The sequence below is a fragment of the Haloquadratum walsbyi J07HQW2 genome, from assembly GCF_000415985.1.
GTDB lineage: Archaea > Halobacteriota > Halobacteria > Halobacteriales > Haloferacaceae > Haloquadratum > Haloquadratum walsbyi_B.
The window spans coordinates 557,555-615,225 of sequence record NZ_KE356561.1 but is presented as its reverse complement, the minus strand read 5'-3'; the positions used below and the strand labels follow the sequence as shown (position 1 = coordinate 615,225).

Genomic DNA, 57,671 nt, shown 5'->3' with positions numbered 1-57,671 from the left:
ATCGTGGAGAATATTCACGACGGATTCAGTGCCAATTGATGAGGCTGTTGGGAGTGATGAATTAGTTCAGATCACCGGTGTCCATCCATCTCAGCCGAGTGAGACGATTCTCTCACCAATCCACAATCAAGTATGTGTGGCGTACAAGTATGAAATTCGCTCTCAACTGAATGATGGCTGCTCAATTGACTCTGGCACCGAGTATCGACCATTTAACATTTCTGATGAGACAGCGGGGGTATTGATTACCCCTACGACAGAAACTCTGTCATTGAATACCCAGAAACAGACGGTCACAGGAGGGAGGGAGGTATCAAGCGAGATTGATGAAGAGAAAATTAACGTGGATCCACTAGCTGAGATAAGCGACTCAGGTAGTGTCCCAAATCCGATTGAATTGATCGAGGGAGCACTCAGTCTTGGCGAGCAAATGACGGTTGTCGGAAAAGCAAACCCAACGCCAAAGACGGGGGCCAAAGATACCAGTATAGATGTGGATACGGACGCAGATGCAGTCATGACACCTGAAACAGACCATCTGAATGTAATGAATGATCTGACAGGAACCACTGTATTAAAAAGAGACACCGTGGGGGCACTTTTTGCAATTGTTGGGTCTCAGTTTACTCTTATTGGATTAGCTATTTTTATTTCCACTCTCAGCAGTTTAACATAATAGAAATAATGAAAATTCTGTCACTGCACACATGACATGGGGTTTCCACACGTTCAATTGACGCTGAGCAAGACCTCCAAGTCCAGGACTAGGGATAATCTGCTGTCCTCACACAACCCACTCACGTCATATGGGTGGCTACGGGCATGCAGAGAATCGCGTCCCAATTCTGCCCGATCACATTCGAGTCGAGACAAGATTTCAGCACAGCACAGGACACGTTGTGGAATTAATTAGTTCCTGTATGCCGTTCTGGCCAGTCTATCTGCCTTTCGATTATGAGCACTTGCAATAGAATGTACTCTTACCGTGTCAAAGTACGTCGTCAATTTGCGGAATCTTCCATACCATCTGTGTGTGCTCTGTGCTGTTGGTGTACTTTTGCCGTCTGCCACTTCTGCGAGACTGTTACTATCTGTGTGAATCATGACTCTATCGGTGTCTCTGTGTGTGGCAATCCATGAGAGAGCATGTATCACCCCAAGCCATTCGGCACTTGTTGATTCTCGATACTCAATCCGTGAGTTGTGTGTGATTTCCTCGCCCGTGGCATCTGTGAGTATCCATCCGATGCCTGCCTCCTGCTCGGCTGGGTCAACACTTCCATCAGTGTAGACAGTTATCATGCTCTACTCTACTCTACCAGATTCAACCCTAAACAGGTTTCAACAGCACCATGATCAGTGTCAGTTTGAGCGTGTCTTTTGAGAAGTCACTCAGTATGTTTTTGTTTTCTCGCCGTTGCGACGGTCAGTCCGCCGACAGTCTTGAACTAGGACAGGATATGTGGAGTGAAGGGTGAGATTGTCGTCTCTGTGGACTTTCTTCCCGTCGCAACAGTGTGTATATTTGACACGAAGAAAGTATAAATTCTATGTGTCTCCAAAATCTCACCTTATCAAGGTGAGTTTGTTGATGCTGATGCTGTTTCCCCAGTGATCGCACGGACAACTCGCCGGTCGGCGACATAACTCAAGATACTGATTTGACGGGATCTGATTCCAAGATTTTCAGCAGCCTCACATACCTACCGGTTTGCTGGTGAATTTCGTCCTCTCGCTGTATTCGATAGGAGGCACTCCCAGATATTCCAATCTTCGGGTCGAGTCTCCTCAGTATACGTGACCTTCGGAGCGTTATCCCAACATTATCTCAAACTAGGTGATGGCATTGATCTTGACCTCTGGCAAATTTCCCTAGACTTGTCCTTCGAGCACCCAACGTAGAATCCCGATATTTCTCTTGTATCAAGAGTACGTCTCTCTGCCGAAGCAATGATCACTACGACGCATCCGACGTACCCCTGTATCTCTTCGGCTCTTACACACGGAGAGACGGCTCTTTATCGAAGGCGCGAGCTTGCTATCCTTGGGATCCGGGTAATCATGGCATTTGTTCACCCATCTACTCGTGATCAACGAAAGTTCAGTTGGGATTCGTCTTGTATTTCGGGGAAGTCCAAAGGAGAATCTCACATATCGATTGCTCTCACACCGAGAGGCTATGTCTTCCCTCATCCACTGGTGGACTTCCTTACTCGGCATCCGGTTTGCTATATCGAAGAGAATTAATATAATAGCAGAGGGAGATTCACTGATGTATTCAGATCGTGAACCTGTCCGTCGAAGAAGAACGTCAAGAAGGATTGGTGAAGAAGAGCGGAGGATTGCAATTGTTACCGGAGTTGGGATTCGTGGTGTCCCTGAATTATTCACAGTCACTACTCTCGCAATTATCCAGATATATCTCCTCTATCGTCTCGCTTTGTGGATGATAGGTCTCATACGATAGTCGAATACCACCGTCAAGTTATGACATTGGTACTGACTCAGAAACCACTCAATGAGGGTTCTCGCCGTTGCAACGGACGGGGGGGGGGATTGTAATAGGGTAAGCTGGCTTGCAGTCGGGAAGGGGGAGGGGGGAGCCCCGTTACAACGGTACAGAATAATGCCACGAGAAGACATATAATTGTCCTTCTCATCTTCTGAGTCTGAAATAGGCGAGAAGGCGAGGTATCTCTCCGCTTGTCCCGTGACGATCACGATCCTAATGATGATGTTCCCGAGTGACTCAAATCTTCTGTCTCGTCACGGGGAGGCATTTGTTTACTCTCTTGACCCAAGTGACGTTGAGCATAGAATTGACTGTTTGGTCAGTTTTCTGATTCAATCAATAAATGAAGAAATCAAACTGATAGACCGACGGATCAATGCGAATGAGCAGTTCCAGTGGTCCCAACTATGAGTTCAGCAAACAATCGCATGTTTACTGGCATCACTCTAAGTGTGCTCTGACAGCGTTTGATTCGGACATGATGTCGACCGTCATGTAGTGTAGGATTCGAAGATTGACTTTAGGGGATCTGTTGGCTCCCTCATGACGATACAGGAGATTTCTACGCTGTTCCCAGTGACTGTGAATCGGTTGCTGGCATTGCTGGCATTGCTCGATAACCCACAACGCCAGTAACTGAATCAATCGTGATATTCAGGAGCTCAACTCTTCGATCACTCCTTACACAATGTCGTATCTACTGCAACTACCCTCAGAGGACTCACAACCGATCTAAATGTGCCACTAGATCAACAACATGGACCGCTGAAAGCCGTTACAGGACTGTTAGCTACCGTGGCTTTCAGCCTCATCCACTCTGTGTGAGGTCCTCCTGCACACCATATATCCCTGATGTTTTCTCTACAATAATCTACAATAATCGATATTGGAAGGTCAAGAGCTTCCCAATCTATGCGAGAGGTACACATGCTGGGATATCTCCGAGTCTCAAGAGATGAGCCGTGATTATTTCAAGAACGGAAATTACTACATCTGGATACGCCCAATCACAGATAGCTTCCACAACGTCGGTTTTCGACGGGGCTCTGATCCAAACTGTCTCGAGCTCTGTGCTAAGTTTGCATGATCGAACACCTGAACCATATTTCCAGCATTTAATTGCGGTCGATCTCGTCTCTCAGAATAGTGGCGGTCGGTACCTCCAGGTCCAGGGTGCGGTTCCCTCTCCCAGATTCACGTATCTGAATCGAGCACTTCTTTTCATCACTGCATGAGCGAATATTCCCACACCGTGATGACAACTCGAGACAATAGTCTGTGAGAGCTGTCTGCTTCCGTTCTCAGGCATTAGTATGAGAGCCTCCTGAAAATCTGAAGAGTCGGTGTCTACGGAAGCCTGCCGGCTCTTTGTGGAATCATGTCTCGGTATCTGACGGACTGTTCTCGTAATCAAGTACCGCCGTGGCTATGAGTCATCGTGAAAAACCTCCGATGGAATAGCCGCAAATCTGTCTCCGTCTTCGAGTGACACCGACTGATCAATTCGGTGTTCCTTCCCGCGTTCTACTAACGGGACATCATCTCGAAAAAGACGATATTCAGAAGGAGTCAGTCCTATCTCGGAAAGTATCTGTGTTTCCGAATCGGCTGTCGCTAGTATTGTATGTTCCCTTCCGTTGACGATAATCTCAATAGTCTCTCCCATCGAACACAAGTAATATGATAGTGATAAAGAGAGTTAAATATATCTCAAACTGCAGGTGAAAGGTCTGAAAGCCGAGAAAATGGGCGTTCTCGATATGCCATCCGTGTTGCTTCATGTGCTTTCTCCATCATACCTTTTGCATCTGGTGTGTGTGCTCTAAAGCACAGCATGGACAAACCCGCGCTTCACTCGGGGGGATTCTCACCACACCGAGGACAAACCTCTGTAGTTAACTCTGATTCATCATCATTTACTTCTAAATCAAATGACTCCCGTGCTTGTCGGATATAATCGCTATCCTTCAGATGAGAGTATGTTGACCTCATGACCCGACTGCTTGGAGCATGACCAAGTTGATGCTTGATTGCACTTTCAGCTACTCCACGGCGAAGAGCAATTGTGACAAAGTTATGCCGAAGTGTATGAGGATTCAATGGCTTGTCTACTCCGGCTTTTTTCATATAATCTAGTTTATCATATATTGTCGATGAGCTTCTTATTCTATGAGTTGCTTTATTACGTTGTCTCATTGAATAAAACACAATTGCGTTTGGGTTATCGGGGTCAGGATGCCCGGTTCGAAGGCATTGTTGGACACTAGCCTCCGATAATAACAAACCTCGCCATGTTCCGTGCTTATTGGCTCATTTGAGTCCCTCTGCATCTGCATCTGCATTGGTACTGGAGAGGAGACAGTAGCACACGCTCGTCGAACCACTGACTGCTCAGATAAATACTGGCATCTGACCGACCGGTGATTCTTATATATTATTTTCACCGTCGTTTGCGTAACTATTTGATCTTGGGGTGATTTCAATTATATAGATTGTAGCCAATTTACATACTCCAAGTTCAGCTTCACATGCCAAATAAAAAACAGACATCGGAACGTGTCCGTTCTGCGGAAGAACTCTTCTGTCGGAAGCCGTGATATTGGAGTATATAGTTGATGATGAAACACGAATCTTTGCTGAGTGTTATGATTGTGACGAGCCTGTTCAGCCACAATGATTATCGTATCAGATAGCAGGGGTAATTAACCTACACAGAAGCAACGATTGATTATCATGAGGAGGAAGGGTATCAGCACACATTCCTATGATTGATCCCTGTGCTTTCTATCTGAGTAGTCATATAAACTAGGCTACGCTACGGAAACGTGTCACACGGGTGATGTTCTTCCGTTACCAGCGAAGTCAGATGAATTCCGAATTTTGCGGACCGTTCGTGATATGAACCTCAAAGGGTTGCGTGCTGACGTCATCCTGTTTGATTAGGTGCCAGTACGTCTCAGCCATCTCGTTGGGGTCGAGAATCGTCTCGTCTTCTTTATCGGGGACACCCGGCGTGTCGATTTGCCCATCGATGACAACGTGAGATACATGAATTCCTTCAGAGCCGAACTCCTGGGCAATGTCCATCGCCATCCCACGAGCGGCGAACTTCGCGGCTGTGAAGCCGATTGCACCGCCGAGACTCCGTACCGAAGAGGTTGCGCCGGTAAAGATGACCGTCCCGCCACCCGTCTGAAGCATATCACTGACAGCTTCCCGCGAACAGACAAACGCACCTCGCCCATTAACCGCCCACGACTGTTCAAACTCCTCGACGCTCACGTCCATGAGCCCTTTCCAAGAGGCGGCGCTCGCGTGATTCACGAGCACGTCGACTGCGCCAAATGCTTCCCGAACCGCCGTGAACCCCTTTCGTATCTGCTCGATATCTGTGAGGTCTGTCTGGACGGCAAGCCCCTCACCGGGTGCCGGCAGTTTCTCCGCGAGTTCCTCAATGTAGCCCGCCGATCGAGCGAAGAGGGCGACCTGACAGCCCTCGGCTGCAAACTTTCGGGCAAGTGATTCACCAAGCCCCGGACCGACACCCGCGATGACCGCTGTATGTGTCATGTAGTAGCCTACGAATCGAACCAGCAAAGCCGTGGCGACAGATCTCTGATTGTTTAATCGACAAATGGGAAACTCGCTGTCCAATTAAATGACTTTTATCAAGCTCCAAAGCTACCGACTGGGTAGATCAAAATACCAGTATCTATCGGGCTGCCAAGCGATGCAAGCATGTGAGGCACTCAGATCCATTTAGCAGCGAGATAACCGCACAATGACCTCACAGCTCCATGCCCCTAGTCTCTCTCCCTAGCGTGGCGATTCACGCTTGCCGGTGTCGTCGTATCGCTCCAAAAAATAGTCGTTATGAATTGGCTGCCGAATTCGCAAGCTAGCGTCGGTGGAAGAGCTCTAATTGTAGCGTCGGTTATTTCAGGAGGTCTCGCTGCAACACGCTCAATAGATTTAGGAGTCACTAGACTTCGTACAGGATTTCTCGCTTGGATCATCAGTATTCTCACATTCGTCATGTCAGCAGCGTGGTCACCGCTCAGAGCTATCTTCTGAATCTTTGTCGATAATCCACTCTAAAAAGTATATATGATTCTGCACTTCCTCTCTTACCTGCCCGTCAACAACTAAGAGTCTATAGTCTGCGCACGGGCGATGTGCTAATCAAATCCAGACTCAGACTCAGACTCTGGTTCTGAGGTACTAATCTAACAATGATTTTTATATTCTCAGATTACGCTTTCTGCAGATATGGTTGATATCGATTTTGTCGTAGTTATGATCTGTCTGATCACTGGCTTTCTCTTAGGTGGGATTGCTTCGATTATGTCCATAATTGGTCGATCATCCAATGTGATGCTACTACTAAATGTTGCAGCTGGAGGTCTCATCATTATCGGCGTTGCTATTGCACTGTTATAGGGACAGAATAATATGAAACTGTAATTTTACAGATAACATAAGAATCTACGACAGCACACTGTGTACTGTACACATACCTGTTGTTATTGATAGATGCGATAACTCCTCGCCCGTATGATAGACAACTAATTGCAGTCACTGTGACGCCCGTCATAACGAGCGTGACGTGCCGTTTTTACTAAACGAATCATAAAAGAAATTATGATATTTGAATACTTCTACAATTACTTTAGCTCCGACAGTACAGAGACTCAAGAAACTGAAGAGGATGTGAACAATACTGAGGATGATGATGACGAGTATTGATATTTCAGTGAATCAAATTAAGTAAATAGTATCTCGACTACCGGTATTATGATCACCGGGTTTAGAATAAACAGAGTGGAATCACCTTCTAAGACTCAAATGCGCGTCTAAGAAACTATGGGATCACGATAATATCAAATACTGCGAATACGAAAACAAGTAGTTACATTGCCGGGCGGTCACCTAATAATAAGAATGCAATCAATAAAATGCTGCTTGCGGTAATAACTGGTAGTCCACAGTGAACGAGCGGGTTCTAAAGAATAGACGGACTTGTTACAGGATTATGATTCAAATTAGCGGTGACGAGTCACTCGCGACGCTGAAAGATACTTGAAATACAGTTATTAGGCGTTCTTGACTATTAGTAACCCCTCACACTGTATCGGAATCGTCGACTGTGTCAATTGAGATATATTCATCACTCTCATTGTATAGTTGCTCACTCGCTTACTCTCCCCATACCTCTTTGAGTAATATGAAAGTGAATAACTACGAGTAAACAGATATGGAAAATACAAAAACCGGAATAATAATTGCTGCATTAATTATCGGATCTATCCTGGGAGGTGCTGGATATTATATCTGTACCGATGAAACCAACAGTGCAGTACAAAAAGCAACAGGCACACCAGATCCAGGGAGTCCGGTGCAAGAGGCGACAGGCACATCAACTCAACAAAACACGATACAGGACACGACCGCCACACCAACTGCAGATTTTCAAAGTTTGACTCAAGAAGCAATAAACACACCAGACCCTAATAAGGATATCAATATTCATAATAAGCACTCTGATGCTGTTGAATTGAAGATCGTTGTTGAGAACCCTACTACTGGAATTGAACTATATAACGACAGTTTCTCTATAGCGCCGAACAGTGAGCAAGAGTCTGTGTATAATCTGAAACAACTCAATCCAAATGGGGTTCAAAACTACAGAGTTGTCGCCGAATATAATAATACACGTGATAGCATGACAATCAGAACTAATGATTGCCACAGCGATGCGAATGTAGAAATAACGAAAGACGGCAATTTAAGATCGTATTATTATATATGCTGAGAGGTCAATTTACTCTGATTTGAATCCGAAAGCGACAAAATCTGTTTTGACTGGAGATGTCTATTTGATATAGTGACGCTCACAGTCACATAGAATTCAATATTAAGATAAGCGAAAGCAAACAGAGGTAATTCAGAAGCTAGCCTCGGTTGGTGCATCAACGCTAGTGAACATCAAGAAGAGATATGAACCGCTCTGTCCCCATATGAATGTGATCTGTTATACACAGTAAATTGAATATTTCTGATGAATCCATACAGTGCTCATACAGCTATCAAGTGTAATCTACAGGTAGAGCAGGGCGAGTGCCTCGGGGTCGGGGCTTGGCCCCAAGGGTGAAGCCCGTCGGAACATTCACGAAACCACGTTCCTAAGATATCAAGGCAGTCAGAAAACCCAAAAGACGGATTAAAGAGCTTAATCTGACGCTGACTGAGACACGATATGGAAATGGAAATGTGGTGTCTCTCAAAACCCGCGTCTTCGACGTGGTGAGACGGACACTATCGGGTCGTGATGGAGCGACTGACCCTCACGGACACCAGCGAGGTGTTCGGGTGTTAACTCCAGCCGACCCCACTCTCGGGGAAGGTCGAGGGGAATGAAATTCGCCTGCGTCCGTCCGCCCACTTTGCGGGCGACACGGACAAAACGGTGAAGCCTCGGCTTGGGGCTTGTCCCCGAGGCACTTCACGCAAGTGCGGTCACATGCCCATCTAAAAAGCAATTGAATCCACAGTTCGTTCTGAGATCACCGATTGCTATCTCGCCAACATCGTTAGCGACACACTGCTCAACGATATGTTTCGACAGTGTATGCAGAAACTGGTCTTTCCGGCTTGAGAGTGTTCGACGGGCTTTCAGTGCCCGGTCTGAGAGGTCGTTCTTACCGTCGCTCTGGGACTCATCTTGTGAAATAGTGTTTGTCTTCTTTGAGCGGACTCCCCGGATACAACTCGCTCACACTGTTTTCGTAGTCAATAGCGAGGTAGTTACTACTCCCCAGCGGTATTTTGCTCGGGAGCATCCTCAACGGGGATTTGTTTGTTACAGACAAGATGGATTTCCCAGCAGTTGCCATTCCAAACCGCCTGCACCTGCTGGATGTTCTCAACAGTTACGTCGGGGCGTGTCTCGTATTCGATAAGGATGAAGTCTGATTGATTATCCTTCAAGTTGAATCCCTTAAATAGCCGAATCTGACTGTGTTTTGCGTTGTGTCTGATACTGTTTTTTCCATGTGATCGTTGAGCGTGGGTGGGGGTGGTCGTCACCACGTTTTCGATATCCCGGTGGGTTGTTGCCGTCATCGGCATCGGAATTGTACCATCCGCTGAACGCCTCAGCGAGCTCTTCAAGAACTCGCTGAGTTGAGCGTGGAGGTCAGTATAGCGTTCGTGGTCTTTCAATGCCGATTTTAGTTCATCCTCTTCAGGAATTTCACCCGTCTCATCCCATTTCTTGGCTGTAGTAGCGTCCTACATCCCAGAGTTTGGCGGTACTGAACCCGCAAGCGTCGAGATCGTCCCGAACCTGTTGATGGTTCGTGATTTTGGCGACGTATGTGCGGGTTGTGTCCAGCATCAGGTTACATAACACGTTGTGTGAGTTTGCAGATGAAACATGTCGGTAGAATATCCGGTCATGCTATGATGGTATGGATGTGACTCGCTCATGTCGGTCTCATCGCCCGGCTGTTCGTCACTCGGTTCCGACAGTCGTCGGGACACTCTCTGCTCACGGTAAGGCGGGTGTATTCACCTTGTCTTTCTATAATAGCACAGAGATACAATTCCCTCAGGTCGGTGATAGCTAAGTTATACTTTTTGAGAATACAATCTTGTAGTTTTGATCATGTCACTGTCACCACTAACCCCAGACATATCAGCAGATAATCTCAGTAAATAACATGAACATCCCGTCAGCTTAATATACACGTCGTCATATCATACGTATTATGGTTCGATGTAAGAGCTGTGAAACATCGTTTGAGCATGCCGATGAGGTCAGCGAGGACGAGGTTGATGAGATAGAGACAACCGATGATGACCGACCGCGGATTCAGATTGGCACAAATAAACACGCAGTGTGGCGATGTCCGGACTGTGGTTCCGTTCTCGGTGTTCGGTGAGAATTCAAGACGACTACCACAAGCGATCTTACTAGTGATGTTGTGAACCGTCTCGGGGTCAGGTCCCGAGGCACTCGGCCTGTAGACTTGGGGAATATGGGGAAGGGGTAAAGAGTATGATTCTAACAGTCAAAGTCAGAATAGCGACGATAGTAACTGACTATGGCGTAAGCCCAAGTTAGCGATAGGTTCCAGAAGTCGTGGCAAATACACAACTTGAGCGCGACACGTCGCATCCCGAAAATTGAAGTCGTTAGCCTCTTCGGGAGTGTCTGATTGCTCTGGGCTCTTGGACATCTCCGGTGTCCCTGTCGGGTGTAAAGTTCGATAACGGTAACGAGATTCGCGTTTGCCGAGTTAAACAACCGAAAATTCAATCCCTTGACCTCAATGAGATTGACTTTGTGCTGGTCGTAGAACACTCCTACTTTGGTGACCACCTCAGGCGACAGTTAGGACTTGATTATGCAACTGAACTGTTTTTATTTTCAGCCGGTTTGAGATATTTTTCTCCCCAGTTGTTCATTTCTTCGACAACCGGCTGAAGAGCAGCACCTCGCTCAGTCAAAGAGTAGTTGACACGAAATGGCTTCTCACTCACGATATCACGATCGACAAGTTTCTTCTCTTCTAGATCTTCGAGGACGTCAGAAAGTACTTTACTCGAGATTTCGCCAACAGCACTCTGGAGTTCACTGAATCCCATCGCTCCATCCTCTAACAACCGATCGATGACAACAGTATGCCATTTTCGTCCGATCAGTGTCGCTGTTGAGGTAATCGGGCACCACTCTTTACCGCTACACCATACTGGAAGTTTCTTGCTATCGCTCATTACTCTCAATGATACGGATTAAAGAGGTAATAAGGTTACCAAACACAACCTTGTTCATCGGCGGGTGAATCTTATCACAAATAGTTTCAGCATGTTCTATGGTCACGGTTACCGGCAAGTTACCTGCTCACCGGTGTCTCAGTGGGTTTCCCCTCACTCAGCTCGGACTTTTAAGTTACCATCCCGTACCAAGTTACTAGAGGTAGCCCAAATGACAGACGTAGAAATCGACGCTGACAGCACAGCACTCTTAATCACTGACCCTCAGATCGACTTCCTGAAACCCGACAGCGTGGTGTGGGACAAGGTCGGTGAGACAGTCGAAGAGAACGCAGTCGTCAACAAACTCGTCGCCCTCCGGGAAGCGGCTCGCGAAGGGAATGTGCCGGTAGTCTACTCACCTCACGAGTACACCGACGACGAATTTGATAGCTGGGAGAAGCTGAACACGATCGACCAGATCATGTTCGACACGCGGATGTTTGATGCCGACGGCAAAGGGAGCGACTTCGTCCCCGAGTTGTCGCCGGACGACAACACATTCGTGCTCTCACCACACAAGCAACTTTCGGGATTCTGGAGCAACGACGTCGGGACGCAACTCCGCCAACGAGGTATTGACACGCTTGTACTTGCGGGAATGAGCGCAAACCTCTGTGTTGAGTCACATCTCCGTGATGCCGTTGAGAATGGCTTCGAGGTGATCACGGTGACAGACGCGACCGCTGCTGCTGGGCAGGACGCACTCGAGGCCGCACACACGAACTTCGGGTTCATCGCTCACGAGACTGTCACAACTGAGCAGGCGACCGACCGGTTAGCCACCGCAGGCGTTGAAGCAGAGAGTGTGTCGACGGACGGTGGACGCGACACGACCGAAGAAAACGAGTCGAGCAATGGGTTTCTTTCTCGGTTTTTCTGAGGAAAGTGCTCTCCGGCACGTGTAGTCAGTTCTAGCTGTCTCCATATTGTTGTGTTTGAACGACTCAACATGGTGATCGGCGTCTGAGCATATGCGCCGTCATAGACACTTTTTATATGCAAGCGGAGATGGAACAAAAGTTGACAGAGACTAACAAATTGATGTGTCCATTAGATATAGTAAATCAGTTTCTCAGGGTTCAGTTGCGAATTTTGACGGTAGAGTCTATATCTCTGACCTGACTCAGCGATGACTGCTGAGTTTATTATCGATGAATCCACCCATATTGTATAGACTGGTGATGGTATGGGAATACACGCATAGTCGATAGTGGTGAAACGAGCATATTCACTACACGGTACAAACTGTAGAAGCAATCTTTATGAGTTGAAACTTGCCTGTCTGTAAGAAACAACATATGAGCAGAAGGAAGTTTAACTCAGAGTTCCAGTACATAACATCGATGTCCGGTCAAACGGTATCGATGTAGAGTGGATCGTACGCTGATCACCAGATCATTAGGTTACGTTCTTGCTTCCTGAAATCCCTGAAGTATCTTATAGCCGATATATGAGAGAAATGGAAATGAGTATGACGAGGGTGATAATCGATAATTCCGGTCCGATAATAATCTGGAGGGAAATTATACAGGTCTTAATACATCACTTTATCTACTGAATTATTGGACCCTCAGTTACTCGTCGGCAAGCAAGGATCCATAGTTTATATCGGGAGTAGGGATATCTAAAGATTTCAGCGAGAGTTCCACTGATCACCCGACCCGTGGTCGTTTATCCCGCTAAGCTACTCACCCAAATCTACGTTGCTTAGACGTAACAAACATAATATGTTGTTGCTGCCATACAAAATGTTGTAATTAGGCTAACAGGGTCTGAGATTGGCTCATTTCGAGTAAGATTTGCAACAGAACTATCAATAATCTATGCCACTCCAATCAGTAGTGCTGGGATTTTTCTTTGATAGCTATCGACGATATTTTTCATACTGATCAGTTTGCATCACTCATAATCGGAGACAAAAAACAGAATCAGTCCAAGAAATTGTATCTCCTTTCTGAGCAGCTTGGTGCATTCCGAACGGTGTCAATCTCGACTCTCGATAGATGAACGATTGTCCATCTGTATTTCATAGACTTTCTCACGGGGAATAATTTTTTCATCAAAGTTTGATCCGGACCCATCAATCACGAACGCATCAAGTCTCTCGTCGTATTTGACGGATTCATTTAATGCTTCTTTTGTCTCGCCTGGCTCAGGCTCATATTTGACGTATGCCATCAAGATGCACAAATAGATATGAACGAATCAAGTTTCGGATAGGCGATGATGGCAATTAGATTCTGTAGTAACTCGTGTACATGATACTGTATCAACCATTGTACCTGCCCAGATAGATAACAGCCGAGTTGTTAAATTTGACAGTCTCGGTATTCGTTGATACCGCTCGGAACAACATTGCCAGTTCTGTGTCGTGGAATTAATTGGAGACGTCAGTCGTCAGTGACTCCCTTCATATCTAGCTAAGAGAGGAGACTTCGAGTGTCTCACAATCTGGTGAAATGGAAAACAAACCTCATGTGACACACGACAGGCTCCTATGTGCAATGTGAACTCGTAGAGGCACACGCATATATGCGGCTGTATCCGCTTAGCGCAACACATGGACAAGCTACTCCGCATTTTAAAGCAACTACAGTCAATGGTGGATGATCTTGATAAAGATAATTTTACCTTCGATGCTGAAACTACCATTAGCAATCTTTCTGACGGTGACCTGCTCAGGTCCCACGAAGCACACGCCGCCCAGCAAAACGCAGAGGAAGCCGACAATCTGGCACCAGTGACAAATCTGGAAGGAATGACTTCAACACTAAAGGAAAAATCAAGCGGCTCAACCGGCTGATAAAAAAGCCAAGAGCAAAAATGTTGATCTCAACGCCATGTTTGGAGATGGAAAAACGACGTTAACCGAAGTGAGAACTGACGATGACGCTGAAACAGCGACAATACTTATCGACTCACCGGACGCAGAAGCCGAGAGAGGTGATAGACTTGGGGTTGTTGAGGTAACTTACGACGATGGTGAGACCACGCTGATGCACGGGTTTGAGTTCCCGGTTGAGAATCTCGCCGTAGATCACAACCACTCAATGTCAACAGTCCAGATTAACAGAGAATACTCACGTTATACGACGGTTACTGGTGAGTGAGATAATATCTCACCTGAGTGATTATATTAATGTACTGAGAGTGTAATCGACCGCTGTGAGAGTTTTCTCGAATTATTGGGGGAACCACTTTGGATGAGTCAGGATTTGCAATAATCCGGGGAGTACCCCACGGCGCTACGTAACACGATATGATATATCGCGCCATTATCACCTTTGGAGAAATGGAATATAAAGTTCACCTCTCTATGGGGAACATAGTCACATCCGGGGCCCGTCGTGCCGACTGGGAGGACAGGCTCGCGCTCCTCATATTCTCGCTTTTCGAGTGAGGAACCATGAGAAATACAGCGATATTGAGGTGCTCAATAACAGTTATATAACCACCCGAACGCGAATACGGGATTCTTGAGAAGGTTGCACACAACTGATATTCATCATCAATCCTATTTGAAGGGACGGGAGCCCTTGGAGCCGGGGGAGGGTACGCGATCAGTAGGATAGGGGTAGCTGGCGCGACTCTCCCGACTCCCGAAAACAATTATCTGAGTGTCATATTAAATTAATCATTAATGCAAGTTCCTCTGGAGTAAGGAGCTACGTGATCACGCTGGGTTCATATGCTACACTGACAAACATTATCATACACTAATTAACGTAGTTGCTACATTCGAAAAAAGTTCTCGTGCGTTTATTGGAGAATAAATTGGAGTTGGAGTTGGAAGCCCAACCTCACTTTTCTTAAGATAGACACAGTCACGATCAGGTCAGTCTGCCAATGACAGCGACGGTGACTATTGCCTCTCAGTGTGAGAACACTCTCGCGGATGTAGCACAAATTAAGTGTGTCCTATCGATTACTTAATTTGTGTCGCGTCTGCCTACGCCAACGATGATGCTAGTTAACATCCGTCTCTCGACCGTCATAGTTTGGCCAGATTGGGTGACGGACGCCTCTACCCTTCTCCCATGAGGCATCTGTTATCTTCCACAGAGGTCACGAGTTTTCTCAGTTACACATCGAGCTCTGGGGAGTGGTCACTCACGAGTGTCTTCGCTGTGTTCACACAACTAACACTAACACGTTAGATTGGCTATCTGACGCCCAGCGCACTGATTATCGTCATTCACACTCAGATTCAAACAAAGCTCACTCCGAAAATAGATGGAGCCGTCAGAAGCTATACTGCAAGAGATAGACGTTGTCAGTCGTCCGCGGGTGCGACGTTCCCTTCAGCGACGAGTTCGTCCCACTTTTCGACACTTGCTTCTGCAACCTCGCGGTCCTGGCTGACTTCACCACCGGAGACGCCGATCGAACCGACAATCTCACCGTCCTTCTTGAGGGGGTAGCCCCCGCCAAAAATGACAATTTTGTTATCGTCGGTGGTCTGCAGACCGTACAGAGAGTTACCGGGCTCACTCGCCTCCGCCAGTTGGTGGGTCGGCGTGTCCAACGCCGTTGCTGTATATGCCTTGTTTCGGGAGATGGAAACAGAAGCAAGCCACGCGTCATTCATCCGATGTTGACCGATAAGGTTACCTTCGCTGTTAGCGACTGTAATAACCATTGGCTGACCGATTTCTTCGGCGTGGTCTTCGGCAGCTTCGATCACTTCTTTTGCCGTGTCAAGGGGGATTTCCTCAGACATTAGTGAAAACAAGAAGAGAAATAACATAAAAAAACATCGAAAAAAGCGTGATATGTCGAGAGTCATCATTGAGAGAGATTAACCGCAAAGTTCCTCAACAGCACTGTGTAGATAAAAAAGAGAGTCCTCGGTAAATTTGTGAGAATAACTTAAAATAAACCTGGAAACGCGAATACGGAATTGTTGTGCACGACTTGTGGAAATGTTGGCATCGTGTGAACGGTTACGATGAAATTGGACCTTCGTCCCGTAACAGTACTATGACAACGCCAAGCAAGAGTATGAGGACCATTTCCGGTCCATACTGAAGCAGAACCCGCCAAATGGCGAAAAATCGCTCACCCGGCTGTGGGGCGAGTCGGCTATTCGCGATTCTTGCGACGGATAAGACAAGGATGAGAATACTGGCTCCAACCACGCCAGTCTTGATGTTCGTATTAACCACGTTGCTGTCAATTTGGGTAGATTCACACGTGAGTGTGACGCATCGGTTTTGTTGAACAAACCATGATATTTGAATACTTCTACAATTACTTCAGCCCCAGTAGTGCAGACACTTATGAAACTCTGGATAATAAACCAGATTGAGTGATATTAAATCGATTATAGTTGCACACATAATTCTTCGCAGCTGTGTGAGTCTAATCGTTGTGGAGGAGTGAAATCATAGTTGACAAATACACTCCTTAGCTACGACGATCTCTGCCGGGAGACCGCTGTTTCCAATCGGTCCCAGACTATCTTGAGCACCGGTGGATCACTGGTCAGGTCCAGCAGGGTGGTCTCCCACTGATGATGGATCGTTTCTTATTGCTCGTCTAGGAGTCCGTCGTTCACATCAACGGTGAGCCCATCGTGTTTGCACTTTGCGTCGGAGGCGGGTCCCGCGTCGGCAAAATCGACCATGACTGACTCGCCTCCGAACAGTTGATAGAGGTCGTAGTAGTCACGGACGACCCCACGCTGGTAGACCGTCCGGAACTTTTCGGCGAAGATTTCCTCGACGCTGTACGTCTGGAGATTAAATTCGGGCACATCTTCATAGCGTGAGTATGTTGAGCGGGATCGAAGGCGACGTGCTCGTCGACCATCACGTCGATACTGGTCGTGTTGGGATGGGATAGTTGAGGGCGACCCAGTACTGAATGCTGATGTCGACGTAGTGGGTCGGATAGTGGTCGTGTTGGGATTCGGGGTGCTCTCAAATCTCGAATTCGATACCAGAACAGTCAGCAATTGTATCGAGGACCGCTTGGATTTCTTGTTTGGACCCCCGGTACTCCTCTCAACATCAAAATCGAGGTCTTCCGAGAACCGACACGATTGGGGGAGATACAGTTGGGACAGTGCAGTCCCGGCTTTGAACAGGAGGTTGTCGCCGCAGTCGCTCGTGAAAATACCCCAGAGGAGCCACGAATTGACGTAGTTCTTTTCAGCGTATCCTTGCCGAACGCCCAGTTTGCGAGCGGGGATTCGGAGCCGATCCTGACTGAGCATCGCGATTATGATTCCGTCGGCTCCAGCGTGGCTGGCTCGACGTTGATCCGGAGGCGACACGTACTGTCGTTGATCCGGTGTCGGGTCACGTCGGGTCCAGTGGGGAATAGCCGCTCGTGAGCGATGCGACAAGTTTCTCGTGTGCAGGGAAGTCAATGCCGAACTGGTCGACGAGGTAGACAATCCGCTCGGTCGCAGCGCCGTTGTCGAGCCGGTCAAGACACTCGCTGACGATCTCCCGGTTGCAACCCTGTTCGTCGACAGTCCGCATCGCAGTCGCGAGCTCCCGAGGGCCACTACAGAACTCGCGGTGGTCCGTACAGTCGACCAGCGTCTTTCCCAGTTCGCTGACCTGCACGGTCATGCCCTCAGTCGATGTCGGCTCAAAGTCGAAAAATTTCCGCTCGGCGACTGCCGTGACGCGGCGCGGAACGTCGTGGATCTCTCGGCTTTGCGCTCGGGTCGACGTGACGACGCGCACAGTCCAAGGTACCCGTTCGGTCAGCCCGTGGTGGCTGAGGGTGCTGTAGTAGCTGATGTACATCGGCTTGGCGACGTGGGCGGCGATGAGGTACTCGTGGGTTGTGTACACGGCTTCCTCGCCGGCTGTGAGTGGAGTGATAAGGCGCGTGTCCGAGAAGAGCCGGTTGAGCTAGCCTTTCTCGGTGAGCCGGGAAAAGATATCTTGAGCAGTAAAAAGGGACTCAATGGAGAATGATATCTGATGGAGTAGTTGTATCAGTATGCCTATTTTTCTGAGACTAGTGGCAAATACATCTAAGACGGGTTTATTCGGGGGTATATTGGCGGAAATAGATATAAACATCAACATCAACATCAACATCGACAACAAGATTGCAGCACTGATATCAAGATCACACTGATATGACTGCCGGTTGCATTAGTCTCAATCAAATAGCAATATGTGGAATCGCTCTGCTCGTGAAAATGTGGCTGTCTCTCTGATTTACTATCGGATTTATTGATTTATGCGTTAGTTCGATTGGGTAGAGTCCTAATTTCAGGAGTAGTCATGAAGTATATGTATTTAAAAACATCCTATTCTAGCGATATACTTTGAAATCGCACCAGAAATTATATACGGACTGTTTTCGGCGATAAATTCAGGTCATATTTACAAGTATACCGAACAACGCTATTCACCCCGTTGATGATAGTTATCTGCTTAAGAGAGGCTGTCACGGAGTGGTTGAATCTATAATACAGGTACGATCGTTATTGCATTTCGATGAAATATTCACAAATATTGTAATTGCTTCGAATTGAAAAGTAGTAACTCAGGTTTGTTAATAACACAGATGCATCCATAGTTTTCATCGCAATAATTATGTTTACATCCGTATTCCCAGTCGATAAAATCGTTATATTTAATTTCAGACATTCGGCGACACATGAGTTTCACACATACAGAATCAGCGTGGATCAGTATGATCAGGGTATCTCATAACCCGTTTCATTTTCAGTTTCCCGAATCCTCTCGACAATTTCAACGGAAATGTACACTATCTAAAATACATTATATTATCGTACGTATCGCAGCATCATTTGACATTTCGGCTGTCATACGAGAGCTGAGAGGTGCATACGGCATCAAAAAATTGAAACCGTGATTACGAATTCTGGATAGTTACTATATTACTAATTTCGAACCGTGTCCCGCCGGTTGCCGGTTCGGTTAATTGAATCATCCAGTTGTGGGCAGAAACGACGGCGTCAACAATCGAGAGCCCGAGTCCAATTCCATCGTCGCCTGTCGAGAAGCCCGCTTCAAATACATCTTCGTGCCTCGAATCGGGGATGCCTGACCCATCGTCTTCAACGTAGAAGCCGTCTTTCTTAGGCAGTGCCCCAACGCGAACCACTACGTCCTCACCACCGTGTTCGATTGCGTTCCGAAACAGATTCTCAAAGAGTTGCTGGACGCGGTCAGGATTTGCTTGGAATATCATATCCACCTCAGTTAGGAGTTCGGCATTACCCGTTTCAACCGACTGCCAACATGTCTTGACGATTGATGACAGGTTAACCCGCTCAGTTTCTTTGACATCCTGTCCTTGCCGAGCCATGGCAAGCACATCGGTAATGAGACCTTCCATCCGGTCAATTGCATCCACAGCTATCTCAATATGTTCGCTGTCGGTCTCCTCATTAGCAATTGAGAGTCGTCCTTGTGCAACGTTGAGTGGATTCCGGAGGTCGTGTGAGACGACGCTTGCGAACTGCTCTAATCGATTAACGCGGTTCATCAGCTGATCGCGTTGGAGTTCTTTTTCGAGCATACGGGCAATGAGTTCTGCAAACAGCGTCTCGTCGTCTGTAAACGGGTGGTCGCGAGGGGCATCGGCAACAAAACAGACTGTTCCATATATCTCCCCGTTAACTCTAAGCGGCGTTCCGTGATAACAATAGATTTCATGCGTTTGAAAAGCAGAATCGGTTTTTAATCCTTGATTCGGCACGTCATGCAATGCAATTGAGTCACCTTGTTCAATTGTCCGCTGGCAATAAGTGGTTGAGAGGTCAATTCGAAGACCTGTTGGAAACTCGCCGTCCGGTGGATCGGTGCTGCTGATAGCCTTCCAGTAGTCGGTCTGTTGATCAATTTTGCTCAGGTGACCGTTGTCAGCGTTTAGATACTCCTCGCCCAGATCAAGTGCATGTTCAGCCTTCTCATTGAACGAGATATCCGCTGCCATCACTTCGTAGAGTTCCCGGCGCGCTTGGACCGCAGTTGATCTGCCTTTGCTCATGGTCGTTTATCTCAAGCATGAGAAAAAAAGATGGTGAGTATCAAACTATTTGATGACGTAATATTATTATCTCTTCTGTTCGTCATTCATCATTGCATGCGCTGGGTCACACAGACATAGACACGAGATGGAACTCTTCCCATATGATTCCTAGGCAGCTCAAGGAACGTCTACTAGCGTCGGGAAGATCTACGGAGTAATCGCTCGTCCGAATTAGTCGTAGCTTAGTCAGTGCAGTCGTCATACCAGTGCATTCGAACTCGGGTGAGTAAGACGCCGAATTAATCTTATACTTTGCTTGTGATATACATTCGACAAGACTGCTGAATGCGTCATTTATAAACCATTTCTAATGTGATCAAAACATCAGCCATGTGCTGGTCTAGGTAGCATCAGGAGTATGATTTGATAATCCTGAATAAAATAAAATAGTAATGAATCGCTTTCGCATCCAATAGAGAATGAGTGTAACTACTGTGGATATACGCGTTGCATGGAGCATCATTTTCCTGAGAAACATGACTGTGCTGGAACACAATCGGAACCACTGAGTGGTGGATAGTTTAGCTCATCACTGCCAGCGAGTCAGAAACAATCAACCGGCGAACCAGCCAGTAATTCGATGGAAATAACAGAGGGGCGAACGGTCGGCTCACCGCCAGCTGAGACTGGTAAATCAGGCTCTGATATAGCCCCTGATGGATCAGCAGTTGGTATAGGGAATGACCGTGGTGAGACTCGCTCCGAGTCGTTGTGGCAACGATTGCTCTCGTGGTAGCATGGTTTCAATATTGAGAATTAGAAGCTAACTGGTATTCAATAGCCGGTTTCGACGCAATCTTGTCGAACACAAATGACCTCTTATCGAGATTCCCAAGAAAGCACCTGTATCGGCACTTTTGTGAGTAGTCCTGTGTAGCATACCACCTATTAGTAAACATAATTCGATGAAACAACTGATAAACATCTCTCGCAAATTGAGCAAAGAGCTATAAAAACTCCTCTCGGGGAATCCTGATACCCGACAGAGTCCTTAGCATAGCCCCATCATCATGAATACGGTGGGGCAAACTACTACTTGCGGGTCGGTGGCATGATATTGGTGTGGTCGTATGTATACACTGTCACACGATAATAATCGTGTCCGACAACACATATAGCTCGTGAATATGTTCTGTAACTCTGATTCCATATGACTCAATCTCCTGACTGGTATTTCATCTGGTATCCGATAGCTCGTTGTGTCAGGTTCTCTATCGGAAAGACTGTGAGTGAGACGGTGAAAAATGAGATATTCGGAAACGGCAGCACACAGTTTCGATTCAATAATAATATTAGACAGAATATCGGTATTAATAGCTCTCAGACCTGCTATGGGCTTACCCAAATGACCAGTGGGTGCTAAAGAGAGCTGATATCGACGTATATGCGGGCAGCCTTCGCCTTGTCAGTGTCTCGCTCAATGATTGTGGTCGCAGGAACTGTCATAGTTGATCCATCGTGACGCGTGTACGTCACGTCTGCCTCAAGCGTGAGGATATCGTCAATATCTTCAATTCCCTCGGTCACCCAAATTCCGCTAAAATTGTGATCAAGAGTATCAATCGACTCAAAAAATCCACCAATATACTCCTCGATCCTCTCCGACCCTTTGATCATGTCTTGGTTACCCCACGTAAGACATCCCTCCTCAGTGAAAGCGTCTGCAAAACCCGTTTCATCAGTGCTGTCGACCGCCTCATAGAGCTCCGTTGCCCACCTGACTGCTCTTTGTGGTGCATCGATTTTCGCGTCCTCGGCTATCTTCATATTTCGATAAGAATTCAACTATCATACCTAATAAACACTCGATTATAACCGGGTACTTAGTCCATCGACCCTCTATATTTCAATATTTCCAACTATTTATGACGCGGTACTGTTGTGTTGGTGGATGCGTCCAGGTAATTATTTTCTCTTGCTGTCTATGCTTATGAAGTCGGACGGTGCGTCCTCGTCCTCGAAATATGATCTAATCAAGGTATTCTGTGTCGTCGATGCCCAAGAATAGCTAGTGTCATAGCAGACCTTCTCGTGCAAAAGACCGTTTTGCTCAATCGGTGGTTTAATATATCTAGTACATAATGATAATACATGATGAATTTCACACAGGCGTTAGACGAGTTGTGTAACTGCGAGTATCCAGCCAGTATCGATGACATCGAAGCGAGGTGTGAAAGTATGAAGATAGAATTACAAGGCGGCTCTGAAACAACACTCGGAGAAATGCTTGATGTTCTTGATGATCCACCTGAAACATTTGAGTCGAGTGGTGACCTGCATAATACCCTGATGTCTCTCGCTCCGAGGGGAAGTGTCGGAAGAGCGAACTACGATGATCGAGGGACAACCCACACAGACAGAAAACAACAGTCCTTCTAGCTAATTGTCGTTTCTCATTTCCACGATTCAAACAGTATGAGTCGTGTATATTGTCCATGTCTTCTGATACTACCACGACCCCACAAGTCGTGAGTATCTCGATCACTAGATTCAGAATCAGATATCATCTCACACTGTTATTTACACACAGCGGACAGTCTCTTGCATTCACAACTTTTTAATCGAGGTATGCGGACGCTCATGGACAGACTCAGTTTCGGCTATTCTCGATCGGTTATGCCGAATGGAATCATCCACGAGTTGCGAAGACGCTGCACATAGTTCTCTCACCTATTTTGATCCCCGGTGGATGGGGTATCGGGCTGGTCGCTCAACACTCTGCAGTGCTCGAAGTGATTCCACCGATTCTAGGCGGCGTCTCATCGCGCATTTTATCTCGACGGTTGTATCTCAGATGACGAATATGCGTTATTGAATTAGATAGATTATCACACATTTGGTCCGGCGTAATAATGAGATCACCGAAAATCCGCCTACGGTAATAGTATCTCAGTAATCTCTCTCGCCCGTTGTTTGCACTGATGTGCGCAGCTCTGTACGCAGGATTTTCTTCCTTGATTCCGGCGAAAAGTAGCAGTCTTGTTGTCTCATTGTCGCCGGATTCATTCCACACACCAAATTGAGTACGTTATCTGAACGCCCGAATTACTTGAGTTCCAACACTAATATTTTAACCGTCAGTCAACGCCTGGTGTGTGTTCCCAAGCGGTCTCACGATATCTTATGTTGAACTTCTAAAATATGCAGTTTCCAATACAGTCAAACCATCTTGAATGACTACATTTGAATTAGCCTTTGGGAGGTATCCGACCGGATTGTCTTCGGCATGATGTGTCTGACCTGTCTGTTCATATTTATTTTCAGCCACTACTTTACAATCAAGAAATTCGATGGTTTATAGCGGGTTATCAATGTATGAGGAAATGGCTATAATATGGTTCTCAAATATGAATCGAAAGAAGACGGAGAAGAATACAAAATAGATGATACCTCGCAGCGAATTCTAGAAAAACTAACACGAGGAGAGAGAGTAGCAACAGAAATGCAGGAGTATGTCGATGTTAACACGAATAGACCGATTCACTACAGAGTTGACCAGTATCTAGAGCCCGCAGGACTTGTCACAATAGTTGAGAAGCGAACACTGGCGGATGAACAAAGAGAAGCAAATGTGTACGCCTTGACAAAGGAAGGAAAAAAGTTCGTTAACCAACACAGATTTAATATCAATTCCTCAGAGGTAAATCAGCTTCGCGAGGATATAACTCGAGTGAATACGACTATCAGAGGTATTCAAGAGTCAGTTGAGACACTATCTGAAAGAGTTGATAACAACCCCACACACGACGATATTAATGAAAGGATACAGGAGTTGCAAGATACTGAGGACGAACAAACAAAGAGTCACAGACGAGAAACTGAACAAGAGTTTGACGATATTCAGACGCAACTAACAGAAATAGTGAATAAAGTTGATCATGTTGAATCAAAACTCGAACAACAGGACGACCGGATCGACCAACTACAGGGCAGGATCAAAAAGTTGGAAGATCGATCAGTCCGCGATTTTCTCCCATTTTGACCGTATAGAAGTACGATTCGTAATCCTCGTGTATGTATACCCTATTCTTCACTTCTTCTCCTAGGCTAAAATTGGTGTCCTCTATCGCTAACGTATCCGACGGATCCAATTTCCACATACTCATGACTGGTATAATCTGATTTTTGTTTCTTTTCATTAATATTGGTTTCTTAAATGGTGGGTTTGGTATATTCTCAAAATTTCCAGATGAACCGTCTGGAATGTTTCGGGAAAGGATAGATCATGCTCATGGCTACTCATGCCTCGCAAACGTCTGGATTCAGATTGTCACTATATTGATGATCCTGTAACGTCAGTAGGGTCACTTCCGGCATCTGTGTGGTTAATCTTCATTAACTAGAATATTTATATACTGGTACGGGCGAGTTTAGATCATCAGGTGCCTTGACCGCAGTACTGAAACGACGACCCTAGTTATCGGATTCGCTGCTCACCGCGGGATATCAATACGTTGAGAGTTAATTAATGATATATTATTTTTCAGAGAATAATAACTAATTCTGCTTCATGCTGTTCACAAAGTGGCTGTGATTGTGCCATCTTGGGAAATAAAGAATCGTCCTCTTAGATCACCTCATTCTCAATAGCGACTACGCGTTTGGTTAAGTAACGTAGTGAAAGACGGAGAGACGGTGGGACGGATAGCTGTTCTGACGACGGTGACAGTGAGTATAAGACCGTTTCATGTTTTCAACTCGGTTGAGCGCTATCAGATGCTGTCATCTACAACACGTAGCCTGCATCAATTTCATTCTAGCTCCAGCACTGCTGGACCGCCACACTCCATGCACCGATACTCAGAATTGTCAAATCGAGGTCTGTAAATCTGTATACCTTCTTCTCTGCTATGATTGGCATCACAAGCGAATTGAAAGCTCATGTCACCTACATCCTGAGTCTGGAGATCATCTATTGTGACTTTTCGTATGTTGGTTGCTCTCTCTACAAGCCGCGACTCAATACCAATTTCTTTGGCTTCTTGATCGGTTATCTTCTTGGACATTTTCAATTTTTTAGAGTAATCGCTAATATCACTCTGCTGTTTATATATTATCACGGTCCGCATCCGTATGAATGACATTCTGGAATGAGAAAGCTTCAGCTGACATCGATGTTTAGATGGACTTCTTAACTGATTATTACTCATCGTTGATCTGGGACTCAAGAGAATGATGACTCAGAGCCAGCTTCCGTGTTGAGTCGGTTCTTCGGTGGTTGATCTGAGTAGTTGCGTCGCTTCACCACCATCAGAAAAGCCCTCTCTCAAGCGTTTAGGTTTCGGTCGCCGATTCGCCGGATGGTAGAGCCGTCCTCAATGTACCTTACGGGTCGAACGGCGGGTTCTGACATGCTGTCTGTGTGGGTGTCTAGACAGGGCTAAATATCTACCCGTATCTCGGTGTGACCCATTCGTGCCCTATCTGCAGCAGGACCTTCAGGATAGTGCAGATTATTGATACAATCACGAGTTGGTGTATCGTGGCGCTTGCCCAATTATCATCGGATAGTATCTCAAACCGAGTAAAACAGATCATAACCGTATAAACCGTGCAGAGACCGTTTATTAAACCGTGCAAGTGGTATTACAACGAGTTTAATTGTAGGCTACTAACAAGAGAGCACCGGATGTGGACTCTATCGGGAAAGGGGGAGGATTATGATGATCGATATGGGAGCAGGGGAGTGTCTTATCTGGAGCCGGCTTTCGCGAAGTTCTTACTATTGAGAGTATGCACTGAACCGAGGAGGAAAATAGAGACGAACCTCCACATATCTTTGTGCGGCTGAATACTGACATATACCACACTGGGAGGATTCGTACTCACACTTATCCCAGTGGCTAGTGTGTTCTGTCCGACCCTGCAGGACTTCGACGTGGCAATCTTAACATTCTAAAACCAAGCGGTATCAAGTGTTTTACCATCTCGGAACGCTGCAAGAACAAGACGTTCTCAATCGGGAACGCGGAACCTCCCTCTATGTGCTTCTCGAATGAAGAGCATCTAATCACGTCTGATATCTAAATAGAGCATTTTCCAACGGCACGGGTTTTTATTGTGGAGATAGTCCCAAGACTACTTATTTTTCATCTATATACGAGTAGATGTGATTAACAAGGACGGGATCACACCAGAGGTGCGTACAGGGCTGACGAATCTTGTGACTGTTCTGGGGGTTGCGGTGTTTGGCTGGTCGGCAGGTGCGTTGCTGATTATTTACTGGATTGAGGCAGGTGTCGCACTGGTCCGTGGATTCTTTCAGGGTCCGTTCGCGCGGCGCGAGCCGGAGGAGCTGACTCCTGAACAACAGAGAGTTAGAGGAAGGTTGCCCTTGGCATCTTGGGAAAACAAACGCGGCGGTGTCTCGATAGGTCCGCTCCCACCAGTATATCCGCGGAACATGTCAGCGGTGTCCGCGTCTATCATAGTGACACTCATCTTCTGGCCCATCGCTGGGGGACTCGTCATCGCAACCGTCGGGCCGGAGCTCCCCATCGGGACGGTATTGCTTGCGGTGGTTGGTGTCGTCGCCGGACACACCGTCGGTCTGATCAACTACTTCAGGAACAACCGATACATCGAGGACACGGTCAATTCGGCGATGTCCAGACGGTACGCGATTGGTGTGTTTGTGCTCGGTGTCGGCGGGGTATTCACCCTTTCGCGTGCATCCCCACCGTCAGTGCTGTTCCTCATTATCGCGATTGGAAAACTTCTCGCTGACCTCGTAATTGCCAAAGCAGAAGCGTCAAATGAGACGCTCACCCGGTGGGATGAAGAGTCTCTTGAGGAGCAGATCCCTGGCAGAGAACCGACCGCGGTGTTCAAGACGAACCGGCGAGACATGCTTCTCCGGGCTGCAGGAATCGCTTTTCTTCTTATATTGGTGCCTCCATACATCTTTGTTGGTCTAGCTGCGGTTATCGTCGGACTGGTTAGTGGGGTGGTAGTCGGCGGAGTTGCGTTCATCATAGCTATCGTGGTAACAATGGTTATTATACTCGGGCGAACCGCCGTGGAGCGAGGGCATCTAGAGTATCACGTGTATCCGGACCAGATCGTCGCATACGACGGGCTACTCGACGCAGCACAATGGTCGGTTGATCAAAGCAAGATTGAGGAGGTGACTGTCGAGTCGAGTAGACTCGACCGGATTCGACCAGGGTCACAGACCGTCGTGGTGTCGACATACGGCGACGACCGTCGGCTACACGCTCTACGGCGCCCGGAGACGTTGATCGACGTCTTGAATTCGGGCAGCGGAGAAACGCAGCGCTCCCTGAACACGCGCCGATACCCACAGAATTGCTAATCGAAAACGTGTAGAAAGGCATAAACTTCTGCTCGGGACAGGGTCGACCCTCAACTCGCCAAAGTGATGAGCCGGATATTGAATTAAATTAATTATTGATACAAGTGTCTCTGGAGCAGGGGTATTAGGATGAGTCTCAAGAATGTTGCAGTGGTGTTCTTGATATGAGTGTATGATACACGCAGAGTCCACTTTCTCCACTAGTCAACATACAATAAAATCGGAATAACAACAACACCGACACCGGGGGCGACTATATCAAGCGCCACTGGTCCAACCTGAGTTATCTGAAGATGTGCGGTGGGGTTGCTGCATACGAGCGCGGAGATCTCCAACACTTGCTGGATGTTGCCGAAGAGAAAGGGATTCTGACAGCTCCGGAGATTGCTGCGATTCTTGATGAGCGGGAGCTACCCGTTGAATATGAAACACGCCCATCAGTTGGCAGAGGATGACCCGAAGTCAGTAATGATGAAAGTGGTCGTTTTGCTCTGTCACAAGATACCGAATGTCTAATTCCTGACCGCGGAGTGGCATATATTTCAATTATAGATTTAAAAATAGTTCCGCGCAGCGACGTGGATCGGGACTGCTGACAAGATACGGTTGTCTTTATGACTGATCAATCGATGATGCCTGATAGTTATTGTATTGTGACCACCGACCATCGATAAATCCGATTCAATGTGATACTATGAACATATGACTACACCAACATCATGCTAACAAGCTAAATACAATTAACTGCCTCATGTATTCATGATGCTGGGGCTAGTCGAAGGGGTTCTATCGCGGGATTACCCGAGAGAACTTTGGATGAGTCAGGGTCGGATAATTCCGAGAGTACCCTTCGAGAGACACGGACTCCTGCAAGACAGCGATGCGTCATACTCACCGTGATATCAAGACACTGTTGCACTAATCTAGGCTATTGTTGGTAGTTGCGTGAGTATAGTAAAGACACTCATGAGTGATCAGTTCCCGAAGCCGGAGATGGAGATATAACACAAAGCACTTGCCGTCTCTACAGAAGACAACAGACATCTCGTATGAGAGAAAGGTGGAGGCACCTGCCACCGAATCTGCCCGAACTATGACACTGATGCCAACTGATATCGCCGTTGGCGTAGGCGGACACGACACGACACAACACAAATCAAATGAGATATGACACATTTGATCTGTGTTACACCCACAACAGCGTTCTCACACGAAGAGGCAATGGTCACCGTCACCGGCAGACTACGATGGCGATGATCGTGTGAGAGTGGGGTTGGGACTTCCATCCCCCAACTCATGCTCCGATGGACACACGGGCACGTTCTCTCGAGTGTGTAACAATCGCATTAGTAAGTACGTGTGGTAATGATTGTCGATATGTAAGATAAGCCTGAGCGCGAATACGGGATCCGGGGAATTACCGGTAATCAGTAAGTTCTGAATTTGGGATTATCGGTAGGCAAAGAATAACCCCGAAGTCAGGGAGATGACAACGTGGTCGTTGGTCATGTCACGAGAAACCGAATGTCTCCGTGTTTGACTTCGGAGTATCATACTTTTTGATCATAGACTGAAATAAATTTCGTGTAGCCTCACGTTACATGTGTCAGGTGAATACAGTGACATACGAACATTGAGCGATCGCCACACACACCACAATTTGGATTGCAGTAATTCCGGAAACGGCACGTTCACCGTGTGCACATCATCCTAAACGGTAGTATTGGACACACAAGTGCAAGATATGTGCCCAGAGAAGACGATGAAACATACCGGTATCGTGTCACTGTTGTTGTCTATCCGGTTTGTGGCTGTTTTTGATCGTTGCTGATCTCTGCGGAGTAGTACAATATAATACATAGTGCGATTGGTGAGAAATCACACTCGAAAAAACAACCGTGGGTGCACTCCGAAGATCTTCGGTGCTGTCACTCACACAAACTATTGGAGTAATCTGTGCAGAGACAGTCCGATCGAACTGTGTCAAATAAATTCCATCATAAGCCAAGATATCTACTTCAGGTCAATGTCGAGGTCGGTATCTCGCTGAGTCACTGCTTCGAAATCAATACGATTTCGTCACGACAAATCATAATGATGGGTTACTGATCTACGATCCAGAGACTGGCACATATACCGCCGAACTATCGAATTTCGGGATATTTGCCGAAATAAAAGACGGTCTTGGAAAACACTGGTCAACCCACGGACGGACTGAGATAATATCACGACTGAAACAAGATGGCATTATTGAACGCCGACAATTCAATGGAAGTCAGCAGTTCGAAGATCCATATGTCTGTGCTGACAACGGCGTGTTGAATTTCCCGACAGGAGAACTGAAAAATCACAGTCCGGAGTACTTCTTCATCGACCACATATCAGTAAGATATCACCCAAGCGCAGACACAGCAGCGTATGAACACTACTTCGACGATTGGACAGAACGGGACGCAGATAGAAAGGCGCTGATTGAGATGGTCGGACATGCACTTGTGCCGGATGCAAACGAGCGATATAAGAAATTCTTGATGCTCACCGGGGCGCAGACAACGGTAAATCGGTGTTTTTCGATGTATCAAGGCATTACTCAATGGTCCAGACGGCACTGAGCAGAACATCTCAAATGTCAAACTCTCGAAGGTATCCACACAGCGATTTTCGAAGGACTCCGTGTATGGTAATCTGGCAAACATCGCCGGAGAGGTCGACGGCAAGAAGATGCGAAACACAGCCTCACTGAAAGACATCACAGACGGTGACAGTGTGAAGATCAAGTTGAAGCGCAAGCAGTCATTTTTTCGATGAGATTAATCCGACGATGATGTTTGCAGCGAATAATCCGCCAATACTCGGTGAGCGTGACAAGCAGGCTATTACGTCCCGACTTACGTCAGTTAAACTTCCATACACCTTCGTCAACAATCCGAGTGAGACTGACCGATTCAAAAAACAGCGTATCCCAGAAAGCAATCTTGAAGCGAAACTTCTGACCGACGAAGCACTGTCTGGACTGCTCCGGCTTGCAGTCGACGGGATTCAGCATTTTGAGATGAATGATGATGTTTCAGTTCCAGAGACACCAATGGAGCGTCTACAGCGATATGAACGAAGCGCGGATCCGATCCGACAGTTCGGGCATGAGTGTCTCAAAGATCAGGATAGCGAATACGTTGTCAAAGCAGGTATCATGATAATGTACAACACGTGGGCGAAATCACGTGGACACGAACTTGGTCCTAATACCCATCAGACGCTACATGATGCAGTTCAGGGAACGGCGGAACTGAACTATGCAACATCACGTCCTGACCCTGCTGATTATGCTGACGCTTATCTCCTACTCCAACCATGTCAGTCTCGGTATTCGTCGATGATACCCAGGATGACATTTCAAATCACATGAACTGTACCGAATTCAGCATTTTCGAGGTGGAGCCCCCGCCCCCGACCTCAAGGAGCGAACGGAGTGAGCGAGTAGGTCGGGGAGGAACCCGACATTGGACGACGCAACCGCCACACTGCGACCGACTGACTCACAAGCCTATAAACACCGTCGAATACTCTCCGGAAACATGGACGTGCGTCGAACCGCCGTCGTGAAACTCGCTGTTTCCGACGAGCAGCGCGACGCACTCCGCCGAACCGCCGAGCAATACCTATGCTGCGCGAACCGAACCGCCGACTACTATTGGTTCGACACCTCCTACACCGAGTGCAGAACCAACAAAAGACAGGTTCGTGACGCACTCTACGCCGAACTTCGAGAGGAGACAGTCCTACACAACTCGTCCAAGCCGCCACCAAACGCGCCGTCGAAGCCGTCACAGCGTAAGCGTGTGTCGAACGGTGGAAGAAAGGGCAGCGTATCTCTTGCCCGACGTTTACCGCTGAAACGATGGACTACGACGCACGGAGCGCGACCTTCTACCGCAACAAGCTATCGCTGGCAACCGTCGAGAGGCGGGTAGAACCATCGTTCGTTCTCCCGGCAGACAGCCCGACGCCCTACGAGCGGTATGTTCTCTCCGAGGGCTCCGAGTTCAGCGAAAATACGGTTCGATACGACGCGGTGGACGACGAGTTCTCCATCATATCCAACCTCGACGCGGCGAACAGACGGTGACGCAGAGGTTTCGGCAGATACCGGGCACCCCGAGCCCGACCAGACGGTCCTCGGTATCGATCTTGACCTCGGCATCAACTCGTTGGCAGTCTCCTCGACCGGTACGTTCTGGCAGGGAAACGACTCCGACCACTGGTGCCGTGAGTTGAGTTTGAGAAGCGGCGTGGTGAGTGGTGAGATGCACCAGCGCGGCACGCAACCCGCGGACAACGACTTGCTTCGCCTCAGGAAGCGCGAAGCGAAGAAGCGTGGCGGAAACAGTACAGTACATCCACACGGTCGCTAACGAACTTATCGCGGAAGCTGTCGAACACGACTGCGACGTTCTTATTTTCGAGGACCTAACGAACATTCGAGAGCGGCTTCCACACGCGAAGTGGCACCACCTTTGGGCGTTCCGACGCCTCTACGAGTACGTCGAGTACAAAGCGCCTGAGCGGAGTGTCTCTGTGGAGCAACTCGACCCGAACCACACGTACACGTCTCAACGCTGTTCTCGGACGGATTGTGGGTTCACGCACGAGGACAACCGCCACGGAGAACACTTCTGTTGTCTGAAGTGTGGCTACGAGGTGAACGCGGATTACAATGGTGCGAAGAATATCGGGCTGCGGTACGCCCGAAACCAGACACACAGATTCCGCTCTGTTCCTCGCCCAAGTCGGGGAGTGGAGACGCAGAAGTAGACCTGCGTGTGAATGGTGGGACGTTGACCGGCGGGAGTCACCGGTCTACTGCTGGTGACTGACTGCCGGGACCGGGAGTCGGGAGTCCACATCAAAGCCCCACCCTCAAGAACCGAGGCGCGTATGCGCCGAGGGAGTAGGGTGGGGTAGTTTACACGTCGATTGTTGGTGATTCTCGTTGTCCCGATCTACGAGGGAATTTCGAGTATAATGAAGACGACTCTGATCTAACCTCTGTGCTAATCAGACCACTCGATGAGTTCGAAGATTGCTCAGATATATTTATCTTATCGACAGTTGCTGAGTGACTTTCTCTCAGTTAAGATAGTTTTGTTACATGCGAACGATATGGGATCTTGAACGCACTACTGATGTCATTCTCAGTCGTCTCAGAGCGTGTGAGACAAACCATCGGATACCTCTCATTACTGTCTCCGCCTGGGTGCAAGTAGGTCTGCTCGCCTTGAGACAGCACCCTCATACCTATTTGTTTGGGGTGAGCACTGCAACAAATATGAGGCGACACTCGGCACTCGGGTTGACGTTTCTTTTGATGAGCCTCTGGTGGGGACGGACGGCGATATCACAGTCAGGATTCGTTTCCCTGCTCACGGGCGCTTCTGCTGTTGGTCTTGGGTTCCTTGGTGGGGCAATAATTTCTGGCGTAGTGACACCATCCTCGATTCCTGATACTAAATTAGGTCCTCTCGCGACTCGGATATTCGTTATCTTTAGTAGCATCGGGGCAGTCGCCATCTTGCTCATCTCTGTGTATCTGTACGCCGGGTCTTGATGTGCATTAACTATCCCTAAAACCACAGTCATACCCATATGTCAATGCAAATAACTCCATCACAGTGACGACTCGCACCGACACGATTCACCTGTCGTGACTAAACAGGCAAGCGTGCGAAATTCACAGTTGAGTGAGAGATGAGAATCCGACAATAGCCAACTGTAGTAAGCCTGAGGCTCAGTAGTCTCAACCTGTCGCAATGCAGTGTAAAAAAGTAGTCTCCGTTTTCTATTCTCAGACGTATAAATAATGACTATTTGCTTGGAATACCCTGTGGTAGGTGTATGGACGAGGATTCACAGCGAGCGATTGCCGTCTGGGTATTGAGTGTCACATCGTTTTCGTTTCCAATAGGATTTCTTTATTTCCAAGGAGAACTGACGATGTTTATTATCATTTTATGCTTGTTTCCAACAGTTATCTTAACGACCATCGGAGTGATACCGCCACCATGGAAGCCTATCAGCGACTAGTTTTCCGCTCTGAACTGGTATCACTCAAGAGCGAGATAGACAACTTCTACGAGTGAGACTCCAGTACTTTCTGTAAGAACTGTAGCTTATCGACGAGCCAGGAGTGCTATACAATTCTTCCCACATCGGTAAGAACTGCCCAGCACAGCGCATTAGTTTATTATCTGTTGAAGAGATTTTGTTTTGCTATGGCTGTGGATCTCCGACGTGCAATCAGCAGAAATACACTACTTCTACTACACTTCATCGTCAGTGTGATAATTCTTGCAGACCCGACTTTTGACTTCTCACAAATGTTTCCTGATGGGTTATTTAGCATGAACTTGGAGTCGTTCTTCTCGCTGGTAGCGTCTTCCTGTACTGGTCTAAAACAGGCTCAGACAGCCATACACGAATAGAATCTCAAAGATGACGCTCGAGGAAGGCAGAGCATCGTAAGGTAGATTCTGTAATACTCTGAACGTGATCAATAATGACTCGTACCCGTGACCACCGAATTGAGGAATGTACAGACTCATAGATAGGCTCAGCTCCTGAAATCCAACAGACGTTGCTTCAGTAATTAGTCAGGACAACTGTTCGAGTTCTGCTCTCGAGTCCTCTGAGTGAAGTCGGATTCACAGAGACATTTAAACACCCAATCACGTTTTTATTGTCACAGTATGAATAAAACCGGGTTCAATAATCGCTGACAGACCTGCCTTCCACTGACGCGCACCATCGAGAATCATTCGTGCTGAGCTCTGTCTGACTCCAGTCGTGGTCCTAACAGGTCCCACTCAGAGACGACGCTGTGCGAGACGCAGACACGGTTATTCCACTAGTGTAGTTCGACCCGACCCGACCCGACCCGACACGAGTCAGACATTCATATACAACGCTCATAGGTATTATATTTATGCTATGTGTCATAATAACTGCAACTGAGCCAGGAGGTTTTATTATAGCATAAAGTACAGTCGTTAGTAACTAAACATGACGACTAAACATAAACCCGAGGACATCATCCGTATCCTCCACGTTGATGATCAATTGGACTTTGCCGAGATGACGACAACCTTTCTGGAGCGGGAAAACGACCGATTCGATACTGAAATCGTCGCGAGTGCAAGCGACGGACTCGCTCGCCTTGCTGACTCACCATTCGACTGTATTATTTCTGATTACGATATGCCCCGGATGGATGGAATCGATTTTTTGGAAACTGTCCGAGAAGAGTATCCCGATGTTCCATTTATTCTGTATACAGGCAAAGGATCCGAAACAGTCGCTAGCGAAGCGATCTCTGCTGGAGTGACTGAGTATCTGCAGAAATCATCTGGGACTGAGCAGTATGAGCTATTGGCTCACCGAATCACGAACGCTGTCGACCAGTCACAGACTGAACAGCGACTTCAAACGCTTTTCGACCGCTTCTCACAGCCAATCGTGGAAGTTCAATATGAAGCTGACGAGCCAATCATCACTCATGTGAATTCAGCCTTTGAGGACGTATTTGGATATGAAGCCAATACGCTCATTGGTGACTCTCTCGACACCCACATTGTTCCTGATAATCGAACTGATGAAGTCACAGCGATTAATCACCGTGTTCAAACGGATGGTGGTCTCAAACAAATAGAGACTGTCCGTGAGACTGTAGATGGTCCCCGGAAATTCCTCGTTCAAATCGCTGCTTACGACGACGGCTCTGGTGGGTTCGCCAGTTATACAGATATCACAGACCGAAGCGAACGCAGAGAGACGCTTAAACGGAACCAAGATCTACTACGACACACCGAACAGTTGGCTGATGTCGGTGGGTGGGAAGCCGACATGGAAACCGGCGAGTTGCGTTGGACGCAGGGAACACACGCAATCCACGATATCAATCCTGATGAAGAGTTTGAACCATCGATTGAGACTGCAATAGAGTTTTATCATCCTGATGATCAGGCAAAAATCAAGACAGCGGTGAGTGACTGTCGTACGCACGGCGACCCGTACGACATTGAATTACGATTGATTACCGCTGAAGATGAACAAAAGTGGGTACGCACCACTGGCGAACCTGTATACGATGGTGATGATATCATCAAAATTCGGGGTGCAATCTGTGACATTACACAACAGTACAAGCGTCGCCAGCAACTCGAACAGACCGAGACCTTTTTTAACAGTACACAGGATCAGTTATTTTTGATCAATGTTGGCGAGGAATTTACAATTGAGCGACTCAACCAAGCTTGGGAAGACACGCCAGGCATCTCGGCTGAGGAGAGTTGCGGACAGACAATACAGGATGTGTTAGGTGAGAAACAGGCAAACGAAGTCAGACAAAAGTATCGGAAATGTGTCGAACAGCAGGAGACACTCGAATATCAAGAACAAATCCGGTTTGGGAATGAGTCCGCTCACTGGCAGACCAGAATCACACCAGTCGTTATTGACGAGGACGTCGAATGTATCGCTGGTGTAAGCCGAGATATTACTGATATCAAAGGGCATAGACAGGAATTAATAGAGTTAAAACAGGAGTATCAGACACTTGCAGAGAATTTCCCCGATGGTGCAGTATACCTCATCAATGAAAATTTCGAGTATGTCCGTGCTCGAGGTGAAGCATTACAGCGAGCTGATCTGTCGCCTGCAGACATTGAGGGTCACGTTCCACACGACGTGTTTCCGGATGAACTCGCGGACGAAGCCTGCCACCAATATGAGCAGGCGTTCGACGGGATTGCGACCACTGATGAACAGGAATACAACGGTGACCGATACCGAGTTCGGGTGACGCCTGTGGAATCCAACAGTCAGGAGATCACTCATGTGATGGCGGTTGCACAGGACATTACCGAGTTTGCTGAGGACAGAGAAAAACTTCAGCGTCAAAACAAACGGTTGGATGAGTTTGTGAGCGTGGTGAGTCACGATCTCCGAAACCCACTGTCTGTTGCAGAAGGAAACGTGGAACTCCTTCGTGAGGACTGTCGTTGTGATAATGAGCGAATCGACACGATTGACTCAGCACTGACTCGGATGGATGAGCTGATTGAAGATCTACTCACGTTAGCTCATACAGATAAGCGAATAAACCGCACAGAGTCAGTCAATCTCGCCGAGTTGTCTGAGAATTGCTGGCAGAATGTTGAGACTACCGGTGCCGATGCAACAATTCATATCGATATCACTGCCACACAGACTATCGAGGCAGATCCGAATCGGCTCGCACAGTTATTGGAGAATCTGATGCGGAATGCAATCGAGCATACAAACGAGGATGTGACAGTCACCATTGGTGAGTTTGAAGACGGATTCTATATCAAAGACGATGGCAGCGGAATTCCTGCAGATGAGCGAGACGATGTCTTCGAAGCGGGCTATACGACGACTAGCCAAGGTACTGGATTCGGACTCTCAATTGTAAAGCAGGTGGTTGAAGCTCATGGATGGGAAATATCTCTCACAGAGGGCTCTGAAGATGGAGCACGGTTTGAGGTGAGTAATGTTGAAGTGAGTCAAATTGAATCGAATTGAATTGAATTGAATTGAATGCTGAGCCCACAGCGTTCATAATATCTTGTGTGGTGTCCGACCATCTGGAGATGAGATCTATCGTTTAATGCCCAGATCAGGAGAAGACTCGGTAGCGACTGGCCTGAACTCCGGAGCCACGCGAGTACCTATCTAGCGTCACACACGTTGTGACGGGTGAATTGTCCAGCTGTTCGACAAACTCGTTTTGTTCAGTTTTAAACACTACTGAAATAAAGAAGCGCTTGCCTAAGTTGATGATATAAAGATACGATGACATGTTGATTCTGTGAGTCGATTCCTCGCCAGCGATGTGATGTTGACTATACGACGCTAGGCTTCAGTTGTCGTCACAGCAGTTGTGACGTCACCAGCAAGGTTCTTACCAAACATGACCGGTATCTTCATTCTAACGGGAGTCTCCGGCTTCAAATAGTTCATCTATTAACTGATGACGATGACAGAACCAATCTTATTTTTCTGTGGCTCTTAGAAATTTTTAATCACATATTACTGTTGTGTTTTTGAATTCTTTGACAAATGTACTGGGGTATGAAGAGCAATCAAAATATTTAGCTCATTCTCCCGAAACTCCTCAACTAACTCGCCGAATTCCTTTCCACCGTCTCTTATTGTCCTAATGATATCGTTCTTAAACCGCTCAAGCGATCATAAACGTCATTACACTCTGCTCGGCAATCGAATATTCATGACTGTTCGATCATCGGAGCCACCAACAGAGATACTCCCACCTGCTTGTGTGATGAGCATTCTGACCTTCCAGAGATCCAACTGTGTGCCATGGGTCAATGGTGTCTCTTCACCAGTCTCCAGCACGGTGCGGTCTGCATCCGACATCGCAGATCCGTCAGCAGAAACCCGAATATAAATCCACCTGTCAGTTTTTTCGGTGGGAGTGTCAGTCTCAACCTCCCAAGCTCCATCCTGCGACGCAAACAATTCGAGATCAATCGTCGACAGGTGCATGGATGATGTGGTCATGTCGTCAAGAACCTCTTCGACAGCCGACTGAATCCACTGAGGAACCAAACCCAGACTTTTTTTCTCGGTGTTTCGGCTTCGGTTACAATTATGCTCATGGGTGTCCTCTCCCCTGCGCTCATTTCTTGTCTGCGGAGATCTGTATTCAATGTCAATATCAGCTTTCGAGTGAGTAGATTGATGTGTGTCAATGGCAGCCGACACTACCTCCTCTACTGGCTGAAGGGGTTGCTGTCGGTCCCCGGTTCTATCTCTCGTCTCCGTCTGCGTCTACACTGATGGCATCCTGAATCTCCTGTAAATCAAAAAACATTTCATCCCAAGATGCAAGAATTTTATCAACTCGTTCAGATGACTCAACGCGCTCCTCACGTGTTGCTGCAGTGGCAGCCTCATGTGTCCAGCCACGAATTTTCATCACATCGTTTCGCATGTCGTGTCGAAATATCCGGTACAGAACTTGGAGATGTTGTTGCTGCCGATGCTGATCGCTCATGTCGGTGCCCTCAACCAGAATCTGCTTGACGTTGCCAGTGTTGTCAGCAATTGGCTTGGCTGAGAAGCGAATTCGACGAAGCCCATCGACTCCTCTCACATTAGTCTCATACCGAACGAATTCTCCATCCGCAGCGCGCTCAAGGGCACTTTGGACGCGCTCATGAACTGACTCCGAGTGTGTCCACCATGAGATATCATCAAACTTCCGACCAATGACATCGCTCCGTTCAATTCCTCCGAATGTGAGTGCTGTGTCATTGATTTCAATAACGGTTCCGTCCAGTTGGAGGAGACCAATGAACTGTTCGGCGTCATTGACCAGCGTGTCGTACCGTTGTCTCGTCGCTCGCTGGAGAGTTGCCTGATATCCAGCGATGAACATGACAACCCCCCCACTCCCGGTAGCAACGAGAAACACAAAGATCGGTTCAGAGAGAGGTCGACCCTCAAGAGAGAGGACCCCGAAAATGACACTGGTAATTCCGGCTCCGATGACAGCGCCACAACCTGTCCAGAGAGCAATCGCCCATGTTTCATCGGGGCTGAGGGTTGTCTGCTGTTTCCGTAGCCACCATCCCGCCGAGATGAGACTAATTGCTAACCCGCCGTCAAGAATCACTGAAATGATAGGTCCCAGCCGGGAGGCAACTCGCATCCACTCCTGAGAATGATGAACGATCGAAATAATCAGGAGTGCTCCGCCGATCGCCATGACCACAATTGAACCCCGACTTATCATGACCACGTATGAGACGCTTGATGAAGTAATAAATGATGCGAATACCCATCAGTGGCAATATGACCGTCGATGAGGTGCTTTCATGTAACAAAATCACATACCAGCCGGTTATGTGCCCTGCTCAGCGCTACAGTTGTTGTTTTGATATGTTATCAATATATCAACCTACAGTCTCGGTTGCAGAGGAGGCAGTCACTCTCTAGAAGATTAGAGTGATTTTATTATTTATGTTTTATATGCATCTGTTAGCAAAATGGAATAAAAAAAGACATTGATAGGCACTGAATTGCTCGGATTGACGTTGCTTTTGATGAACCCCGTCTGAGTCTTAGTTGTTCAGTTATATTGGAATATATGAGAGATCTTAGATGAATTTGCGTGAGTCTTCATGCGATGGTATACTTCCGGTGCGAGACTCAGATATGAATCTCCACGCTCAGGCGCTACTGACAGCACTCAATCATCACCATCCTGACTGTCAGTCGCTGATCCGAGACTAACCGTTTCTACAACTCTATCATTCACGTAATGCCAATTGTTTGCCCGAATCTCAGGAAATGACCGCTTGATCATAGAGCTTCTGTGGTAACGCCTTCTTTGTATGTAGAGCCGGAATCAGGATTAGACCAGACATCGATATCCACATTAGCTTACTTCCCAAGATACTCTGAGCTCAACGTGCCGTCTTCATAGATATACTCGTAGACGCATGGTACGTACTTTTGACCGCCATTCATACACTCGCAGTTCTGGTCGCCACAGGTGACTTTCTCTGTAGTGAGTGTTCTCGATTCGTCTGTACCAATCTTTTCTGCCTCGGATAGAATCTCTTCGGGTTCCATCTCCGCTCGGTTCTGTTGACGGTACTCAACCACTGCTGTTGCGTGCTCCTGATATATTCAAGTGTTGAGTCATCCCGCTTTGGGACGACTTCAGCGAGGTATTTCGGTCGTGAGTCAGGCATTTGTGGTTGATTCATTATTTTGTGTACATATCGGCGCTATGGTCAATCAAGACATACACGAGAATTTGTGGATGTAGCAAGCGCATCACTCCGACAGAACTCCAACTGGGACTCGGCATCTATTGTGACCATAATCTCGACAGATCCGCCTCAATGCCACAAAGGTCCTGCTGAAGCCCATCTTCGACTCGGATATTTGGAAAATATGTAGCCAGCACAAGGTATTAGTCGGAATTTACTCTGTGCTAAAAAACATGATTCCCGTCCCAATGATAATGAGAAGTCCACCTGTAATGAGAAACACACTGATGACGCTCATTTCTGTGAGTCCGGTAAGTATCAATCCGCCACCACAGACTACCAACGACGCATAATAAATCGGATACTCATCGACCATGATACGTCAAAACCACAGATGCAAACACTGTGCTGTATGCAATTAATAAATTTGTTATCCTGCTCTGCCGGTGCTGACTGATGTTAATGCCGAGACATCCACTGCGGAGTTGCTGCAGATGAGTCGCTGATGTTTATTCGATAAGCACAATTCGCGCTTGATCGTTCATGCTACCTTGTGTACAAAATTGTCCCGTGTTAAACCAATTAATTTACACAAGATAAAATCCAGCGCTCAACGCTACCCGACCCATAATACACATTCACCACACCGGCTCCCAACTCCAAGACACCACGAGATTAAGCGATAATACATTTGAAATTTGATCGCCGAAGAAGGATACCTACTACTCAGACGCCGTGCAGGAGTCCTGAAGCCAATTCAACTACCGTATCTCCATATTCTCAGGTTCTCAGCGGTGTATGCTGTCGATAGCACCCGCCGTCGTTCACGAGGAACTGCAACTTCGCATCGGTGTGTTCACCGAGCAGTTGATCAACATCCACGTTCTCGATAGCATGTGGTGGCACCGACATCTGTCCGAGTGCGATTTTTGCACGAAGCTGATGTTTACATCGTTGATCATCACTGAGATGATACTGTGCATCGGGACAGTTACAGCGACCTTCCCGAACGTCGACCGTGTAGGATTCACCACTGTGTGAGACGACCGACACAAACCACGCATCACTTTCGACTGGGGTCCCCTCAGTCGAGACAACAGAAAGTGGCTCTTCGAGTGCTCGTCGCAGACGAGGCTCGATCTCGGTGCTATGTTCGATCTTACTCTCGGTATCTGATTCTGATTCTGATTCTGATTCTGACTCTAGTGTAGGTTTAAATACAAACATAAGTTCCGCAGAACAACGGGTTTCAGTATCGATTACCCGGGAATTATACATAGTCTCTGTTGATGATTATGTCTTATTGTTACTCTCTATCATACGTCGATATTCGGTACCGTTGCGTCAGCGAGTACTGATTGACACACACAGTCTGGTTGATATGATGATGATAGAAACCTGTGGTCTACTCATCTGATTAGTTGATAATACTGCGCTTGTGTTGGTCGCCAAGGTCATCAGCAAGACCGAGAAATTGACTGAATACACTACAGCCCCTCACACCCCTCTGAGGAGAGTGCTCACAGCGTTCAGGTCAACATGAGAAAATTAGAATCGCGTCGGTATCATCATGCGCCAGTTCATAAGTATGTTGTATGGTACCGGACAGTGCACTCACTGACTTTACCAGCCAATCTGAAACTCACGATGATCCTGAACTGAACTACCCGTCCCTACTCTACTCACTCGCCACAGGAGTGGCTCGGTCCTTGAGCAAGGGGCTTCCACGCTTTCGCGGTAGATTTTCTGCTTCTACGGGAGCATTTGAAAACAGTGCATCACAATGACGCCGGCGCCTACCCTCAGAGATACCAGCCTCCACGGACATTTGTTCGGACTGTCCCAGCCCCAGCCCCAGCTCTAACTCCTACTCTTCGGGTTCACACTCCCAACTGTAACTCTTCGAATCCACGCTGATGAACCTCTAACGATGCATTATACTCCCTGTCCGCCGTGAATCCGCGACGTTGGCATGAGTGCTCCCGAACCCGCAACCGTGTCTCAGTCTCACCTCCACAATTGACACATTGCTTTGTCGTTCCATCAGGGTCAACCAACACTGCGTGACAACCGTTCTCTTTAAAATGTCTCGCAAAGGCTTGGATTGTCGCATACCACGACATGACATTGCAACTATGATTCGAACACTTCGCTTCTATCCTGCTCCTGCTGTGTCATTGAGGCTACGCTACGTATATGTCTTCAAAAAATACTGCGTCGTATTCTTTCGTGTGCCAGAAAGCGAGCTTCTCACGACAATCTTCTCTTCGGTTTTCCAATCGCTTGTATGCTCGTAGTAGTGATCGTTGGGCTTTTTTCTAGTTTTCTGATTCGTATTGTTTGAGAGGAAGGTTTTGATGCCGTTTGTCAACTCTCTCACGATCTTTATGTTCGTCCAGCCGAGCAAACACTCTATTCTCTGAATCGTGACTGAATCTCGTGATACCGAGGTCGATTCCTCCGGTATCCTCGATAGAGATATTCTCGACAGCAGGTTTGTCTGGATAGTCAGCATTGTACTCGAGCACAATACTTACATCCCAGTCAGCTGTCTGTTGGTTCTTGAGTATGACTTCGATAATATCAGTACTCTCTGTGAGTGGTCGATGATAGTCCAGGTAGAAGTCACTAATCTTCGAGAATCTCACAGTAGCGTGACCAGACTGACCCGTGTTATTATCCACGTCAAAGCCAGATTAAGTATACTTACTGCTACGGTATTCTCGTGGTGGTTTCCAGTTGAGACGACCAGTTTTGAAGCCGCATTCTTCCAGGGAGTCGAGGACACTCTCGCTGTGTGTGATGCGTCGAACAGCCATTTGAAGGCATTTTAAGCACACTCTTTACCACTCTGCTCATTTTCGTTTCCAGTCGGGGAGCATTTCTGCACTGTATCTTATTATACGACGGCTTGTTGTGGTCAGGAGCAGGTCTGTGCTCTTGTGTAACTGCGTGTACGTGGTTGTATACTTCACGGCAAGTTTGGATTGCCTGCCACGCACTCCCGGCAGTAGTGGTGTCCGCCAGCACTGCTCGATAGTTGAACGCTTCTTTAAGTAATTGATAGCCAGGACTACCGCTAATTGTATTTGCCGGGTTATAGTATACGGCTGTATCCCATCCCTCTCCCTACTTTTCTCCTGCAGTCACTCTTTGAGGAAGGGGACTTAGCCTATAAAAATTAAATCTATACACAGTGGGCGATGACACCAATGCAATGGGCATTCGTGGTGACGAGGGCAGGCTGACGCATCAAGAGACAATTGTTGGTCTGGTCGAAGGCACGAACGACCCGAGTGAACAGTATCGTGATTGGTACTGAGAAGCCAATCAGATATAGATTGATCACCAGCCTGCGTGGGACATAACCTATATTCCGAGTAATACTGAGAATCCAGCCCAAGAGTTGCTATAATTACAGTTGTCACCGGGGGACCCCTGCTGTGTGGCACTGTAGGCATAATATGATGCTGTCAGTCCCCGGTATCTGTGTCGACCCCCACCTGCATGGAAACCAAACTTACTGACGACAGAGTATGATGTCTGTCTGCATCTACGGTTTGCGTTTATGATTCCACCTTGTTTCATCTCTTTGTATGTTCATCGAGACTGCGTCATCAACAACACTACACTTCGTATTATGCTAGAAAATTGATGTTACCTCCGGCAATATTTTGTGGAAACAAACGTACAAGCGTGATAGAGTCCCTGTCCCGGTATTTGTGGTAAATATGACCCTCCAGAAGCACATACAATCACTGAGTCACATGGATGGCACTGACACGGTATTCTTTATTCAATATTGAGTCGTTTCGTATTACTACCTGCGATATTGATGCTGACGTCGTCAGAGGTGTAATTCCGGTATAAAAATCGATGTGCTCTGCCGTTTATACCCAAGTTGAGAACGTCCATATGGGCATCCCAACAGGTGCTCATGACTGGCAAGAAGTCGATACCTGGCAACCTCAACAGTCTCATATATAATACACAGTCATAATTTCCAGGATCGATATCTGACATCAGGTAGTAACAATCGAGTTCTTTTAGATATGATCATCACATGATACAAGAGCTGATGAATTAACAGCACAGCGTCAAAACCGGCAGACTGATAATACTGATCGGTATCATAGCGATATGGATATAACCTCCACTGTGCTTGAAATCAGTATACCCACCGCAAATAAATACACGATTCTCAACATATTTCCAGAGACAATATTTATTCAGCGACGCTCAAGCACAGCTTGAGATATACATACTGAGACGTCAATTTTACTGTGACGGCTGGATCCCGATCTGATTCTGCGTCTGAGTTTAGATCTGTATTCGTATTTTTTCGGGCGTCGGATCTGGGTCTTGAATCACAACGAGCAGAACACTGCCGAGTCCATACGGTACCGAGTGACGAGACACCATATCTATACATCAACCACTTTGGAAAAAGTGATTCGTCGATATGAAACAGTCCTCAATATCTCCGTTCTTGCTGACGACTCGCCCCGTAGTCGTAGGCAGGATGCGAATAGCTGCAGCGACTATTTCAACAGCATGAGGGTGTGGATCAAAACATCCCAGGTGGTATCTTCAGCGACACGACTGAAAATGCGGCTCAGGAGAGAGCTGGTGGATAGAACACCAGAGTTATTATGAATAATAGCTCAAAGATTAGTAGCTGACACGATAGTCGTCTGTTACGTGTGATATTCAGTGACTTTGACTGTAGTTACAGGTGGTTCAAGCATTCCACAATCACGACAGTATATCCGATTATTCCTTTTGATTGGTCTCGCTTCACAGCACTGGGTGACTTTTCGATAAACTTTCTCCGTCATGAGTTAATATATGTATAACTCCTACTGAAATATTACGTGGAAATTTTAAATAACTTATGCTAAAAGATGACAGATTGAGTTAGATTTCTTTCAATAATACAACGCATCGTCAAAGTCAAAGTCAATTCTGCCATTATCATTGATATCCCCGGTGATATATCAGAAGTGTGCCAAGATACGATCGATCCCGGGTTCATTCTCGATTATGTCACGTTCTGGGTCAATTCTCTCTTTCCCTTCCAGTCCTAGATTTAAGATATGAGCGGGACAGTCCTCTCACCTATGATTTCCGTCGACCTTTCCGGGGAAGACACGGAATTGAGGATCGACGAAAGAAATTCAATATAATTTACCGACACCGTGTTTATTGGCTGTATTTCAGGCATATTTCAGCAGGACCTCTACGAGATTTGAATTTCTGTTGACAGGGGACCGCTGAATGGTTCCGATCGATCACTCGCTCTTTTCGAATAGCGACAAGCACAATTTGAAATAGTCTTCTCATATGTGTTTCAACACGGCTGGCTGGACACGAGAGCCACTGGAAGATTCTGAATCAAAAACACTCCGTGATTGAGCGAGGAGCATGAGCTGATAATCAAGACATTGCTACACATTGGCATGCGTGCCGATGAGTTCGTACATCTGCGCTCAAACCGGCTGGGACAACAGCAAGAAGAGATTCGAATCCAGTCTGTCGACACAGATAATAAACAGTAGTCTCGCAAGTTCGATTTTGGAAATCATATTGTACCTTTCGGAGATCTAGACGTGATCGGGCTGCTCAACAAACACTTCCAGAAGCAGGACATCTCACGTACGACAATCTGACGTCAGGTGACAGAAGTCGCTGATGAAACATCGATCGGAAAGAAAGTAACTCCGTCACACATACGGAACACAGATCACAGCCAACGGCACATCAGCACAGTTCATCAAACAGACGATGGGGCACGCTGATCTATCGACATCTCAACGGTATATTGAGCACTCCAGGCGTCGGATCCATCGTAGAGGGGATACGATTTGGAGTCGTTGATTGATAGTATAACTGACTTTTTTCACACTAGCTGGGCATGTATCTTGGCTAAAAAACTTCACTAACTAAACGCAGCGTAGTCGGTTCTATAAATCAGGCAAAGACATTATTTTGCTAGTGAAGTCGTGTATTCTCTGTCCACGCTGGGACTCATGATCTTATATCAAACCCATATTTATTATTTCCTTGAGAATCATAACGATATTTCTGACCACCTATTTTCTTGTATTCGTTCCATCGACTATGCGTATGAGCGATTCCAATGAGTGTGTCTTCTGCGAGATTATCGATGGAATCCGTGATGCGACAGTTCTCGTTGAGACCAATGAGTGCATCTGTGTGCTTGATAAATACCCTGTCAACAAGGAGCATGCACTAGCACTTCCGAAAGCACATGTACAACACCTCAACGAGTTTGATACTCTTTCATTTTATCCGTTTCTTGAACGGGCAATTACGAGGGTTCGCCAGCAATACCAGCCTGATGGACTGAATGTTGGCATAAACGATGGATCAGTTGCCGGGCAGACAATTCCACATCTCCACTGGCACATCATTCCACGATATAATGGGGACACGAAAGATCCGACCGGAGGTGTACGTGGAGTGATTCCATCAGAGCGGACGTACTAATCGCTTACGTAGAACCTTCTTGCGTTGAGCTGACCTGCTGCGATATGCCCGTCAGTGTCAGTGTCGGCAGTTGGATTGACTGAGATATTCGTGACGGCTGCTGAGTCGTCAGTCGGCGTCGCTACTGCGGTAATCATAGCGGCGCCACCAGCTGAATGCTGCTAAGAAGAGTGATTAGACAGACACACGATACGACGCTCTTGCGTCGCGTCCGTCTCATAAGTATGTGTTATTTGTCATACACAGAGGGGAATAAAGTCCAAGACTCATACTCGCTTAGTGATATTTAGTTTCTCCTATGTATCAGTTATATTAAATACTAAGCGTTGACATATGAACAATGATAGACAAAGAGTCCGTAGTATCTCGACCGACCACACTGAATAAGTGGATTAAATCGTCAACAATTGTCATCAGTCGTCAGCGACGATAGATTTTGGATTTGTACCGACCCGACGGTCTAAGAAGTCCGCAAGTGCTTGAAATGTCCGGAGTTTCTGGTCTTGGTCTGAGGAAGCGTGACCCTCTTCGCCCAATTCTTTGTACTCATAGTCGTCGGTTTCTTCGAGATCACGGTCCTCAAGAGCCTCTTTGAAAATGCGAGCCTGTGAGATAGGGACGCGTCGGTCATTCACGCCGTGGATGAGGAAAATCGGAGCATCAAGATTCGAAACGTAATTTACTGGAGACCGCTCGTCATAGATTTCGGGATTCTCCGTGGGCGTACCGAGGTATTTCTCCATCAGTTCGGTCCGGAAGTGTGGCATAGTGGTTTCGAACATATCCTCAAGATCTGTCAGTCCAATCCAGGCAATTCCAGCCTCATACAGATCTGGATACTGGACCATCTGCCAGTACGCGGAATACCCGCCGTAGGAGCCTCCAAAGACGACAACCTGGTCATCGTTAAGCCAGTCATGCTCATCGAGAACGTGCTCAGCGACGGTGACGATATCACCTTGCTCTGCACCACCCCAATCGTCGTACAGTTCTTCGACAAACTCTCGACCCCGACCAGTCGAGCCACGGTAATTTACCTGCAAAACAGAGAACCCAAGCGAGACTAACACCTGGGTATAAAGATTAAATCGCTTGGTGTCGCGTGCTCGCGGACCGCCGTGAGGATTGATGATGAGTGGCGACGGACGCTGTCCTGAGTCGAACAATAGTGCACCAATCTCAAACTCCTCATAGGGGTCGTGTTCGACTGCCGCTTGATCAGTCTCAGGGACACCATCAGATTCGACGGTAATATACTCTGCATCAGCAAAGTCATTTGTACTGAAGGGACCATACTCCGCTTCGACCAGTGTCTTGTGCTCGTGTGTCTCAATATTGTAGATCAGTAACTCCGGACGCCGGGTCGGAGTGGTGTGGGTCAGAAGAACTCGATTTTTATCCACAATCGCCTCCGTACCGAAGCTTGTGACACCACCAGGGAGGTCAAACTCGGTTGCCTCGCTGGTCTCAATATCGTAGATAATCGGGACAGACTCAGCTTCACGGCTTCGATAGCCTAGGACACGTTTGCCGTCTGGCAGAAACGCCTTTGGACTCTCTTCAAATTCATCATTCTCAAGCCATGTTAGTTCCTCAGAATCGACATTGTAAATCCCAAGCCGACCGAGGTCCGTTGAATTGTCTGAGATAAGAAGACGCTCACCGTCCGGTCCCCAATCAGCAGGCGAGGCTTCTGCACCAGTATCTCCAATATCAAGATTTTGCGGTGTCGCCCCGTCAGTATCGGCGATGTAGACATCCTGATTATCGAAGTCATCGCTTTCATTTGTCGCGTAAGCGATTCGATCACACTCTGGTGAAAGAATAGCGCCGGCGGCGGCTCGTTCGTACTCGGTTATCTTTGTCGTCTCGCCGGATGGGAGATTATGATTGTATAGATTCATTTGACCGTCGCGACTGGAGCCAATAATCAGTGTATCGCCGTCCTCACCGATATCGTTGATAGCGACCTGTCCGTCCATTTCGATAACAGCCTCAGCCTTGCCATCTCGAGAAATTCGGTAGATATCGTTTTGCTCGTTACCATTATTGTCGAGGTGAAAAAAGATGCTGTCTCCGTCGGCAGCCCAATTGATGGGCCATCGGGCATTTCGAGGAACATCAGCTTCGCTCCACTGAGTTACCTCGCCACTCTCGACATTGAGGACGTGCAACTCGTTGCGTCCAGTGATATCATAATAGAAAGCAACCTCATTACCGTCTGGGGAGACTGTTGGGTGGGCGAGCGTCGGGAGTGCCGCAAGCTCCTCAAGCAATTCTCCTGTATCTTCAACATGACTCATATACTGTATACACCGGTCTCGATTGTGATAAAACTCTCTGGAAGACCCATCTGATGATCAAGAGAACTTCGCCTGACCGAGAATCGATCACTCGACAGTGACTGTCGGTAGTCATGCAATCACCGAGTGCTCAATCGATGTGGTCGCCACATATACCTGTGGAGTCACTGTATTACGCGAAGTTGTTACCAGTTTCACGATATCAGTCCTTGATGCTCTTGTGGATGCTCTCGCCTTCGAAGAGTCGTTCCGCGATTGCGACCGTCTGCTCATCCTCGCGCCGTGTAGGAAAGTGAGCAGCCATATGACGTGCTGGCGCAATCAATGCCAGTCGCCGTTCGTATTCGCTCTCGGCTAAGTCAAACTGCCGAAAGCCAGCCTCGACGCTCTGCATCGTGTGAAATCCGGCGTCTTCTCTCAGTAGTCCCTTACCCATCGTCCGTTTGAGCGCCGCGGGGTCACCGCCGGCATCGAAATGCCCACCGACAATTCGTGCTATCTCATCAACACCACCTTGCTCATCGAGGACCCCGAGCAGACGCTCCCGTAGGTCGGCAGGGTCGCCATCTGCTCCCGAACCAGACCCAGGAATGGTCGCTCGCGGTTGATTCAGAAAGCGGTCAAGATACACTGACATCGCACCCTGCCAACAGGCTTCATATACATCTGTAGCGTCAGTTCGACGCGCGAGATTGTCGACGGCGTTGGCAAACGAGAATGTATGATGGACGGTGTTCCAGTCGCGAAACTCGTTACCAGTCCCAAAGTGGGCAACCCGCCGAAGTGCGGCGACCGCGACTGCATGCGCGAGTTGCTCGGTGCTCGCGCCGCTGGCGACAGCGTCCCGGAGGGCTTCGTCCAGCCTCTGTGGGTCAGCGGAAAGCAACGTCTCTATGAATCCATCAGGGCGGTTCCAGTCCTTGCCGGCACCAGCGGCGACCATTTCAGGCAGATCCTCGGCAGCGTCGAAGCACATCTCAGCCACGTCAACCGGTCTAGTCCATGTGCTGGTCTCCTCACCACGCGAGGCGTCAGCAATCGCGTCAACCACAGTTGCAAGAATAGCCTCACGCCGGTCCCAGCCGACATGATCCAGTGTCTCAACGGCTTTATTGATGAAGTCGACCGTGTGGCTATTATTCATATATATGTGGTCGGTGCCAGCAGCGACAAGTATCTCAACGAGGTCCTCACGACTGAGAATGTTCGCCGCGGTGCGCAGACAACGCTCGGCACCCGTGCTGTCGCGGACATCACAAGTGTCGCGGAACCAGGATTTGAGCCGTGACATAGACAAATCATTATTATCGAGCGCGTACTGTTCAAATCGCGGTGGTTCGCCGTCGCAATTGTCTGCAACCTCGGTAACACCGACAATCATCGCTCGAAGTCTCTCGTCGTGGTCGAGATCGCTATAGACATTCGCCATCGCACCGAGCGTCGTCATACCCCGTCCCCAGCCGTCAGCGCGGTACTGCGTCCCAAAATTGACAGCGGTCTCCAGCGGCGTGACAAATCCTTCGCCGTAGTGGTCAAGATGGATGACAGCCTTCGCGGCGACCAGCGAGAGGTTCTCCGCTAACCCGTCTGCCAGTCTGTTTCGCCAATGTGTCTCTGGCGGAACGTCGAGTTCGGGATTCGGGTCGACGTAGACAGTCCCATTCCGGACTTGGGTTGGGAATGTCTGGACATCGTCAGCCCAAATATCTAGTGTATCACCCTGTGCGAGTTCGAATCGCGCATGATGCCAGTCACAAGTCAATAGACCGTTCTTGACACTGCCTTTCGAAAGCGGGAACCCCATATGCGGGCAGCGATTGTCAATCGCGTACACTTCATCCTCGTAATAAAAAAGCGCGACTGGACGATCTTCTACCATCGTAACTGTCCGTCCTTCATCGCGGAGAACATCGATATTGGCGACCTCAATCAAATCTCGATTCGGTGAGTCCGATGACATATACGATGATTCACCAACGAGACAAATGAATCCACTCCGAATGAGTTGGGCATTTACACAACCGATATCACCGATACAGTGTGATCTGGATAGTCACGGCGAATAAAACCATATAGTATATTTCTGAGAGTTGATATCAGACCGTTTCCTGATGTATGCGTCCCTTATCAACTGTAACAGAGTCTCAAGTTTGTACCTGTATTAATAAATTTCCGGTATCGGTGAAGATGCCTGATATAGAGAAACAACCTGAGACATGGTTGGTCGGTATGGACGGCGTGTTGATGCATGACGACACTGCTCTCCCAGAAGCCGAGGATTTCATTCATCAACTCAGAGAACAAAAAACGTCAGTTCCTCGTACTAACTAACAACACAATTTACACACGACGCGATTTAGCAGAATACAGGCGGTAAGCCCCTTCCTCAAGGAGCGACCGAAGGGAATGAGTAGGGAGGAGATACACCACCGTCATCACTCAAATATCTATGTTGAGTATATATCAATATACACAGTGAAGCAAAAACACATCACAATCCGTGAAGACCAAGCCGAGTGGCTTAATGTTAAACAACACCATCCCAACCTCTCCTCGTTCGCTCAGCAACAACTGGACGACCATATCGCAAAGCGTAGTGACTAGTCACGTATGAGATATACCTACAGGTACCAACTGAAGCTGACTGATGCCCACCGCGAACAGAGCAGTTGGATTGGTATCGAGATACCTGTAGACAATTGTATAATCACGCACCCAAAGAGTTCAACGAAATCCCTGAGTCGGCAGAGACGCTCAAGCAACGAGTGCGACAGGTGCGCAACCAACTCCCTAATCTCAAAGACTGGTGGGATGACCTCAGTGAGTTGTATTCGACGGTCACACAGGCTGCAGTAAAGCGAATCAAGACTAGTGTGAAGGCTCCTTTAGGGTTGAAACAGCAGGGTCACAATATCGACAGCTTCAACTAGAAATCCCCATAGGAGTTCCGCAGTCTAAACCTATGTCCAATCCGGCTCCAAGCTCGATAGTAACAACGGTCGGATGTACTATCTCTGTTCAAACTCGCGGATATTCCAATTGTGAAACACCGTGACATTCCAGACACTGAGACAATCAGAGAGATAATACTGAACAAAAAGCCAACCGGCGAGTGGTTTGCCTGTGTGACCGTTGATGGGAGAGAAACGCTGGGGATCCCGGAGAACCCACAGCGGTGTGTCGGCATTGATGTGGGGACTCTGAAGCACATCCACGACACTGACGGCAGAGCCATTGACTCGCTGGATTTGCTCGAGGAACGCAAGCGACTCCACCGTGAACAGCGGAAACTCTCACGAAAAGAACTCGGGTCAAATAACGGCAAAAACTGACAAAGTGTCACCAGCAGCTCAAGCGAAAACGCCGGGATTTCTTGCATAAACTGTCGAATTACTACGCCACCGAATACAACCTTGTGATCGTTAAGAAGCTGAATATCAAGTCTCTGTTGGAGTCACCCAGTAAGCCAAAACACTGTATCGGCGACATGGGATAGTTTCAGCACTATCTAGAATACAACTGCACGCGTTTCGTAGAGGTTGACCTAGCCGGACCAACCGAAGGGTGTGCTAGCTGTGGCGTGGCTACCGACAAACCGCTGTGGGTTCGGGAACACTCGTGCTTGGGCTGTGGTCTTAGATGGACAGTGGACGCGAACACGGCTCTGGACATTCTGTCTCGCGGACTTGAGCAGCGAGGAGTAGGAGTGGCTCACTCCGAAAACATGTCCTCAAAATCGCGGACCGATTCTGATATGCGACCGAGAGCTTCGCTCTCGTCACCGCCTGTGGAGGCTGCACTCCCTATACTATGTTTACTTCATCGGAATCTTCCGATGATATAGATGTGAAGCGCGTTATCGAAACAGGAAGCCCCACCCTCACCTCAAAGAACCCCGCGCAAGCGGGTGAGTAGGGTGTGGGGTAGTTCACCTGCTCACCTTTCAGGAGTTGGAGTTAATACCCCGGAAGACCGGATTTGGACTTCAACTGTGGCTACGGCACAATTTGTCTCGAATCAAATGCCGGACGCTTCAGCGTGCGTGATTGGCGAGGCTGGGTTGAAAACGGCGCTTCACGACGTGGGCTATACGCTTACTGATACTAACCCAGATTTTGTCGTTCTTGGAGAGAGTCGCACATATTCATTTTAGAACATCACTGAGGCTGTCTGGTTGATCAGCCACGGTGCGCGATTCATCGTGACAAACCCAGACGCGATTATAGACTCTATTCAGTTTATCCTATCATTTATTTAATATCAAGGCTATTTCCGTCTGCTATCGTTACAATTCGGTGATGGAACCGCTTGAGATCGGATTACGGATTTTCGGTGGTATCATTCTTATTTTGGTGAACGCATATTTTGTCGCAATTGAGTTTGCATTAACCCGTGTTAGACAGTACCCCAAATCAGAGTTCGACACACCCGGACTTGAACTCGCCTGGGAGATGACCAATGATTTGGAGTTTTATTTGACTACCTGTCAGGTTTGGATCTCCGCAACGAGTATTGCGCTCGGGATTATTGCCGAGCCGGGACTAGCGGCTCTGATCGAACCCGTATTCGAGAACACTACGCTCGCATCGGTCGGGGCTGGTTCACTACTTGGATTCCTCATCATCAATTTGGTCCACCTGACACATGGGGAGCAGACGCCCACGTATCTCGGTGTCGAGCGCTCCAAACAGGTTGCTCAATACGGGGCACGGATACTATACTGGTTCGCAAAGATACTCGCTCCAGCTATCTGGGTTGGCGACTCAGTTGCGAAAGGAACACTTGGTCTGTTTGGGATCGAGATGACTCAAGCATGGACAGAAACCGAGAAAGAAGTCATCGAAACTCGTGCTGACCTCCGAACCCGGCTTGGATCGGTACTTGAACAGGGCGAACTACCTGCGGATCGTCGTGAGGAGATTATGAACGCGTTGACAATCGGCGACCAATCGGTGAGAGATATTATGATTTCCGCTGACGACATCATAAGCCTGTCAACTGAGGACTCCCCTGAATCGAACTTCCGGAAGCTCGAACAATATCCGCATACACGGTATCCACTAGTTGGTAGAGAATTGAGCGACTTCTATGGTATTGTCTATAGCCCAGCTCTGTTTAGTCATCGTGAGCAACTGTCTAATGGCAATGATGCATTAACTGAACTTGCAGCACCGACAATGACGCTATCGCCCGATACCGATGTGAGCGATGCGATTGACCAGTTCCAGACAGAACAACAAGAGATGGGGCTCGTCATTGAGAACGGTGAGACCATTGGACTGGTGACCGTCACCGATCTACTGGAAACGATTGTCGGTGATATTGAAGATCCACTTGATCAAGACAACCCTAATGTACTCAGCTAAAGTGAACACCAGTCTCACTGAGAAATGGTGTGTGTGTTGTATAAATGAACCACTCACTCGACACACTTGACAGAATAAGACACGGATGATACACGTGACAAAATGTGTCTATAGCTAGTCAGGATGTAACGTGATTCTCTCCGTATGGAACTTGATAACACGGTGTAAATTATTATACACGATTGAGCGTACCGGCACGCCGAGTGATCTGTAGACGCTACATATTAAAAAATTGTTATTTTATCAACAAAGGCTGAGCTAGATCAATACATGCATGGAATAGTTGCATGGACGAGATGCACTGCGGGTTTTGACAAACACTCAGTTCTTAACAGTGATACCGATGTTAATCGACACACGCGAGTCGTAGCGGGTTATTTCGAGTGAGTATCTGCTGTCGCTACATAACTAATTCCACCGATTTGAGTAGGTGTATCCACCGATCTGTCATCTCCAGTTTGAATCTCATCACAGCAGATTATAATTTACACTAAGATATCTCATAAACAACGATAGAGTGTTTTCAGATAACCACACGCCAGTGCGGTTATGATACGCGCTATTTCGGGTCTCAGACATAATGATTATGTTGAACTTTGAAGTCGGTGTAGGATTGCGGTCATTATACTAACGAAAGATATAATCCCCACATTCGGGAAGGTTGGTATTTCTGAACTTGTCGTCGTAGATTCGGGCTTGGGAGTTCCGTCGGCGGAGTCGGAGTCAAAGTCAGAGTCAGGGTCAGACAGCGCGATCAATTCTGGATAGCCCCCAGAGACGGTCTGCCAATTCTCTCCAAATTTCAGCCCAGACATATTCTCACTGGCTGCACTCCCTTGCATTTCACCGGTTGTCAGTCCAATTGCTGAATTTGTCGGTCCGAAAATAAGAATTGTCAGTCTAATCGCAGAGCCACCAGAGGGGTCCTGACCGGAGGCTTGTGTATCAAAGTACGACTGTTCGACCGTTCCTGTTTCGTCGTTGTTACGCCCGACGAGTCCACCTGTCTCTTGATTGCCAGTAACATTTCCAACGGCAAATGTGTCTCTGATGATTCCTCGATTTGATCCGACGAGTCCACCTACTGTATTGTCGCCAGCCACACTCCCAGAGGCTCTGGCGTTCCGTATTGATCCGCTGTTGAATCCGACGAGTCCACCCGCTGTATTGTCACTGGTCACATTCACTGAGGCTGTTGCGTTCTGTATCGCTCCTCTAAAGTTCTGTCCAGCGAGTCCTCCAGCAGTGACCGTGCTCCTCACTTTTCCGGAGACTGTAACGTTCCGTATCGTTCCACCGGTGCTCAATCCGACGAGTCCACCCGCATACTCGTTGCCAGTGACGGTCACTTCTGTAAGTGCGACGTCTGTGATTGTTCCAAAGCTATATCCAAACAGCCCGACTCTTCTCCGACTGTTATCCTCATATTGTCGGTCGATTGTGAGTCCGGTGATTGTGTGATTATTTCCATCAAGTGATCCCGCAAACTGGTCGCTGGACGAACCCACAGGGTCGAATCCTCGTCCATCGTTCCACTGCGCTGTGTTTGAGGCGTCGATGTCGCCCACGAGTTCGTAGTTCGCAGTCAGACCATCTTCCATCGCCTGGAGTTCGGACACGTTTGAGATCTCGTATGGGGTTGAGTCAGTCCCGTGACCGACCAGATCGGCTGTGTCCACGTCTGTATATGTATTAGTCGATTGCGCCTGTGCCATCCTGACGAATCCACTACCCGAGACCCCTGTCATAAAAACAGTCAGCATCAAAATAAGCATAACCACCGCGCTATGCCGTGATAATATCACGTATACAGATGCTCGTATGTGCACCACTAATACTTGTTGCGTCTCAGACAGACAATCGTGTGACATGACTGGGATAGGATACAGCACACGGCTCAGAAAATGTTAATTATGCTTTCGTTCTTCCAGAGGGATTGTACCCACACACTAACTGTAAGTGGTTGTGGGGGTGAATTTGCATGCAAATTGACTACCTCAAGATGAATAAAGAGGTGTGATTGTTTTCTGTCAGCCACTCGCTACCCGCTATTTTCCCAGTCGCTTCTCCCATCTGGGGTGACTGCTGGATATCGGATTGAGCCGACTTAATATACACCTGTACTAACGCTATATCCATTCCTGCAAATGATCTTCTCTCGTGTGATTCAAAAAAATGTGGGCAAAGGTTCCGTGACCATCTGTCGCAGTAGTTGTAGGGTTTGGGTAGCTGTTTCGCCCATAGACTCTATCTATCTCGCCTTGCGGTAATGTTAATTCAGGATGGAAGCTATCGCCGTGTGCGGAAAGCGTAGATCAAAGCAGGTTTCCAATAGACTCGTTCAGAAAGCTCGCATCGAATACACATATATTCCACGTATGATCGACGAGCAAATTACGCTTGATATACACCTCCGCTCAATCCGCACGGCAGTCGTCGCTATGGCGGTCTCAATCCTCGCAACGGGGCTTATCATCGCCGATGAGAGTGGACTGGGATTTCCTCCACCCGTCATTGCTCTCCTTGTCTGTGGTTACGCTTTGCTACCGACGCTTTTATTCCGTTTATGTGGACATTAGCTCACTCGTAGAACTTGTCTATCCTGCTCTGAGGTGGTGTCAGTTCAGGGCGAAAGAGTAGTTACTGGTGACCTCCTCCCCGTCGTAAACGATGGGGCTTCCCACGGTACCGTACCGTTCCGCTCCGCTGGGGTGGGGTAGGGTGGGATATTTGCTGGGTGACGACTCGTCGGCATGACGAGCCGATGGCGGAGCCACAGCCACACCGCCGTTACTCCTATCCCGGCAGGGGACTCGGAGTTATCTTCACCGAGACACCACAGCGGTTCGAGAGGGTGTCTCGAACATTCTGGATCTCGGAATCCCGATATTGTGCAATTGGGTGGGCGGTGGAACCGCCTTGGTATACGTCATGCTATGGACCAATGCCGCTTACATATTCGTATCGTCGTCAGACTGTCGTTTGTAGCGGAGTTGT

51 protein-coding genes and 4 pseudogenes (1 of these 55 cut by a window edge) are annotated in these 57,671 nt (G+C 47.7%); 30 read left to right on the top strand and 25 right to left on the bottom strand.

What is annotated here, in order from left to right:
* Nucleotides 1–676: the 3' portion of a hypothetical protein gene (locus tag J07HQW2_RS02845; protein ID WP_021053794.1), read on the top strand. It extends 149 nt beyond the left edge of the window; 676 of the gene's 825 nt are visible here — the last part of the coding sequence; its start codon lies beyond the left edge, outside the window; the stop codon is at nt 674–676.
* A 233-nt stretch (nt 677–909) separates the two neighbouring features.
* On the opposite strand, the gene J07HQW2_RS02840 is transcribed toward J07HQW2_RS02845, so the two are convergent.
* From J07HQW2_RS02840 to J07HQW2_RS02815, 5 genes are all read right to left on the bottom strand, one after another.
* A complete protein-coding gene (locus J07HQW2_RS02840; protein ID WP_021053793.1) occupies nt 910–1,302 on the bottom strand; it encodes a reverse transcriptase-like protein in 393 nt (130 codons plus the stop codon).
* A 2,636-nt stretch (nt 1,303–3,938) separates the two neighbouring features.
* Nucleotides 3,939–4,178 carry a hypothetical protein gene (locus J07HQW2_RS02825; RefSeq protein ID WP_021053790.1) on the bottom strand — a complete coding sequence of 80 codons (240 nt, stop codon included), beginning with the start codon at nt 4,176–4,178 and terminating at the stop codon, nt 3,939–3,941.
* 44 nt (nt 4,179–4,222) lie between these two features.
* Nucleotides 4,223–4,348, bottom strand: coding sequence for a hypothetical protein (locus J07HQW2_RS17480; RefSeq protein ID WP_021053789.1), 126 nt, complete (start codon nt 4,346–4,348; stop codon nt 4,223–4,225).
* A gap of 15 nt (nt 4,349–4,363) precedes the next feature.
* Nucleotides 4,364–4,795 (bottom strand): tyrosine-type recombinase/integrase, encoded by a 432-nt coding sequence (locus J07HQW2_RS02820; protein ID WP_303703938.1) that lies wholly within the window; start codon nt 4,793–4,795, stop codon nt 4,364–4,366.
* Nucleotides 4,796–5,374: 579 nt separating this feature from the next.
* Entirely contained in the window at nt 5,375–6,082 is a 708-nt protein-coding gene (locus J07HQW2_RS02815) for an SDR family NAD(P)-dependent oxidoreductase (protein ID WP_021053787.1), read from the bottom strand.
* A 699-nt stretch (nt 6,083–6,781) separates the two neighbouring features.
* Between J07HQW2_RS02815 and J07HQW2_RS17475 the strand changes: the two genes are divergently transcribed.
* Nucleotides 6,782–6,952 carry a hypothetical protein gene (locus J07HQW2_RS17475; protein ID WP_021053785.1) on the top strand — a complete coding sequence of 57 codons (171 nt, stop codon included), beginning with the start codon at nt 6,782–6,784 and terminating at the stop codon, nt 6,950–6,952.
* A gap of 814 nt (nt 6,953–7,766) precedes the next feature.
* Complete coding sequence (locus tag J07HQW2_RS02810) at nt 7,767–8,324, top strand: hypothetical protein (protein WP_021053783.1); 558 nt, start codon at nt 7,767–7,769, stop codon at nt 8,322–8,324.
* Nucleotides 8,325–8,792: 468 nt separating this feature from the next.
* On the opposite strand, the gene J07HQW2_RS17470 is transcribed toward J07HQW2_RS02810, so the two are convergent.
* On the bottom strand, nt 8,793–8,954 hold the full coding sequence (locus J07HQW2_RS17470) for a hypothetical protein (protein ID WP_303703937.1): 162 nt from the start codon (nt 8,952–8,954) through the stop codon (nt 8,793–8,795).
* 117 nt (nt 8,955–9,071) lie between these two features.
* Nucleotides 9,072–9,908, bottom strand: a pseudogene (locus J07HQW2_RS02805) (RNA-guided endonuclease TnpB family protein); the annotation flags it as partial.
* Nucleotides 9,909–10,281: 373 nt separating this feature from the next.
* Between J07HQW2_RS02805 and J07HQW2_RS02800 the strand changes: the two are divergent.
* Nucleotides 10,282–10,455, top strand: coding sequence for a hypothetical protein (locus J07HQW2_RS02800; RefSeq protein ID WP_021053781.1), 174 nt, complete (start codon nt 10,282–10,284; stop codon nt 10,453–10,455).
* A gap of 463 nt (nt 10,456–10,918) precedes the next feature.
* Here J07HQW2_RS02800 and J07HQW2_RS02795 read toward each other — a convergent pair whose 3' ends face one another.
* Nucleotides 10,919–11,290, bottom strand: coding sequence for a winged helix-turn-helix transcriptional regulator (locus J07HQW2_RS02795; RefSeq protein WP_021053780.1), 372 nt, complete (start codon nt 11,288–11,290; stop codon nt 10,919–10,921).
* A 211-nt stretch (nt 11,291–11,501) separates the two neighbouring features.
* Here J07HQW2_RS02795 and J07HQW2_RS02790 point away from each other — a divergent pair, with 211 nt between their 5' ends.
* On the top strand, nt 11,502–12,212 hold the full coding sequence (locus J07HQW2_RS02790) for a cysteine hydrolase family protein (protein ID WP_021053779.1): 711 nt from the start codon (nt 11,502–11,504) through the stop codon (nt 12,210–12,212).
* A 1,103-nt stretch (nt 12,213–13,315) separates the two neighbouring features.
* Here J07HQW2_RS02790 and J07HQW2_RS02785 read toward each other — a convergent pair.
* Nucleotides 13,316–13,510, bottom strand: coding sequence for a hypothetical protein (locus J07HQW2_RS02785; protein ID WP_021053778.1), 195 nt, complete (start codon nt 13,508–13,510; stop codon nt 13,316–13,318).
* 382 nt (nt 13,511–13,892) lie between these two features.
* Here J07HQW2_RS02785 and J07HQW2_RS02780 point away from each other — a divergent pair, with 382 nt between their 5' ends.
* Both J07HQW2_RS02780 and J07HQW2_RS02775 read left to right on the top strand, forming a co-directional pair.
* Nucleotides 13,893–14,135 (top strand): hypothetical protein, encoded by a 243-nt coding sequence (locus J07HQW2_RS02780; RefSeq protein WP_021053777.1) that lies wholly within the window; start codon nt 13,893–13,895, stop codon nt 14,133–14,135.
* Between the two features lie 70 nt (nt 14,136–14,205).
* Nucleotides 14,206–14,442: a hypothetical protein gene (locus J07HQW2_RS02775; RefSeq protein WP_303703936.1), complete on the top strand. Its 237-nt coding sequence runs from the start codon at nt 14,206–14,208 to the stop codon at nt 14,440–14,442.
* Nucleotides 14,443–15,605: 1,163 nt separating this feature from the next.
* On the opposite strand, the gene J07HQW2_RS02770 is transcribed toward J07HQW2_RS02775, so the two are convergent.
* The 4 genes from J07HQW2_RS02770 to J07HQW2_RS02755 form a co-directional block, all read right to left on the bottom strand.
* Nucleotides 15,606–16,052, bottom strand: a complete 447-nt coding sequence (locus J07HQW2_RS02770) for a GlcG/HbpS family heme-binding protein (protein ID WP_021053775.1) — start codon at nt 16,050–16,052, stop codon at nt 15,606–15,608.
* Between the two features lie 807 nt (nt 16,053–16,859).
* Complete coding sequence (locus J07HQW2_RS02765) at nt 16,860–17,549, bottom strand: nucleotidyl transferase AbiEii/AbiGii toxin family protein (protein WP_021053773.1); 690 nt, start codon at nt 17,547–17,549, stop codon at nt 16,860–16,862.
* Nucleotides 17,550–17,634: 85 nt separating this feature from the next.
* Nucleotides 17,635–18,141: a type IV toxin-antitoxin system AbiEi family antitoxin domain-containing protein gene (locus J07HQW2_RS17465; protein ID WP_303703935.1), complete on the bottom strand. Its 507-nt coding sequence runs from the start codon at nt 18,139–18,141 to the stop codon at nt 17,635–17,637.
* A 1,039-nt stretch (nt 18,142–19,180) separates the two neighbouring features.
* Nucleotides 19,181–20,320, bottom strand: a complete 1,140-nt coding sequence (locus J07HQW2_RS02755; protein WP_021053771.1) for a GAF domain-containing sensor histidine kinase — start codon at nt 20,318–20,320, stop codon at nt 19,181–19,183.
* 454 nt (nt 20,321–20,774) lie between these two features.
* Here J07HQW2_RS02755 and J07HQW2_RS19845 point away from each other — a divergent pair, with 454 nt between their 5' ends.
* On the top strand, nt 20,775–20,882 hold the full coding sequence (locus J07HQW2_RS19845; protein WP_394324626.1) for a hypothetical protein: 108 nt from the start codon (nt 20,775–20,777) through the stop codon (nt 20,880–20,882).
* 60 nt (nt 20,883–20,942) lie between these two features.
* Nucleotides 20,943–21,098, top strand: coding sequence for a hypothetical protein (locus tag J07HQW2_RS17460; protein WP_021053770.1), 156 nt, complete (start codon nt 20,943–20,945; stop codon nt 21,096–21,098).
* A 623-nt stretch (nt 21,099–21,721) separates the two neighbouring features.
* Here the strand turns inward: J07HQW2_RS17460 and J07HQW2_RS02750 are convergent.
* Entirely contained in the window at nt 21,722–22,129 is a 408-nt protein-coding gene (locus J07HQW2_RS02750) for a nuclear transport factor 2 family protein (RefSeq protein WP_021053769.1), read from the bottom strand.
* A gap of 324 nt (nt 22,130–22,453) precedes the next feature.
* Between J07HQW2_RS02750 and J07HQW2_RS02745 the strand changes: the two genes are divergently transcribed.
* The 11 genes and pseudogenes from J07HQW2_RS02745 to J07HQW2_RS02700 all read left to right on the top strand — a co-directional run bounded on the left by J07HQW2_RS02745 (nt 22,454) and on the right by J07HQW2_RS02700 (nt 37,274).
* A complete protein-coding gene (locus J07HQW2_RS02745; protein WP_021053768.1) occupies nt 22,454–22,741 on the top strand; it encodes a DUF5789 family protein in 288 nt (95 codons plus the stop codon).
* A gap of 955 nt (nt 22,742–23,696) precedes the next feature.
* Nucleotides 23,697–24,344 (top strand): hypothetical protein, encoded by a 648-nt coding sequence (locus J07HQW2_RS02740; RefSeq protein WP_021053767.1) that lies wholly within the window; start codon nt 23,697–23,699, stop codon nt 24,342–24,344.
* Between the two features lie 2,127 nt (nt 24,345–26,471).
* Nucleotides 26,472–27,677, top strand: coding sequence for a DUF6498-containing protein (locus J07HQW2_RS02730; RefSeq protein ID WP_021053764.1), 1,206 nt, complete (start codon nt 26,472–26,474; stop codon nt 27,675–27,677).
* 293 nt (nt 27,678–27,970) lie between these two features.
* A complete protein-coding gene (locus tag J07HQW2_RS17455) occupies nt 27,971–28,132 on the top strand; it encodes a hypothetical protein (protein WP_021053763.1) in 162 nt (53 codons plus the stop codon).
* A gap of 1,554 nt (nt 28,133–29,686) precedes the next feature.
* The gene (locus J07HQW2_RS19525) at nt 29,687–30,289 is read left to right on the top strand and encodes a hypothetical protein (RefSeq protein ID WP_343122475.1); all 603 of its coding nucleotides are present in this window, start codon (nt 29,687–29,689) and stop codon (nt 30,287–30,289) included.
* Nucleotides 30,237–30,485, top strand: coding sequence for a DUF5906 domain-containing protein (locus J07HQW2_RS19520; RefSeq protein WP_343122474.1), 249 nt, complete (start codon nt 30,237–30,239; stop codon nt 30,483–30,485). Before J07HQW2_RS19525 ends, J07HQW2_RS19520 begins: the two co-directional genes overlap by 53 nt.
* Before the next feature lie 13 nt (nt 30,486–30,498).
* The gene (locus tag J07HQW2_RS02720) at nt 30,499–31,083 is read left to right on the top strand and encodes a hypothetical protein (RefSeq protein WP_048075114.1); all 585 of its coding nucleotides are present in this window, start codon (nt 30,499–30,501) and stop codon (nt 31,081–31,083) included.
* 169 nt (nt 31,084–31,252) lie between these two features.
* Nucleotides 31,253–32,551, top strand: a pseudogene (locus tag J07HQW2_RS02715) (RNA-guided endonuclease InsQ/TnpB family protein).
* A 452-nt stretch (nt 32,552–33,003) separates the two neighbouring features.
* Nucleotides 33,004–33,282 (top strand): hypothetical protein, encoded by a 279-nt coding sequence (locus J07HQW2_RS17450; RefSeq protein WP_303703933.1) that lies wholly within the window; start codon nt 33,004–33,006, stop codon nt 33,280–33,282.
* Between the two features lie 287 nt (nt 33,283–33,569).
* Nucleotides 33,570–33,758, top strand: coding sequence for a hypothetical protein (locus J07HQW2_RS17445; RefSeq protein ID WP_021053758.1), 189 nt, complete (start codon nt 33,570–33,572; stop codon nt 33,756–33,758).
* A 975-nt stretch (nt 33,759–34,733) separates the two neighbouring features.
* Nucleotides 34,734–37,274 (top strand): hybrid sensor histidine kinase/response regulator, encoded by a 2,541-nt coding sequence (locus tag J07HQW2_RS02700; RefSeq protein WP_021053756.1) that lies wholly within the window; start codon nt 34,734–34,736, stop codon nt 37,272–37,274.
* Between the two features lie 678 nt (nt 37,275–37,952).
* Here the strand turns inward: J07HQW2_RS02700 and J07HQW2_RS02695 are convergent.
* The 5 genes from J07HQW2_RS02695 to J07HQW2_RS02680 form a co-directional block, all read right to left on the bottom strand.
* On the bottom strand, nt 37,953–38,321 hold the full coding sequence (locus J07HQW2_RS02695) for a hypothetical protein (protein WP_303703932.1): 369 nt from the start codon (nt 38,319–38,321) through the stop codon (nt 37,953–37,955).
* Nucleotides 38,322–38,520: 199 nt separating this feature from the next.
* Nucleotides 38,521–39,483, bottom strand: coding sequence for a PAS domain S-box protein (locus J07HQW2_RS17440; RefSeq protein ID WP_303703931.1), 963 nt, complete (start codon nt 39,481–39,483; stop codon nt 38,521–38,523).
* Nucleotides 39,484–40,160: 677 nt separating this feature from the next.
* Nucleotides 40,161–40,385: a DUF6788 family protein gene (locus J07HQW2_RS02685; RefSeq protein WP_021053750.1), complete on the bottom strand. Its 225-nt coding sequence runs from the start codon at nt 40,383–40,385 to the stop codon at nt 40,161–40,163.
* Between the two features lie 324 nt (nt 40,386–40,709).
* Complete coding sequence (locus J07HQW2_RS17435; RefSeq protein WP_021053749.1) at nt 40,710–40,871, bottom strand: hypothetical protein; 162 nt, start codon at nt 40,869–40,871, stop codon at nt 40,710–40,712.
* A 404-nt stretch (nt 40,872–41,275) separates the two neighbouring features.
* Nucleotides 41,276–41,773 carry an SWIM zinc finger family protein gene (locus J07HQW2_RS02680; protein WP_021053748.1) on the bottom strand — a complete coding sequence of 166 codons (498 nt, stop codon included), beginning with the start codon at nt 41,771–41,773 and terminating at the stop codon, nt 41,276–41,278.
* Between the two features lie 317 nt (nt 41,774–42,090).
* Between J07HQW2_RS02680 and J07HQW2_RS17430 the strand changes: the two genes are divergently transcribed.
* Nucleotides 42,091–42,282: a hypothetical protein gene (locus J07HQW2_RS17430; RefSeq protein ID WP_021053747.1), complete on the top strand. Its 192-nt coding sequence runs from the start codon at nt 42,091–42,093 to the stop codon at nt 42,280–42,282.
* A 93-nt stretch (nt 42,283–42,375) separates the two neighbouring features.
* Here J07HQW2_RS17430 and J07HQW2_RS17425 read toward each other — a convergent pair whose 3' ends face one another.
* Nucleotides 42,376–42,618, bottom strand: a complete 243-nt coding sequence (locus tag J07HQW2_RS17425; protein WP_021053746.1) for a zinc ribbon domain-containing protein — start codon at nt 42,616–42,618, stop codon at nt 42,376–42,378.
* 195 nt (nt 42,619–42,813) lie between these two features.
* Nucleotides 42,814–43,143 (bottom strand): hypothetical protein, encoded by a 330-nt coding sequence (locus J07HQW2_RS17420; protein ID WP_303703930.1) that lies wholly within the window; start codon nt 43,141–43,143, stop codon nt 42,814–42,816.
* Between the two features lie 6 nt (nt 43,144–43,149).
* Between J07HQW2_RS17420 and J07HQW2_RS17415 the strand changes: the two genes are divergently transcribed.
* The 4 genes and pseudogenes from J07HQW2_RS17415 (at nt 43,150) to J07HQW2_RS02670 (ending at nt 47,005) form a co-directional block, all read left to right on the top strand.
* A complete protein-coding gene (locus J07HQW2_RS17415; protein ID WP_303703929.1) occupies nt 43,150–43,329 on the top strand; it encodes a hypothetical protein in 180 nt (59 codons plus the stop codon).
* Nucleotides 43,330–43,691: 362 nt separating this feature from the next.
* On the top strand, nt 43,692–43,817 hold the full coding sequence (locus J07HQW2_RS17410; protein WP_303703928.1) for a hypothetical protein: 126 nt from the start codon (nt 43,692–43,694) through the stop codon (nt 43,815–43,817).
* Between the two features lie 2,408 nt (nt 43,818–46,225).
* A pseudogene (locus J07HQW2_RS19840) lies at nt 46,226–46,372 on the top strand (integrase); the annotation flags it as partial.
* Nucleotides 46,373–46,621: 249 nt separating this feature from the next.
* Nucleotides 46,622–47,005, top strand: a complete 384-nt coding sequence (locus J07HQW2_RS02670; protein ID WP_021053744.1) for an HIT family protein — start codon at nt 46,622–46,624, stop codon at nt 47,003–47,005.
* On the opposite strand, the gene J07HQW2_RS17405 is transcribed toward J07HQW2_RS02670, so the two are convergent.
* From J07HQW2_RS17405 to J07HQW2_RS02660, 3 genes are all read right to left on the bottom strand, one after another.
* Nucleotides 47,002–47,142, bottom strand: coding sequence for a hypothetical protein (locus J07HQW2_RS17405; protein WP_021053743.1), 141 nt, complete (start codon nt 47,140–47,142; stop codon nt 47,002–47,004). The two genes, J07HQW2_RS02670 and J07HQW2_RS17405, sit on opposite strands and share 4 nt — an antisense overlap.
* A 276-nt stretch (nt 47,143–47,418) precedes the next feature.
* Entirely contained in the window at nt 47,419–49,308 is a 1,890-nt protein-coding gene (locus J07HQW2_RS02665; RefSeq protein WP_021053741.1) for a S9 family peptidase, read from the bottom strand.
* Between the two features lie 202 nt (nt 49,309–49,510).
* A complete protein-coding gene (locus J07HQW2_RS02660; protein WP_021053740.1) occupies nt 49,511–51,268 on the bottom strand; it encodes a Rieske (2Fe-2S) protein in 1,758 nt (585 codons plus the stop codon).
* Between the two features lie 227 nt (nt 51,269–51,495).
* On the opposite strand from J07HQW2_RS02660, the gene J07HQW2_RS17400 reads away from it, so the two are divergent.
* The 4 genes and pseudogenes from J07HQW2_RS17400 to J07HQW2_RS02640 all read left to right on the top strand — a co-directional run bounded on the left by J07HQW2_RS17400 (nt 51,496) and on the right by J07HQW2_RS02640 (nt 54,674).
* Complete coding sequence (locus tag J07HQW2_RS17400; RefSeq protein WP_303703927.1) at nt 51,496–51,639, top strand: hypothetical protein; 144 nt, start codon at nt 51,496–51,498, stop codon at nt 51,637–51,639.
* Nucleotides 51,640–51,918: 279 nt separating this feature from the next.
* Nucleotides 51,919–53,223: pseudogene (locus J07HQW2_RS19835) on the top strand (RNA-guided endonuclease InsQ/TnpB family protein).
* Nucleotides 53,216–53,461, top strand: coding sequence for an HAD family hydrolase (locus J07HQW2_RS17390; protein ID WP_021053737.1), 246 nt, complete (start codon nt 53,216–53,218; stop codon nt 53,459–53,461). The pseudogene J07HQW2_RS19835 and the gene J07HQW2_RS17390 overlap by 8 nt, the downstream one beginning before the upstream one ends.
* Nucleotides 53,462–53,606: 145 nt before the next feature.
* The gene (locus J07HQW2_RS02640; protein ID WP_021053736.1) at nt 53,607–54,674 is read left to right on the top strand and encodes a CNNM domain-containing protein; all 1,068 of its coding nucleotides are present in this window, start codon (nt 53,607–53,609) and stop codon (nt 54,672–54,674) included.
* A gap of 584 nt (nt 54,675–55,258) precedes the next feature.
* On the opposite strand, the gene J07HQW2_RS02635 is transcribed toward J07HQW2_RS02640, so the two are convergent.
* On the bottom strand, nt 55,259–56,422 hold the full coding sequence (locus J07HQW2_RS02635) for a GLUG motif-containing protein (protein WP_303703924.1): 1,164 nt from the start codon (nt 56,420–56,422) through the stop codon (nt 55,259–55,261).
* A gap of 630 nt (nt 56,423–57,052) precedes the next feature.
* On the opposite strand from J07HQW2_RS02635, the gene J07HQW2_RS02630 reads away from it, so the two are divergent.
* Nucleotides 57,053–57,253, top strand: a complete 201-nt coding sequence (locus tag J07HQW2_RS02630) for a hypothetical protein (protein ID WP_048075110.1) — start codon at nt 57,053–57,055, stop codon at nt 57,251–57,253.
* Nucleotides 57,254–57,671: the final 418 nt, after the last annotated feature.

Bases quoted from the DNA above. Each gene is read 5' to 3' on its own strand.
- J07HQW2_RS02840 (WP_021053793.1), bottom strand. From the start codon at position 1,302: ATGATAACTGTCTACACTGATGGAAGTGTTGACCCAGCCGAGCAGGAG.
- J07HQW2_RS02825 (WP_021053790.1), bottom strand. From the start codon at position 4,178: ATGGGAGAGACTATTGAGATTATCGTCAACGGAAGGGAACATACAATA.
- J07HQW2_RS17480 (WP_021053789.1), bottom strand. From the start codon at position 4,348: ATGCTGTGCTTTAGAGCACACACACCAGATGCAAAAGGTATGATGGAG.
- J07HQW2_RS02815 (WP_021053787.1), bottom strand. From the start codon at position 6,082: ATGACACATACAGCGGTCATCGCGGGTGTCGGTCCGGGGCTTGGTGAA.
- J07HQW2_RS17475 (WP_021053785.1), top strand. From the start codon at position 6,782: ATGGTTGATATCGATTTTGTCGTAGTTATGATCTGTCTGATCACTGGC.
- J07HQW2_RS02810 (WP_021053783.1), top strand. From the start codon at position 7,767: ATGGAAAATACAAAAACCGGAATAATAATTGCTGCATTAATTATCGGA.
- J07HQW2_RS02800 (WP_021053781.1), top strand. From the start codon at position 10,282: ATGGTTCGATGTAAGAGCTGTGAAACATCGTTTGAGCATGCCGATGAG.
- J07HQW2_RS02795 (WP_021053780.1), bottom strand. From the start codon at position 11,290: ATGAGCGATAGCAAGAAACTTCCAGTATGGTGTAGCGGTAAAGAGTGG.
- J07HQW2_RS02790 (WP_021053779.1), top strand. From the start codon at position 11,502: ATGACAGACGTAGAAATCGACGCTGACAGCACAGCACTCTTAATCACT.
- J07HQW2_RS02785 (WP_021053778.1), bottom strand. From the start codon at position 13,510: ATGGCATACGTCAAATATGAGCCTGAGCCAGGCGAGACAAAAGAAGCA.
- J07HQW2_RS02780 (WP_021053777.1), top strand. From the start codon at position 13,893: ATGGACAAGCTACTCCGCATTTTAAAGCAACTACAGTCAATGGTGGAT.
- J07HQW2_RS02770 (WP_021053775.1), bottom strand. From the start codon at position 16,052: ATGTCTGAGGAAATCCCCCTTGACACGGCAAAAGAAGTGATCGAAGCT.
- J07HQW2_RS02765 (WP_021053773.1), bottom strand. From the start codon at position 17,549: ATGCTCAGTCAGGATCGGCTCCGAATCCCCGCTCGCAAACTGGGCGTT.
- J07HQW2_RS02755 (WP_021053771.1), bottom strand. From the start codon at position 20,320: ATGAGCAAAGGCAGATCAACTGCGGTCCAAGCGCGCCGGGAACTCTAC.
- J07HQW2_RS17460 (WP_021053770.1), top strand. From the start codon at position 20,943: ATGGAAATAACAGAGGGGCGAACGGTCGGCTCACCGCCAGCTGAGACT.
- J07HQW2_RS02750 (WP_021053769.1), bottom strand. From the start codon at position 22,129: ATGAAGATAGCCGAGGACGCGAAAATCGATGCACCACAAAGAGCAGTC.
- J07HQW2_RS02745 (WP_021053768.1), top strand. From the start codon at position 22,454: ATGATGAATTTCACACAGGCGTTAGACGAGTTGTGTAACTGCGAGTAT.
- J07HQW2_RS02740 (WP_021053767.1), top strand. From the start codon at position 23,697: ATGGTTCTCAAATATGAATCGAAAGAAGACGGAGAAGAATACAAAATA.
- J07HQW2_RS17455 (WP_021053763.1), top strand. From the start codon at position 27,971: ATGTGCGGTGGGGTTGCTGCATACGAGCGCGGAGATCTCCAACACTTG.
- J07HQW2_RS02720 (WP_048075114.1), top strand. From the start codon at position 30,499: ATGATGTTTGCAGCGAATAATCCGCCAATACTCGGTGAGCGTGACAAG.
- J07HQW2_RS17450 (WP_303703933.1), top strand. From the start codon at position 33,004: ATGAGGCGACACTCGGCACTCGGGTTGACGTTTCTTTTGATGAGCCTC.
- J07HQW2_RS17445 (WP_021053758.1), top strand. From the start codon at position 33,570: ATGGACGAGGATTCACAGCGAGCGATTGCCGTCTGGGTATTGAGTGTC.
- J07HQW2_RS02700 (WP_021053756.1), top strand. From the start codon at position 34,734: ATGACGACTAAACATAAACCCGAGGACATCATCCGTATCCTCCACGTT.
- J07HQW2_RS17440 (WP_303703931.1), bottom strand. From the start codon at position 39,483: ATGGCGATCGGCGGAGCACTCCTGATTATTTCGATCGTTCATCATTCT.
- J07HQW2_RS17435 (WP_021053749.1), bottom strand. From the start codon at position 40,871: ATGGTCGATGAGTATCCGATTTATTATGCGTCGTTGGTAGTCTGTGGT.
- J07HQW2_RS02680 (WP_021053748.1), bottom strand. From the start codon at position 41,773: ATGTATAATTCCCGGGTAATCGATACTGAAACCCGTTGTTCTGCGGAA.
- J07HQW2_RS17430 (WP_021053747.1), top strand. From the start codon at position 42,091: ATGGTACCGGACAGTGCACTCACTGACTTTACCAGCCAATCTGAAACT.
- J07HQW2_RS17425 (WP_021053746.1), bottom strand. From the start codon at position 42,618: ATGTCGTGGTATGCGACAATCCAAGCCTTTGCGAGACATTTTAAAGAG.
- J07HQW2_RS02670 (WP_021053744.1), top strand. From the start codon at position 46,622: ATGAGCGATTCCAATGAGTGTGTCTTCTGCGAGATTATCGATGGAATC.
- J07HQW2_RS17405 (WP_021053743.1), bottom strand. From the start codon at position 47,142: ATGATTACCGCAGTAGCGACGCCGACTGACGACTCAGCAGCCGTCACG.
- J07HQW2_RS02665 (WP_021053741.1), bottom strand. From the start codon at position 49,308: ATGAGTCATGTTGAAGATACAGGAGAATTGCTTGAGGAGCTTGCGGCA.
- J07HQW2_RS02660 (WP_021053740.1), bottom strand. From the start codon at position 51,268: ATGTCATCGGACTCACCGAATCGAGATTTGATTGAGGTCGCCAATATC.
- J07HQW2_RS17400 (WP_303703927.1), top strand. From the start codon at position 51,496: ATGCCTGATATAGAGAAACAACCTGAGACATGGTTGGTCGGTATGGAC.
- J07HQW2_RS02640 (WP_021053736.1), top strand. From the start codon at position 53,607: ATGGAACCGCTTGAGATCGGATTACGGATTTTCGGTGGTATCATTCTT.
- J07HQW2_RS02635 (WP_303703924.1), bottom strand. From the start codon at position 56,422: ATGACAGGGGTCTCGGGTAGTGGATTCGTCAGGATGGCACAGGCGCAA.
- J07HQW2_RS02630 (WP_048075110.1), top strand. From the start codon at position 57,053: ATGATCGACGAGCAAATTACGCTTGATATACACCTCCGCTCAATCCGC.